The sequence below is a fragment of the Ferrovibrio sp. GW821-FHT12B10 genome (genome assembly GCF_058807515.1).
In genome coordinates this window covers 110,019-156,031 of the sequence record NZ_JBXAQT010000003.1, presented here as the reverse complement: position 1 = coordinate 156,031, position 46,013 = coordinate 110,019, and the positions used below count along the sequence as shown (strand labels likewise).

Annotated in this window: 45 protein-coding genes and 1 tRNA gene (1 of these 46 only partly in view); 31 read left to right on the top strand and 15 right to left on the bottom strand. The window is 63.0% G+C overall.

Features of this window, described 5'->3' with window-relative positions; translation table 11 throughout:
* The 13 genes from AC1RRT_RS20505 to AC1RRT_RS20445 all read left to right on the top strand — a co-directional run.
* A partial coding sequence (locus tag AC1RRT_RS20505) for an FG-GAP-like repeat-containing protein (RefSeq protein ID WP_493015841.1) occupies window positions 1–2,046 on the top strand: 2,046 nt, incomplete at its 5' end.
* 117 nt (window positions 2,047–2,163) lie between these two features.
* The gene (locus AC1RRT_RS20500) at window positions 2,164–5,805 is read left to right on the top strand and encodes an RHS repeat domain-containing protein (RefSeq protein WP_493015840.1); all 3,642 of its coding nucleotides are present in this window, start codon (window positions 2,164–2,166) and stop codon (window positions 5,803–5,805) included.
* Window positions 5,806–6,793: 988 nt separating this feature from the next.
* Entirely contained in the window at window positions 6,794–8,470 is a 1,677-nt protein-coding gene (locus AC1RRT_RS20495; protein ID WP_493015839.1) for a GspE/PulE family protein, read from the top strand.
* Complete coding sequence (locus AC1RRT_RS20490; protein ID WP_493015838.1) at window positions 8,470–9,684, top strand: type II secretion system F family protein; 1,215 nt, start codon at window positions 8,470–8,472, stop codon at window positions 9,682–9,684. The genes AC1RRT_RS20495 and AC1RRT_RS20490 overlap by 1 nt, the downstream gene beginning before the upstream one ends.
* Before the next feature lie 27 nt (window positions 9,685–9,711).
* Window positions 9,712–10,164 carry a type II secretion system major pseudopilin GspG gene (gspG, locus tag AC1RRT_RS20485; protein WP_493015837.1) on the top strand — a complete coding sequence of 151 codons (453 nt, stop codon included), beginning with the start codon at window positions 9,712–9,714 and terminating at the stop codon, window positions 10,162–10,164.
* Window positions 10,145–10,552 (top strand): pilus assembly FimT family protein, encoded by a 408-nt coding sequence (locus AC1RRT_RS20480; protein ID WP_493015836.1) that lies wholly within the window; start codon window positions 10,145–10,147, stop codon window positions 10,550–10,552. The genes gspG and AC1RRT_RS20480 overlap by 20 nt, the downstream gene beginning before the upstream one ends.
* Window positions 10,553–10,554: 2 nt before the next feature.
* Complete coding sequence (locus tag AC1RRT_RS20475) at window positions 10,555–10,926, top strand: type IV pilus modification PilV family protein (RefSeq protein WP_493015835.1); 372 nt, start codon at window positions 10,555–10,557, stop codon at window positions 10,924–10,926.
* The gene (locus AC1RRT_RS20470; RefSeq protein WP_493015834.1) at window positions 10,923–11,576 is read left to right on the top strand and encodes a prepilin-type N-terminal cleavage/methylation domain-containing protein; all 654 of its coding nucleotides are present in this window, start codon (window positions 10,923–10,925) and stop codon (window positions 11,574–11,576) included. The genes AC1RRT_RS20475 and AC1RRT_RS20470 overlap by 4 nt, the downstream gene beginning before the upstream one ends.
* Window positions 11,576–12,667, top strand: a complete 1,092-nt coding sequence (locus AC1RRT_RS20465; RefSeq protein ID WP_493015833.1) for a PilN domain-containing protein — start codon at window positions 11,576–11,578, stop codon at window positions 12,665–12,667. Before AC1RRT_RS20470 ends, AC1RRT_RS20465 begins: the two co-directional genes overlap by 1 nt.
* Window positions 12,667–13,242, top strand: a complete 576-nt coding sequence (gene gspM, locus AC1RRT_RS20460; RefSeq protein WP_493015832.1) for a type II secretion system protein GspM — start codon at window positions 12,667–12,669, stop codon at window positions 13,240–13,242. Before AC1RRT_RS20465 ends, gspM begins: the two co-directional genes overlap by 1 nt.
* A complete protein-coding gene (locus AC1RRT_RS20455; protein ID WP_493015831.1) occupies window positions 13,239–13,775 on the top strand; it encodes a hypothetical protein in 537 nt (178 codons plus the stop codon). Before gspM ends, AC1RRT_RS20455 begins: the two co-directional genes overlap by 4 nt.
* Complete coding sequence (gene gspD / locus AC1RRT_RS20450) at window positions 13,747–15,951, top strand: type II secretion system secretin GspD (protein ID WP_493015830.1); 2,205 nt, start codon at window positions 13,747–13,749, stop codon at window positions 15,949–15,951. Before AC1RRT_RS20455 ends, gspD begins: the two co-directional genes overlap by 29 nt.
* A gap of 3 nt (window positions 15,952–15,954) precedes the next feature.
* Window positions 15,955–16,824, top strand: a complete 870-nt coding sequence (locus AC1RRT_RS20445) for a hypothetical protein (protein WP_493015829.1) — start codon at window positions 15,955–15,957, stop codon at window positions 16,822–16,824.
* A gap of 62 nt (window positions 16,825–16,886) precedes the next feature.
* On the opposite strand, the gene AC1RRT_RS20440 is transcribed toward AC1RRT_RS20445, so the two are convergent.
* The 9 genes from AC1RRT_RS20440 to AC1RRT_RS20400 form a co-directional block, all read right to left on the bottom strand.
* Window positions 16,887–16,976 (bottom strand) — tRNA-Ser (locus AC1RRT_RS20440).
* Window positions 16,977–17,010: 34 nt separating this feature from the next.
* On the bottom strand, window positions 17,011–17,535 hold the full coding sequence (locus tag AC1RRT_RS20435) for a globin family protein (RefSeq protein WP_493015828.1): 525 nt from the start codon (window positions 17,533–17,535) through the stop codon (window positions 17,011–17,013).
* 25 nt (window positions 17,536–17,560) lie between these two features.
* The gene (locus tag AC1RRT_RS20430; protein WP_493015827.1) at window positions 17,561–18,700 is read right to left on the bottom strand and encodes a helix-turn-helix transcriptional regulator; all 1,140 of its coding nucleotides are present in this window, start codon (window positions 18,698–18,700) and stop codon (window positions 17,561–17,563) included.
* 361 nt (window positions 18,701–19,061) lie between these two features.
* Window positions 19,062–19,349 carry a hypothetical protein gene (locus AC1RRT_RS20425; protein ID WP_493015826.1) on the bottom strand — a complete coding sequence of 96 codons (288 nt, stop codon included), beginning with the start codon at window positions 19,347–19,349 and terminating at the stop codon, window positions 19,062–19,064.
* Window positions 19,349–21,049 carry a sensor histidine kinase gene (locus AC1RRT_RS20420; RefSeq protein WP_493015825.1) on the bottom strand — a complete coding sequence of 567 codons (1,701 nt, stop codon included), beginning with the start codon at window positions 21,047–21,049 and terminating at the stop codon, window positions 19,349–19,351. The genes AC1RRT_RS20425 and AC1RRT_RS20420 overlap by 1 nt, the downstream gene beginning before the upstream one ends.
* Before the next feature lie 158 nt (window positions 21,050–21,207).
* Window positions 21,208–22,005 carry an MBL fold metallo-hydrolase gene (locus AC1RRT_RS20415; RefSeq protein WP_493015824.1) on the bottom strand — a complete coding sequence of 266 codons (798 nt, stop codon included), beginning with the start codon at window positions 22,003–22,005 and terminating at the stop codon, window positions 21,208–21,210.
* 10 nt (window positions 22,006–22,015) lie between these two features.
* Window positions 22,016–22,558, bottom strand: a complete 543-nt coding sequence (locus AC1RRT_RS20410) for a response regulator (RefSeq protein ID WP_493015823.1) — start codon at window positions 22,556–22,558, stop codon at window positions 22,016–22,018.
* A gap of 205 nt (window positions 22,559–22,763) precedes the next feature.
* Window positions 22,764–23,258, bottom strand: a complete 495-nt coding sequence (locus tag AC1RRT_RS20405; protein ID WP_493015822.1) for a hypothetical protein — start codon at window positions 23,256–23,258, stop codon at window positions 22,764–22,766.
* Between the two features lie 7 nt (window positions 23,259–23,265).
* Window positions 23,266–24,570, bottom strand: coding sequence for an MmgE/PrpD family protein (locus tag AC1RRT_RS20400; protein WP_493015821.1), 1,305 nt, complete (start codon window positions 24,568–24,570; stop codon window positions 23,266–23,268).
* A gap of 95 nt (window positions 24,571–24,665) precedes the next feature.
* On the opposite strand from AC1RRT_RS20400, the gene AC1RRT_RS20395 reads away from it, so the two are divergent.
* From AC1RRT_RS20395 to AC1RRT_RS20350, 10 genes are all read left to right on the top strand, one after another.
* Window positions 24,666–25,463 (top strand): YdcF family protein, encoded by a 798-nt coding sequence (locus tag AC1RRT_RS20395; protein WP_493015820.1) that lies wholly within the window; start codon window positions 24,666–24,668, stop codon window positions 25,461–25,463.
* Window positions 25,464–25,547: 84 nt separating this feature from the next.
* Window positions 25,548–26,708, top strand: coding sequence for a lytic murein transglycosylase (locus AC1RRT_RS20390; protein WP_493015819.1), 1,161 nt, complete (start codon window positions 25,548–25,550; stop codon window positions 26,706–26,708).
* A gap of 103 nt (window positions 26,709–26,811) precedes the next feature.
* A complete protein-coding gene (locus AC1RRT_RS20385; RefSeq protein WP_493015818.1) occupies window positions 26,812–27,819 on the top strand; it encodes a septal ring lytic transglycosylase RlpA family protein in 1,008 nt (335 codons plus the stop codon).
* Window positions 27,797–28,984, top strand: a complete 1,188-nt coding sequence (locus AC1RRT_RS20380) for a D-alanyl-D-alanine carboxypeptidase family protein (protein ID WP_493015817.1) — start codon at window positions 27,797–27,799, stop codon at window positions 28,982–28,984. Before AC1RRT_RS20385 ends, AC1RRT_RS20380 begins: the two co-directional genes overlap by 23 nt.
* Window positions 28,981–29,634 (top strand): dTMP kinase, encoded by a 654-nt coding sequence (gene tmk, locus AC1RRT_RS20375; protein ID WP_493015816.1) that lies wholly within the window; start codon window positions 28,981–28,983, stop codon window positions 29,632–29,634. The genes AC1RRT_RS20380 and tmk overlap by 4 nt, the downstream gene beginning before the upstream one ends.
* Window positions 29,631–30,767 (top strand): DNA polymerase III subunit delta', encoded by a 1,137-nt coding sequence (locus tag AC1RRT_RS20370; protein ID WP_493015815.1) that lies wholly within the window; start codon window positions 29,631–29,633, stop codon window positions 30,765–30,767. Before tmk ends, AC1RRT_RS20370 begins: the two co-directional genes overlap by 4 nt.
* Before the next feature lie 32 nt (window positions 30,768–30,799).
* Window positions 30,800–31,534, top strand: a complete 735-nt coding sequence (locus AC1RRT_RS20365) for a Crp/Fnr family transcriptional regulator (RefSeq protein WP_493015814.1) — start codon at window positions 30,800–30,802, stop codon at window positions 31,532–31,534.
* A 194-nt stretch (window positions 31,535–31,728) separates the two neighbouring features.
* Complete coding sequence (locus tag AC1RRT_RS20360) at window positions 31,729–32,700, top strand: tripartite tricarboxylate transporter substrate binding protein (protein ID WP_493015813.1); 972 nt, start codon at window positions 31,729–31,731, stop codon at window positions 32,698–32,700.
* An 84-nt stretch (window positions 32,701–32,784) separates the two neighbouring features.
* Complete coding sequence (locus tag AC1RRT_RS20355; protein ID WP_493015812.1) at window positions 32,785–33,255, top strand: tripartite tricarboxylate transporter TctB family protein; 471 nt, start codon at window positions 32,785–32,787, stop codon at window positions 33,253–33,255.
* Between the two features lie 10 nt (window positions 33,256–33,265).
* The gene (locus tag AC1RRT_RS20350; RefSeq protein WP_493015811.1) at window positions 33,266–34,771 is read left to right on the top strand and encodes a tripartite tricarboxylate transporter permease; all 1,506 of its coding nucleotides are present in this window, start codon (window positions 33,266–33,268) and stop codon (window positions 34,769–34,771) included.
* 8 nt (window positions 34,772–34,779) lie between these two features.
* Here AC1RRT_RS20350 and AC1RRT_RS20345 read toward each other — a convergent pair whose 3' ends face one another.
* Both AC1RRT_RS20345 and AC1RRT_RS20340 read right to left on the bottom strand, forming a co-directional pair.
* The gene (locus AC1RRT_RS20345; RefSeq protein WP_493015810.1) at window positions 34,780–35,397 is read right to left on the bottom strand and encodes a ferric reductase-like transmembrane domain-containing protein; all 618 of its coding nucleotides are present in this window, start codon (window positions 35,395–35,397) and stop codon (window positions 34,780–34,782) included.
* 138 nt (window positions 35,398–35,535) lie between these two features.
* Window positions 35,536–36,168: a TetR/AcrR family transcriptional regulator gene (locus tag AC1RRT_RS20340; protein ID WP_493015809.1), complete on the bottom strand. Its 633-nt coding sequence runs from the start codon at window positions 36,166–36,168 to the stop codon at window positions 35,536–35,538.
* A 209-nt stretch (window positions 36,169–36,377) separates the two neighbouring features.
* Here AC1RRT_RS20340 and AC1RRT_RS20335 point away from each other — a divergent pair, with 209 nt between their 5' ends.
* From AC1RRT_RS20335 to AC1RRT_RS20300, 8 genes are all read left to right on the top strand, one after another.
* Complete coding sequence (locus tag AC1RRT_RS20335; protein ID WP_493015808.1) at window positions 36,378–37,577, top strand: substrate-binding domain-containing protein; 1,200 nt, start codon at window positions 36,378–36,380, stop codon at window positions 37,575–37,577.
* Between the two features lie 57 nt (window positions 37,578–37,634).
* On the top strand, window positions 37,635–38,405 hold the full coding sequence (locus AC1RRT_RS20330; protein ID WP_493015807.1) for an ABC transporter ATP-binding protein: 771 nt from the start codon (window positions 37,635–37,637) through the stop codon (window positions 38,403–38,405).
* Window positions 38,402–39,124, top strand: coding sequence for an ABC transporter ATP-binding protein (locus AC1RRT_RS20325; protein ID WP_493015806.1), 723 nt, complete (start codon window positions 38,402–38,404; stop codon window positions 39,122–39,124). Before AC1RRT_RS20330 ends, AC1RRT_RS20325 begins: the two co-directional genes overlap by 4 nt.
* Window positions 39,121–40,140, top strand: a complete 1,020-nt coding sequence (locus tag AC1RRT_RS20320) for a branched-chain amino acid ABC transporter permease (protein ID WP_493015805.1) — start codon at window positions 39,121–39,123, stop codon at window positions 40,138–40,140. Before AC1RRT_RS20325 ends, AC1RRT_RS20320 begins: the two co-directional genes overlap by 4 nt.
* 14 nt (window positions 40,141–40,154) lie before the next feature.
* Window positions 40,155–41,222, top strand: a complete 1,068-nt coding sequence (locus tag AC1RRT_RS20315; protein ID WP_493015804.1) for a branched-chain amino acid ABC transporter permease — start codon at window positions 40,155–40,157, stop codon at window positions 41,220–41,222.
* Window positions 41,219–42,061, top strand: a complete 843-nt coding sequence (locus AC1RRT_RS20310) for an alpha/beta fold hydrolase (protein WP_493015803.1) — start codon at window positions 41,219–41,221, stop codon at window positions 42,059–42,061. Before AC1RRT_RS20315 ends, AC1RRT_RS20310 begins: the two co-directional genes overlap by 4 nt.
* Window positions 42,062–42,102: 41 nt before the next feature.
* Entirely contained in the window at window positions 42,103–42,600 is a 498-nt protein-coding gene (locus AC1RRT_RS20305) for a Fur family transcriptional regulator (protein ID WP_493015802.1), read from the top strand.
* A 137-nt stretch (window positions 42,601–42,737) separates the two neighbouring features.
* Window positions 42,738–43,208: an aminoacyl-tRNA deacylase gene (locus AC1RRT_RS20300; protein ID WP_493015801.1), complete on the top strand. Its 471-nt coding sequence runs from the start codon at window positions 42,738–42,740 to the stop codon at window positions 43,206–43,208.
* Window positions 43,209–43,270: 62 nt separating this feature from the next.
* Here the strand turns inward: AC1RRT_RS20300 and AC1RRT_RS20295 are convergent, their stop codons facing one another.
* The 4 genes from AC1RRT_RS20295 to metC form a co-directional block, all read right to left on the bottom strand.
* Window positions 43,271–43,528, bottom strand: coding sequence for a hypothetical protein (locus AC1RRT_RS20295; RefSeq protein ID WP_493015800.1), 258 nt, complete (start codon window positions 43,526–43,528; stop codon window positions 43,271–43,273).
* A gap of 85 nt (window positions 43,529–43,613) precedes the next feature.
* Window positions 43,614–44,369 carry an enoyl-CoA hydratase gene (locus tag AC1RRT_RS20290; RefSeq protein WP_493015799.1) on the bottom strand — a complete coding sequence of 252 codons (756 nt, stop codon included), beginning with the start codon at window positions 44,367–44,369 and terminating at the stop codon, window positions 43,614–43,616.
* A gap of 12 nt (window positions 44,370–44,381) precedes the next feature.
* Window positions 44,382–45,239: a GNAT family N-acetyltransferase gene (locus tag AC1RRT_RS20285; RefSeq protein ID WP_493015798.1), complete on the bottom strand. Its 858-nt coding sequence runs from the start codon at window positions 45,237–45,239 to the stop codon at window positions 44,382–44,384.
* A 6-nt stretch (window positions 45,240–45,245) separates the two neighbouring features.
* Window positions 45,246–46,013: the 3' portion of a cystathionine beta-lyase gene (metC, locus tag AC1RRT_RS20280; protein ID WP_493015797.1), read on the bottom strand. The gene runs 417 nt beyond the window's last position; only the last 768 of its 1,185 coding nucleotides appear in the window; its start codon lies beyond the right edge, outside the window; it ends in the stop codon at window positions 45,246–45,248.

Below are 46,013 nucleotides of genomic sequence, written 5' to 3'. Positions count from 1 at the left end.
CTGACCAAGGTACAGGCCTGGCAGGCGGAAAACCTGGTGCGGGAATATCGCACGGCTTACGAGGTCAGCCCCAGCACCCAGCGCAGCCGGCTGATCTCCCTGACCTCCTGCGATGCCGCAAATGTCTGTCTGCCGGCGACGACATTGAGCTGGAACGCCGCCGATTTCACGTTCCCCCAGCCAGTGCGCTGGAACACCTATTTCGACTATGGCGCAGGATCGGGGCAATGGACCGATGAAAATGCCCGTCCGCGCAAGTTCGGCGACGTAAACGGCGATGGCCTGCTCGACATTGTCGGCTTCTATTACGACGGGACATATGTTTCGCCGTCGAACGGTAGCAGTTTCATTGCGCCGCATACGCGCTGGACCGATCAGTTCGGCTTCAACCAGGCCAGCGGATGGTGGACATATGAGCAGGTCTATCCGCGCAACCTTGCCGATGTGAATGGCGACGGCAAGGCCGATATCGTCGGCTTCTATTACGAAGGCGTCTATGTCTCGCTCAGTACGGGCACCGGCTTTGCCCCTCCGACCCTGTGGGTGCCGGCCTATGGCGCGATGATCGCGCAGGGGCAGTGGAACGATGAAACGATCTACCGCCGCCTGCTCATCGACATGAACGGCGACGGCCTGACCGACATCGCCGCCTTCGGCAAGGACGGCGTCTATGTCTCGCTCAGCACCGGCACCAGCTTCACCGCGCCGCAATTGTGGAGCAGCTATTTCGGTTATAACGATCCCGCCGGCGGTTTCACCATCGAGAGCTACAAGCCGCGCTTCTTCGTGGATGTGAACGGCGACGGATTGCCGGACGCCGTTGGCTTCAATTCCGATGGCGCCTATGTCGCCATCTCAACGGGCACCGGTTTCCTGCCGCAGACGCGTTGGATCAACGATTTCGGTTCGCTGGCCGGTGGCTGGTATGGCAACAGCTATACCCGTCACATGGTGGATGTGAACGGCGATGGCCTGGCCGATATCGTCGGCTTCTTTATCCATGGCGTCTATGTCTCGTTGTCGGACGGAACCAAGTTCCTGCCGCCGACCTATTGGACCAATAACTTTGGCATCACCGTGGCTGCAGGCCAGTGGTCGAACGACAACATATGGCCGCGCCGTATCGCCGACATGAATGGTGATGGTCTGCCTGATATCGTTGGCTTCAACTCCGATGGCATGTATGTCGGCTTGAATACCGGAACCAGCTTCCTGCCGCAGGTGCGCTGGCTCAACCATTTTGGCGCCGCCGTCGAGGCTGGGCAGTATAATAACGAGGCGCTGTGGACGCGCTTCCTGATGGACCTGAACGGCGATGGCCTGCCCGATGTGCTGGGGTATGAAGGCAACGGCCCCAAGGCGTCCGCCCCGGTCAAAAGCATCCCCGATCTGCTGCTGTCTGTCACGACGGGCATCGCCAGCACGACGCAGGTCGCCTACAAGCCGCTCTCGCTGGCCGGCGCGCCTTACACCAAGGACACCGGCGCAAATGCCTGCGCGCATCCCTGCAGCGATCTGCAGGCGCCGATGTATGTGGTCGCGGAAGTGAAGTCTTCCAATGGCCTGGGCGGCGAGTATCGCAGCACCTATCGCTACGCTGGCGCCAAGGCCGAGACCACCGGCCGCGGCTTCCTCGGTTTCCGTCAGATGACGGTGAAGGACGAGCAGACCGGCGTCGAGCAGGTGACGACGTATCGCCAGGATTATCCCTTCACCGGGCTGGTGGCGAGCCGCGAGAAGAAGCTGGGCAGCCAGCTGCTCAACCGCAGCACCAACACCTACAGCAGCACCAATCTGGGCGGCACGCGGCGTTATCCGTTCCTGAGCACCAGCCTGGAAGAGAGCTGGGAGCTGACCGGCGCGGCGCTGCCGGCGGTCACCACCAGCTATCAGTATGACGCGTTTGGCAATGCGACGCAGGTCGGAGTCTCGACCGGCGACGGCCACGCCAAGGCGACGATCAACACCTACAGCAACGACACCGCCAACTGGCTGCTGGGCCGGCTGACGCGCTCGGAAGTGACCAGCACGACGCCGGGGAACTGAAGCGCCCGGCGGGCGGCATGACGCGGATTGGATCAACGGATTCCCATGGCCCGGGTGGACGGGGCGATGGGGATCAGTGGCAGACGAAGGCCTGGACGGCCTAGGGGATTGTTGAACATGACTGCAGCGCATAAGCGTTTGATGGCCCGCATCGCGGCGGGCAGCCTCCTCGGCGCGCTCCTGATCGCCATGCCGCTGCAGGCCCAGGCCGCCAGCGCCACGCGCGTATCGAGCTGGACCTACGATGCGGCCGGCATGATCGCCACCGAGACGATCGAGCCCGATGACGCACAGTTCACGCTGGTCACCACCTATACCTACGATGCCTTCGGCAACAAGCTGACCACCACAGTCTCCTCGCCGGCCACCGGCGATGCGGCCATCGCGCCGCGCGCGACCACGGCGACCTACACCGCCGATGGCCGCTTCCCGGCCACCGTCACCAATGCGATCAATCAGTCCGAGACCCGCGTCCACGATCCGAAATTCGGCACGCTGACCAGCCAGACCGGCCCGAACGGCCTGGCCACCATCTGGGCCTATGACGGCTTTGGCCGCAAGATCCTGGAAACCCGCCCGGACGGCACTAAGACCAAAATCGAATACCTGTGGTGCAGCGGCTATAACGGCGGCAGCCTGAGTGGCTGCCCGACCTTGGCGCGTTTCGCCATTGTCACCACGCCGCTGGCGTCTGACGGCACGACGCAGTTCGGCGCGAAATCGAAGCAGTATATGGACGCGCTGGAGCGCGAAATCCGCGTCGAGACGCAAGGCTATGCCTCGGCGGCCGAGCCGGCCAAGGCGATCTATGCCGATACCGAATACGACAGCTTCGGCCGCGTGCTGCGGAAGAACCGTCCGTATTATGTCGGCGAGACGCCGGTCTGGACCACGTTTGAATATGATGCCATCGGCCGCGTGATTCGCGAAAACCGCCCGCAGGAGGAAAACGGCGTGGCGGTGATCAAGCAGGTGACAATCACCTACGCCGGCCTCGTCAACACCGTGACCAACGAGTGGAACGAGCAGCGCATCACCACCAAGAACAGCCAGGGCCAGACGATCACCGTCAAGAACGGCCGCGACGATGGCGGCACCAGTCTTTTCACGACCAACACCTATGCCTACGATCCCTTCGGCAACCTGAATACGGTGAATGACCAGGACGGCAACACCGTCTCCTTCACCTACGACAAGCGCGGCCGCAAGATTGGCATGTCCGACCCCGACAAGGGCGTCTGGACCTATGTCTATGATGCGCTGGGTCAGCTGAAGAAGCAGACTGACGCCAAGCTGCAGACCACCGAGATCACCTACGATCTGCTTGGCCGCACGCTTTCCAAGGTGGCGAAGAAGGCTGATACAACGGTCGATCAGACCGACAGCTGGGTTTACGACACTGCCACCTATGGCATCGGCAAGCTGGCTTCGGCCACGGCCACTGATGGCAGCAGCAATGTGATCCATGCCCGTGCCCAGGCCTATGACAGCCTGGGCCGCCCGGCGCAGACCGCGCTGACCCAGAATGGCGCGACCAGCTTCTTCACCCAGAGCTATGACAGTTTAAGCCGCCTCAGCAGCCTGAATTATCCCTCCGGTCTGACGCTGGATTACACCTATAGTGGCCTGAGCGAACTGCTCACGGTCACCAACGGTGGCAATGCGGTCTGGTCGCTCAATACGCGCAATGCGTCGCGCCAGCTCACCGGCGAAACCTACGGCAATGGCGTGGCCGGTGCCCGCACCTACGAGGCCGGCCGTGGCCTGGTCAAGACGATCTCGGCCGCCAAGGCGGGCACGACGCTTCAGAGCTGGAGCATCGGCTACGACTCCGTGGGCAACGTGACATCCCGCGCGGAATCCGTCACCGGCGTGACCGACAACCTGGAATATGACTCGCTCAACCGCATGACCAGCGCCACCACGCTGACCAATGGCAGCACCACGGCGACGCTGACCATGCAGTATGTCGGCGGCAATATTGCCTTCAAATCCGATGTCGGCACCTACAGCTATCCGGCCTCGGGCGCGGAATCCGTTCGCCCCCATGCGGTTGGATTCATTGCCAGCAACCAGTCCGGCGTGGCCGACAAGAGCTACACCTATGATGCCAACGGCAACATGTTGTCGGGCGACGGCCGCACATTTGTGTGGAACGCCTTTGACATGCCGGTCAGCATCAGCCGCGGCGGCAATACGCTGGCCTTTGCCTATGATGCCGGACATCAGCGCATCAGTCAGGTCACGCCAAACGACATCAAGCAATACCTCAATGATGCTGTGACTGGTGCGCGAGCTGAACGCAAGCTGACCACTAGCGGGGCCCATGTGCGCTGGGACAGCTACATCATGGTACAGGGCGAACTGGTCTCGTTGATCACCAAAGAGGTCAATGACAATGTCGTCCAGCGCTACTTCCATCGTGATCATCTGGGCAGCACTACGCTGCTGACCGACGCGGGCGGTACGGTAGTTGAGCGCCTAAGCTATGATGTCTGGGGTAAGCGACGCTTTACCACGGGCGCGCCGGACTTCTCGGACAGCATCGCCAGCCAGGTGGACCGTGGTTTCACCAATCACGAGCATCTGGAAGAGGTTGCCCTCATTCATATGAACGGTCGTCTCTATGATGCGACGATTGCGCGTTTTGTTAGCGCCGATCCGTTCATACAAGATGTAATGTCGACGTTGGCGTTCAACCGGTATGCTTATGTAGATAATAATCCGCTGACTTATACCGACCCGACCGGCTACTTAAAAATTGGCCGCATATTCAAGTCCATTGCTAATGCGGTCAAAAGTTTCTTCAGAAATGAAATTGTGCAGTCTGTCGTTCAGATTGTCGGGGCGTACTTTGGCCCTCTAGGTGCGGCAGCCGCGGCAGCCTTTAATGCGGCCGTTAATGGCGGGTCTCTGGGCGATATGTTCAAGGCGGCGGTTATTGCATATGTTACCGCCGTAGCATTCCAGGCTGTGGGTGATCTAACTGGCGGTCATTTCGATCCCAATACCAAAACATTTGGTGGGAAAGGATTCGAGAGCTTAACGCCTGAAAAATATTTCGGCAGTGCACGGCATCTTGCGAATATTGCCGGACATGCTGCTGTCGGATGTGGCAGTGCGGCTGCTCAAGGCGGTAAATGTGGCGCCGGGGCGCTTGCTGCTGGGATGAGTGCGGGCGCTGGCCCGCAGATTACCGGGTTGGATAAGATTTCGGGTACTATTGCCAGCGCAGTTATTGGCGGATTGGGCTCGACCATTGGCGGCGGTAAATTCACTAACGGCGCAGTGACTGGAAGCTTCGGCTATTTGTATAATCAAATGATGGGCAAAGATGTATCCAAGGAAATAACGAAGTGGCGTGATCCAGACGGATATATGGCAGAACAACAGGGCGCTGCGATTGAGTGCATTTCTTGCGATGCTGCAGCCCAGCTGGGGGAATATCGAGGGGCTAGTGCTACGGTGCTGTCAAATTATGCTGATGTTGCAAAATTTAGTGGTACATTCTTACTTGCGGGTGATTTTTGGGTGACGGGTGCAACCGTCATTGGATCTGGGTATGCGGCGCAGGGGTTATCGTATGTATTAAACCCGCAGCCCTATCAGTTGGGTACATCACTTGTTATTGACATTACTCTTGATATCACCCCTGGTGTTCGGGGGGCGCCCGCTCCTGCAAAGGCCGCGATGGGGAATATAATTGAGAAGTTTGCAGCCCCATACGTAGACGAAAAAATGAGAGAGTTTGCGAAGTAATAAAACATGCAATATCTCGGGTTTGCACTCGTCACAGTCGGGGTCCTGACAAGTCTCTTCCTTAAAGGGCTGTGGGCTGGAACGGAATTGTTATCGTTAATCCTTCTTGTTGGAGGGGGAACTTTGTTATGGCGCGGTAGGGTGCGGGATTTTACCTCACCGCATCCGGAATGCTTGCACTGTAGGCGTGGTGCAAAAATCGGAGGGGGAGTTCTCGCCGGTTCGATTTTGTTTTTTTCTGTGATTGCACCACTTGATTTGTCTCAAGGTGTAAGGGATGTGGTTTTTATCGTTGGCTTGATTACAGTGATTATTAGCTTGGTTTTTATAGGGCGGTATCTGGCTTGTATAAACTCAAAAATCTTAAGGCGTTGACTTTATAACTACACCGCCCGCGTTTTTTAGCTCCCACTGGGTAATCGAGAGCAATCGGGGACAGACCACGATTATTCTCGTCGCTGAGCTGGCTCGTCCTGTGGCGCGGGCTCACCTTCTGGACATTTTCCTCAGCCTTCCCATACGCCTTGATGCATCCCGCGTTGCGCGGATGCCTGCTGCTGTCGGACATGGTGAAGATGTGAATGCGCCCGTATGAGATGCGGGCCGCGAACCGCAGCGAACCCGAATGAGCGCCAGCGAACCGTAACGAACGCGAATGAAGCGCTAACGAACCCCAGCGAACCGGAATGAACCCTGGCGAAGGCCAGCGAAGCAAAACGAACGCCAGACCGCCTGTTTTCAGGCATTGATGGCAGTGCAATCACTGGGCAATCACTGGGCAATCGCTGGGCAATCGCTGTCGCTCCAGACCCTTTTTCCAGCCTCATGACTCGGCCCGGTATTTGCGGGCGACTGCATTCCCCGGTAGGCTGTCGCCATGCTGCCGCTGCGCCGGCGGCGGGCGGATTTCACAGGTTTTCAGGGGGATGAGCGGTTCATGGGCGACTCCGGTCTGGCTGTTTCCGCGCCGGGAGTTGCGGGGTCTGGGATGCCCGACCTCGGCGCTCTTCTGCTCGCGTCCGGCCGTCTCACCGCACCGGCGCTCACCCGCGCCCAGACCCTGCAGCGCGAGACCGGCGAGCGGCTCGATTCCGTGCTGCTCAAGCTCGGCCTGCTGGCCGAGGGCGACCTTGCCGCCGCGCTGAGCGCCGCGCTCGGCCTGCCGCGCATCCGCCTCGAGCAGTTTCCCGCCGCCGCACTGCTGCTCGATCGTCTGCCCGCTGCCTTCCTGCGGCAGATCCGCGCCATTCCGGTCGCCGTGCAGGATGATGCCGTCGATGTCGCCGTGGTCGATCCCACCGATGCTTATGTGGCAGAGGCCATCGGTTATCGCCTGAAGCTGCCGGTGCGGCTGCAGGTGGCGCTGGCCAGCGATCTGGAGCGCGCCTTCGAGCGGCTCTATGGCGAGGGCCGGACCGCGCAGGCCGAGCTGGCGAAGACCGCCGGCGAAAAGGTCGCGGCGCTGCGGCATGACGATGTCGAGCGGCTGAAGGACCTGGCAAGCGATGCGCCGGTGATCCGCCTGGTCAATCGCTGGATCGAGGATGCGGTCGAGCGCGGCGCCTCCGACGTGCATCTGGAATCAGCCGAGGATTCACTCGCCGTGCGCTATCGCATCGATGGCGTGCTGGTGCCGGTCGACCAGGCGCCGCCGCAGATCCAGGCCGCCGTCGTGTCGCGCCTCAAGATCATGTCCAAGCTCGATATCGCCGAGCGGCGGCTGGCACAGGATGGCCGCATCGGCATGGCGGTCAAAGGCCGCGAGATCGATATCCGCGTCTCGATCATTCCCACCGTGGCGGGCGAGAGCATCGTGCTGCGCCTGCTGGAGCGCGGCAATATCGCGCTGGAATTCGGCAGTCTCGGGCTGGAAGGCGAGGCGCTGAAACGTTGGCTTTCTGCGCTGGAGCGTCCGCATGGCATCGTGCTGGTCACGGGTCCGACCGGCAGCGGCAAGACCACCACGCTCTATGCCTCGCTGCTGCGCCTGCGCAAGCCCGAGGTGAAAATCCTCACCCTGGAAGATCCGGTGGAATACCGGCTCGACGGCATCAACCAGACCCAGGTGAAGCCGCAGATCGGGTTCACTTTTGCGTCTGCCTTGCGCAGCTTCCTGCGCCACGATCCCGATGTGATGATGGTCGGCGAAATCCGCGATGTCGAAACCGCCAGAATAGCTGTGCAGGCGGCGCTGACCGGCCATCTGGTGCTGTCCACCCTGCATACCAACGACGCGGCCAGCGCCATCACCCGCCTGATCGACATGGGGCTGGAGGATTTCCTGCTCACCGCCACCATCAATGGCTTGGCGGCGCAGCGCCTGGTGCGCGTGCTCTGCACCCACTGCCGCGAGCCCTACAAGCCTTCGGCTGAACTGACCGCGCGGCTTGGCTTCTCTGCCGTCAGTACCGGCGCGACGCTGCATCGGGCCGTCGGCTGTCCGCAATGCAACGGCACCGGCTACAAAGGGCGCACGGCCATTTCGGAAGTGCTGGTGATGAGCGAGCCGATCCGCCGCCTCGTCATGAGCAAGGCCTCGGCGCAGCAGATCCAGCAGGCCGCCTCAGCCGAGGGCATGGAAACCATGTATCAGCATGGCCTGCGCAAATGCATCGCCGGCGCCACCTCGGTAGAAGAGGTGGTGCGCGTGACCCGCGACATCTGATGCCGCTCTATCGCTACCAGGCCATCGCGCGCAGCGGCGAAACGCTTTCCGGCGAGCGCGACGATGCGGATGCCCAGGCCGTCACCGTCTGGCTGCAGGCACAGGGGCATTTCCCGCTGCAGGTCGAAGCGCTGAAGGGGGCCCGACAGTGGCGCCTGCCGGTGCTGCAATTCGAAAGCAGCAGCGGCAAGCGCGAGGTGGCGCTGTTCACCTTCGAACTGGCCGTGCTGCTGCAGGCCGGTTTCCCGGTCGACCGCGCGCTGCAGGCGGCGATGGATTCTGTCACGGATCGCGGCCTGAAAAAGGCGCTGGCGGGAATTGTCGAGGTGGTGCGCGGCGGCGGCAGTCTGGCCGAGGCGCTGAAGCCATACCCGGCCCTGTTCCCGCCGCTCTACTGCGCCCTGGTCGAGGCCGGCGAGGCCAGTGGCGCGCTGGCGGCCACCCTGGAGCGCCTGGCCGAAGACCTGACCAAGGCCGAGGAATTCCGCGGCGCGGTCACATCCGCTTTACTATACCCGGTGCTGCTGGTGGTGCTGGCGGTCGTCTCGGTGATCTTCATCCTGGCGGTCGTGGTGCCGTCCTTCCGCCCCATGCTGGCCGATGCCGGGGTCGAACTGCCCTGGTCGATGACCCTGCTGCTGGCGGCTTCCGACCTGCTGGCGGCCATTGGCGGGCCGCTGGCGCTGCTCGCCGCCGCCGCTCTGGCGGGGGTGTTTTATGCCTGGAACCGCCCGGTTTTCCGCCTCTGGCGGGCCGGGCAGGCGCTGCGGATCCCTGGCCTGCGGGATATCGTCGCCAAGGCGGATACAGCGCGGCTTTGTCGCAATCTTGGGTTGCTGCTGACCAACGGGGCCTCCATAACCGTCGCCTGGCGCACCGCCCTGGCCGGATTGAGCAATGCCGCGTTCCAGGCGCGGCTCGGGGCTGTCGGCGATGCGATCGCGGAGGGCGACGGCCTCTCACAGGGACTGGATCAGAGTGGCGTGGTGACGCAACTGGCGGTACACATGATCCGGGTTGGCGAACAGACAGGCAGGCTGGGCGCCATGGCCGATCAGGCCGCCGGATTGATCGAGCGCGATGTGAAGCGTCGCCTCGACCGTTTCCTGGCCATCCTGGTGCCGGCGCTGACCATCGGTGTGGGGGCGATGATCGCCTTTCTGGTCGCGACGGTCTTCTCGGCCTTGCTGAGCGTGAATCAGATCGTGCTGTAAGGCCGGTTGGGGTTAAGGGGGATAGTGGTGTTCAAGACGACGCGTAAGGACCGGTCGTGGGCGCGGCAGCGCAGCGACAGTGGGTTCACCCTGATCGAATTGCTGGTGGTGCTGGTGATCATCGGTTTGCTGGCCAGCGTGGCGACGCCGCCGGTGATTCGATACTTGAGCAAGGCCAAGAGCGATACCGCGAAGATCCAGATCCAGGCGCTCAGCGCCGCCGTCGACATGTTCCGTCTCGACAATGACCGCTATCCGACCACGGAAGAGGGCTTGCAGGCGCTGGTCGCCAAGCCGAACAGCGCCGAACGCTGGAACGGCCCCTATGTGAAAAAGGATTCCAGCCTGAGCGATCCCTGGGGGCAGCGCTATCAGTATCGCGCGCCGGGTGAACATGGCGACTATGACCTCTTCACGCTGGGCGCCGACAAGACGCAGGGCGGCACGGGCGAGAATGCCGATGTCGGCAACTGGCAGTAAGGCCGATGCCGGCTTCACGCTGGTCGAGATGTTGGTGACGCTCGCCATCACGGCCCTGGTCGCCACCAGCCTGGTCGCGTTCTGGCCTAGGGGCGGTGGCGCAACGGCGCTGCAGGCCGCGGCGCAGACTCTGGCCGGCGACCTGCGCGCGGCGCGCGGCCGCGCCATTGCCGAAAACCGGATCGTCCACGTCAGCCTAGACGACATGCGCCTCCTGCCGGCCGGCGTCTCGCTGCCGGACACCGGCCTGCGCGAGATCGTGTTCCAGCGCGACGGCACCACCGCCGGCGGCAGCATCGCCCTGCAGGCGCAAGGTCTGGGACTGGCGCGCCGAGTCACCGTGCAGGTCGAGCGTCTGTCGGGCCGGATCACGGTGCTCGAGCGCTAGAGATGAAAGACGCCGGCTTCACCTTGCTGGAAGTGCTGATCGCCGTGGCGATCTTTGCACTGGGGATTCAGGCCTTGGTCTGGGTGTTTACCGAACAGTCGGCTGGGCTGGTGCGAGCTGAACGACTGCAATATGCGACCGCCATGGCGGCTGGCATGTTCGATCGTGTTGGCCAGGACATTCCGTTGCAGCCAGGGCGCCTGCAGGGGCAGTGGCTCAGTGGCATGGACTGGGAACTCACCATCGGCACCTATGGCGCTGCAGCGCCTGCGCCGGTGCGCGCCTATCGCATCAGTCTCGTCGTGCAAGATGGTGTGGCACGCAAGCCGTTGCTTGACCTGACGACACTGCGTCTTGCCACGATGCGTCCATGAAGACCCGTCTCCGCGATGGCGGTTTCACGCTGGTCGAGACTCTGGTCGTGCTGGTAATCATCAGTCTTCTTGCTGCAGCACTCTATCAGGGCCTGCGGCTGGGCAGTCGTGCGTGGAACGGCCTGAATGCCAGGGCTGCCGCCATCGACGAGGCCGGCGTGGCGCAGCGTCTGATCCGTCAGGCGCTAGACCAAGCCTATCCCATGCCGTCGCCGACAGCGCAGGGCTATCGCGTCGATTTCCGCGGCGAGGTCGGCCACGTCGCCTTCTGGACGCCGCCACCGGAGATCTGGCGCCATCCGGGTGGCTATATTTCGGCGCAGCTGCATGTCACCGGTCCGGAAGGACGGCAAGACTTGGTTTTATCCCTGTCAGAGCAAGGCGGGGGCCAGCGCACAACCGAAGATGTCGTCCTGCTGCGCAATATCGCAGGTATAACGCTGGACTATTTCGGTGCGGCCGGTTCTGGGCCCGCCGCCTGGACATCAAGCTGGATGGATCGTGCGAGCATGCCGGGCCTGGTGCGTTTACGCGTGACGTTCGCTGACGGCGACCGCCGGCGCTGGCCCGAGCTTGTGGTGGCGCCGAAGATCACCATGGACGCCGAATGCGTGCCCGATCCGCTCACGCAGCGATGCAGGGGGCGGTGATGAAGATATCAGCCTCACGCCTGATGCCGTTTGCTGAAAGAGCCGCCCATATGATGGCGGACGGTCTGCGCTGGTGGCGCAACGAGTTGCTGGGCATGCTGCCTGCACCCTGGCGTCGTCGGCTGTCGCGGTCGGTATTGATCGCGCGGGTTGATGCGGCTGCCCAGACGCTTGACCTGCGGCCGGCAAGTGGTGGCGAGCATATCTATAACGGGCCGGCAGATGCAGATGCCGTTCTGGTGGCCATGGGGCACCTGCAGCCGCCTTTGTCGCCGGATCGGGTAACGATCCTGATGAGCTTGGCCAGGCAGGACATCCTGGTTCGTCAACTGGAATTACCTGCCGCAGTCCGGCCCAGGCTAGCCAAGGCGCTGAACTTCGAGCTCGCGCGTCAGACCCCCTTCAATGCGGATGAGGCGTATTTCGACTGGCACATCACTGGCGAGGCCAGCGGACGGCTACAGCTTTGCCTGATTGCTGCAGAGCGTGCGTCGGTCGATCGCATGTGTGCGGTCCTTCATCATTGCGGCTTGATGCCGGCCGCAGCCCGGATCGATGCCGTCGATCTTCCGGCGGACATGAACCTGCTCCGGCAGGCAAAACGTAGTCTGTCCCTGCGCTGGCAGAGCTTTGTGCCAGCCGTATTGGTATGCTTGGTGATCGGGCTGGGGTGGGTGGTTGCGAGCCTGGAGGTTTCGCATCGTGAAGCGGTATTGAACCTTTTGACGGCAGAGCTTGCGAAGGAGCGCAAAACGGCAGTTGAAGTCGAGACGCTTCGCAAGGGCCTGATCGAAACGCAGGCGCGTATCGATTTCCTCAACGGAAAATTCGGCGACAGGCCCGTTTCGACCGGTGTGGCCAGACTCAGCCGGATTCTGCCGAATGATACTTGGCTGTATCAGATGCAGATTCAGGGCGGGGAGGTCCGACTGTACGGCTACGCGCCAGATGCTTCGAATGTCACGGTCATTCTTGAAAAATCCGGCTGGTTCCGGGATGCACAGTTCCGGTCACCGTCGGTCCGCCGCAGTGGTGGCGATGCCGACCGGTTTGATATTTCGGCGACGCTCCTTCGAGGGGAAACGCCGTGATGTTGTTGCAGAACCGGTCCATTCGCCGTGCGTCGGCGCTGGCAATGCTCTTCTTACCCATTCTGTTGGCTTGGCAGGTTCTTGTCGTTCCGCTGGCCGAACGGTACGCCGATACGGAAGAGGCAATCGAACGGTCAACGCAGTTGTTGTCGCGGTATCGCGCTAACGCGGGTCAGAAATCCCAGCTGACCGAATGGACTGCTACCCGACGTCAGGAGTTGGCGCAGGTTCGCGGTTTCATTGAGGCGCCAAACCAGCCGTTGGCGTCATCTCTGCTGCAAACCTCGCTGCGGCGTGTCGTCGAGACTAATGGTGCATCGGTGCGCGTGTTGACCGTCCTGCCGTCGGCAAAGGATGCTGGTTATGATCGTCTGGCGGCGCGGCTTGAGGTCTCGGTTGGTGCGGACCGGTTGATCGATGTGCTGCAGGGTATAGAAACCAACGGCGCTCCCAGCATGGCCATCGAAGTGCTGGATGTTCGCGCACCCGATCAGGGATTGCCGCCACAGAAAAGTGAAGGCAACACTGTCCTGACTGTACGTCTGGACGTCATCGGTTACTGGGTGGCCCGATGAACCGGATCGGGCCTCTCGTGAATCCGCTGAATGCAGGACTTCTGGCCGGCATGCTGCTTTTCGTGCTGCTGTTCGTCTGGCAGATCGCGATCCGGCAACCAGAGTTGCCCGACATCGCCGTTGCGGCGGCTGTACCACTGCCTGATGCCGGGCGAAGCACCAGTGCATCGGCGCTGCCGTCCAAGGCATTGTTTTCCGATGCGGCCGAGCGGCCGCTTTTTAATCCATCGCGCCTCAGGATGGCGCCGCCGCCGGCTGCATCGCAGCCTGTATCAACAGGTGTGGTGTTTCGTGCGCCGCTCCTGCTCGGGATCGTTGGCAGCGGGGGCCGCAGGCTCGCTCTGGTTCGCGGCGTGGATGAGAAGGACGGGCGGCGGTTGCGTGAGGGCGACACCTACGAGGGTTGGCAGGTCGGCGCCATACGCAGCGATGCGGTGGTGTTCCGAAACGGAACGGAAGAACGGGAAATCCGCCTTGTTGTGGGCAAGGAGTCCGGTGGCGTGAATGCTGCGCAGCCGGGGCCTCGACGATAATGGCGGCGCGTGGGGGTATAAGGTCTTGTTGAAGAGCAAAAGCATTATTATGGCGGGATTGCTGGCGGCCATGCTGTCGGCCTGTACGGAGCCAGGCCGGCGTCAGGCCAATCAGCTGCCGCCAGCCAATATATCGACCCGCAATACGGCGGCGGTTTCAGTCAGTCCGGTCGCCATGCCGTCTGCGGAGGCGGCGCATGAAGACAGCAGCCGCGATGTCAGCAAGCAAATGTTCCCGGGGACTGGCCGGATTGTCGGCGGGCGCCCGTTGGGTGTGCGCAGCGGTACATCCGTCGAAGGCGATATCACGTTCAATTTCGTCAATGCAGACGTCAAGGATGTGATCCGCACGGTTCTGGGCGACATCATGCAAAGCAATTTCGCCATTGATCCGAAGGTGCAGGGGACGATTACGCTTCAGACCAACCGTCCGATCAACCGAGACTCTGTCTTGCCGGTTTTGGAAGGCGCTCTGAGGCTGAATGGCCTGGGCGTGGTGCGGTCTGGTGATGTCTACACGGTCGTTCAATCCAGTGAAGTGCTGCGGTATGGCCCTGGCGTTGGCCGGTCCAGTATCGCGATGGCGGATCAGCCGGGTTATGCGATCCGTGTCGTCCCGCTCTCTTACGTCTCGTCTGAGGAAATTGCCGGCTTGCTCAAATCCTTCATGCCGGCAGAGACGGTCATTCGCACCATTCCTTCGCGGAATGTGCTGCTGCTTGGCGGCAGTCAGGGTGAGATTGCCACGATGATGGATACGGTTGGCGTTTTTGACGTCAACTCGATGGCCGGCATGTCCTTTGGTCTGTTCACGCCGCGCAATGTCGAAGCCAAGACGGTGGTAAAGGAACTCGAGATCATTTTCGCCCTGAATCTCAAGCAGGCTGGAGTGGGGGCGTTGCGGATCGTGCCGATCGAGCGGATCAATGCCGTGCTGGCGATTGCGGCGACAGCAGAATCGTTGCGCGAAGTCGAAAGCTGGGTCGACCGGCTGGACCGTGGCGCGGAAAATGTCGATGCCCGGGTGTATGTCTATTACGTTCAGAACGGCCGTGCTGCCGATCTGGCCGCGGCCTTGACGGGTCTGCTGAGCGAGGGAGGGGAAGCGACCGCTGCCCGGCCGGCCGGTCGGCCCGATGCAGGTGCTGGGCGCGCTGGCCTGTTGGCGGGCAGCATGTATGAAGGCCGAAGCACCGTTGGGTCCGCGGACATCAGTCCGGCAGCGCCAATCGGAACGCGCGTCGAATTCACGGGCGGGACCGATGGCGGGATCAAGGTCGGCAGCGTGGGAGGCATGCGGATCAAGGCGGATGAAGTCAACAATGCGCTGCTGATCCTGGCGACACCGCGTGAGTATCGCGTCATCGAGGCCGCTCTTTCCAAGCTCGATATCCCGCCCCTGCAGGTCATGATCGAGGCTGTGGTTGCCGAGGTCACCCTGACTGACGATCTGCGTTATGGCGTGCAGTGGCTGTTTCAACCCGGCGCGCAAACCTTCACTCTCAGCCAGGCAGCGACCGGCGCTGTCAGCGGCACATTTCCAGGATTCTCTGCCGTCTTGACGAAGGGCAGCGATATCCGGGCTGCCTTGAGCCTCTTGGAAGGCATCACCAACGTCAATGTCGTTTCATCGCCCAAACTGATGGTGCTGAACAACCAGACCGCCACATTGCAGGTTGGTGATCAGGTTCCGATTGCCACCCAGTCGGCGGTCAGTGTCGGTTCACCGGGTGCACCGGTGGTCAATACAATCCAGTTCCGTGATACCGGCGTGATCCTGAAGGTGACACCGCGTGTGAACGAAGGGGGGCTGGTGCTGATGGATATCAGCCAGGAGGTCAGCGATGTGGCGCGTACGACCACATCCAATCTGGACTCTCCGACCATCCAGCAGCGCAAGGTTTCCAGCTCCATCAGCGTCAATACAGGCGAGACGATTGCCTTGGGCGGCCTGATCCGCGACCGCCGGGTCGACGGCAATTCCGGCATTCCTGTTCTCAAGGATGTCCCGTTGCTGGGAAACCTGTTCAAGACCACGACGGAAAGCACCAATCGGACCGAGCTGCTGATCCTGATCACGCCGCAGGTGGTGCGGGCGCCGGCCGATATCCGCCGTGTGACGCAGGAATTGCGCGAACGGTTGCGCATTCCGCCGGGCATGCTGGGCGAGCAATAGGCGATGGCCTATGCCGGAGACCGGGGCTCGGTTCTGGTGGCCAGTCTCTGGGTGGTTGCCGGCGCTGCGCTGCTGGGGGCGGCGATGATCGCCGTCACCCGGCCTTCGCAATCCATCGCCCGCAATGAGACGGACAATCTGAAGCGGGTCTTGCGGCTGGAAGCGGCGGTGATGACCGTGATTGATGGCTTGTTGCAACAGCAACAGGGGCTGCGGATCGATGGCTTACCCCGCGACATAGCCGTTGATGGATCGACGGTGCGCATCCTGATCGAGGATGAGGCCGGGAAATTCGACCTGAATGCCGGAACCGAGGATTTGCTGCGACAGGTGATGTCGTCTGCGATTCCTGCTGCCCGCCAGCGTGATGCTGCTGTCGATGCCACCCAGGACTGGCGTGATGCTGATACCGCCCGGCGGGCGAATGGGGCGGAGGCTGCCGAGTATGCCGCTGCGCAACGCCCCTACGGACCGACGAACCGGCCGTTTCAGAGTATCTCGGAATGGCAGCGCGTTCTCGGAGTTACTCGAGAGGCCTATTTCAGGCTGGCCTCGCTACTGACGGTCTACACGCACCGGACCGGTATCGACAGCCGCCTGGCATCACCAGCGGCTCTCGCGCTTCTACCTGGCATGGATGCCGCGAGCATTCAGGCAATCGTGGAGGAACGCCGGACGCAGTTCAGGGCGACAGAAACGCAAGGTGTCACAGGACGCACGATCATGATCCTGGCGGCTGAACGACATGCATCGCCCATAGTCTGGATGGCTGTCGTGCGCCTAACCCAGTCCCTAAATCGGCCTTTTGAGGTTCTGCTCTGGCAGCGGGCCGATGAGCGACTGATTCGGGCGAATAGCGCTCTTAATCAGTAGGATGGTCGGAAAGATGGTTTTAGTAAATTTTAAACGATAAGATATTGAAATTACTAACCATCTGGCGGACAGGGTGAGATTCGAACTCACGGTACCCTTGCAGGTACGGCGGTTTTCAAGACCGCTGCCTTAAACCACTCGGCCACCTGTCCGGCGGCCCGGTGATACGGCCGGCCCGCCGGGGCGTCAACCCGCAAGAGCGGGAAGAGCGCGATCCTGCGGCCGGGCGCCGCCCAGCAGGGCTTCGACCAGGTTGAAGCCGGCGGTCCAGGCTGCCGGGATATTGCTGGCGGCCGGCTGGTCCAGGATACGGTCGACCGACCAGGCCAGCGCCGCCTTGGCGGTCTGGAATTTGCGATCCCCCGACCCATAGATACTGTAGCGCCGGGCCAGCGCGGCCAGGCGCTTCTGCAGCAGCGGGCTGTCGTCCAGCAGGTCGATGATGCTGCCCAGCACCAGCATCAGCTGGGCACGCTGCTCGGTCATGGTGCTGCTGGGCAGGCGCAGGCGGATATCAGGGTCCAGCGCCACCAGGCGGGCATAGAACATCTCGGCGAAGCGGTCCTTCTCCAGCGCCAGCATGCGGAAGGTGGTGCGCACCAGCGCGATCTGGACCAGCGTGATATGCGGTCCCTCCGGCTGCGGCATCAGCAGCGTCTGGGGCATCGCATAGTCGGCCTGGTGCAGGGCGGCGGTGACGGTCATGGTCATGGCGGTATCCTTGATGCCGGCTGTCTCAGGTCTCATGGCGAACCAGGCTGAGCAGGTCGAAGTGACGGGTGGCGCCGATTTTGCGGTAGAGCGAGCGGCGCTGGACCTTCAGCGTGTTGACGCTGACGTTGAAGCGGGTGGCGATGTCCTTGAGCTGGCCGCCGACGATCAGCGCCTCGGCTAGGCGCAGTTCGGCCTTGGTCAGGCTGAACCCGGCCAGCGCCGACTGCGCCGGTACGCCCTGGCGGGCCAGCGGATCGGTGATCTCGATGGCGGCGGCGATCTGGTTGTCTTCGAAATGCGCATTGCGGCCGATCACCGGGAAGACCCAGAGATTGTAATGCGGCTTGCCGCCGCTGCGACGCAGCAGCAGCGTGCCGCCAGCCATGTTGCGGCTGTCAGGCGGCAGCATCTCGGCCTCGCTGCAGCGGGCGATCATCTGTATCAGCCGCTGGTCGTCCTCGCGGTTCTGGGTCAGGAAGCGGTCCTGCATGTAGGACAGGCCGTCATTGAGCGCGAGAATACGCTCGGCCTCGCGGTTCATCGAAACAATGCGGCAATGGCGATCGAGGCAGATCAGGCCCTTGTTCTTGGCGTCGAGATACTGCTGGCTGATGTCCTCGTAGCGGCCCATGCCGACGAACTGCGAGCGGATTCGATAGGCCAGCGCCAGATGCGGCAGCAGGTTCTGCAGCGCGGCGATCTGCTCGTTCGCGAAAGCGCCGGAGCGACGCGAGCGATGCACGGCGACATAGGCGGCGGTGCCTTCACCAACCTTAAAGACCGAACCCAGCAGATAGCGGATGTCATAGTCGGACAGATAGTCGGTATAGAATTCGCTGTTCTCGAACTCGCTCGTCGAAACGACCTGGTGGCAGGCCAGCGCGCGGCCGATATTCTCGCGCTTGAACAGAACGGGGCGCAGCGGACTGACGCGTGCGAAATGCGCGGTGTAGCGATCGTACCAGCTGCGGTCGAAGGTGCGGCTGGTGTATTGCACGATGGGTTTTCCAGTGCGGGTATTGACCGTCGCCAGCGAGCAGTTCACACCGTCGAAGGACTCCGTCAGGATGCGCAGGAAGTCGGCCCAGTGACCATATTCGATGGTGCCGGAATACAGATGCGCCAGCAGTCGCGACTGCTCATCCGTCGATATGTGCCCCATAACAACCCCCACTGCGTTCCTGCGTACACCGGCTTGCAGGCCGGCGTGATCGCAGTTCGTCATGCCGTTCAGTCCGGCGCGTGCGACACCCATATGTCTTACGGCATACGCGTGTTGGGGCGGCTGTATAGTCGGATTGGGCGATGCCTACTACGTCTTTTTTCTGAACTTCGTGTAAATTTTATTTCAACGTAAACATCAATTATATCAGCGTTCAGTAATCTAGAACGCTTCAAATAATCGTGGCGTCTTTCGCGGCATTGTATGCCGACAATCGCGGGCTTTGTTTCAGGTGGAAACAAAGCGGATTGATAATCGCACGGTTCAAAAATTGAACGGGTACAATGATGCCCGCGTGGGATCAGCTCTTGGCAGCCGCAGGGTTGGACTGGCCGATCACCTTCTCCAGGCGCTCGACCGACATGCGCAGGGCCGAAATCTTCAGCATCAGTTCCGCCATCGTCTGGCGGTCGGCAACGGTCTGCTGCTCGAGATCGACGATGCGGCGACCGCGACGCTGCAGCTCGCCCGAATTCCAACCGACTGCAAGGATCTGCCGCTTATGGGCGGCCATCAACTGCAGAACGATGAAGGCGCCGCCAGGAACACCGATCAGGAAGAAAGCGAGGATAAGCATGAATTCGGTCATCACAGGAGCTCCGGAGGGGGGCTGTGGTGTGGAAGCGATACTGTTACCACAGTTCCGCTACCCAGTTGACTGAGAATCGTCAAGGTGCCGCCGTGCAGTTCGGTCAGCGCCTTGGTCAGGGGCAGGCCCAGGCCGGTGCCGCCGCTGCCGGTTTTGTGCATGTCGCCGATCTGCACGAAAGGCTCCAGAATGCGGGGGATATCGGCTTTGGCGATGCCGCGTCCGGTATCCCGCACCATCAGGGCGATGCGGTTTTCATTACTTAACGCCGTAACCGAAACCGTGCCTCCGGTAGGCGTAAACTTGATCGCATTCGAGAGCAGGTTGATGACGATCTGCTTGAAGCGCAGCTGGTCGGCCTTGATGTCAATGTCGGGAATATCAACCTGCAATAGTACGCCCTTTTCATGGGCCTGGCGGGCGAACAGCCGCTGGCAGTCCTCCACGGCGTCCCGCAGGTTCATCGGTTCGATCATCACCTGCATCTTGCCGGCTTCGATCTTCGACATGTCCAGGATGTCGTTGATGATGCTCAACAGATGCAGGCCGCTGTTGCGGATGTCGGTGGCGTATTCGACATAGCGGCTTGCTATCGGACCATGCAGGCCGCGCTCCATGATTTCGGAGAAGCCAATGATGGCGTTCAGCGGCGTGCGCAGTTCGTGGCTCATCATGGCGAGGAAATCCGAACGCGCCTTGCCGGCGGATTCGGCCGCCATCTTCGCGGCGATCAGATCGCCCTCGCGCCGCTTGAGTGCCGTGATGTCGGTTTCCAGCAGCACCGACATCCCCGAGGTGGTGCGGGCCTCGTCGACCTTGACCCAACTGCCTGAATCATCACGCTCGATCGTCGTGGTCTTCATCACCGGTTCGGAGAAGATGATCGTGGGATCGCCACCATTGCGTCGGCGATAGGCCTTGTTGGCCAGGACCATCTTGCCGCGTGCATCGAACACGGCAAGGCCATCGCCGATGCCTTCGATGGCTTGCGCGACCTCGACGAACATCCGGTTCGCGGCTTCACTGCGCATCTGGCGGTGGTTCTGGCGGAAGAACACAAAGGCCAGGCCGACGGAGACGACAAAACAGACAAGCGCAATGCCGATGCCTTCGTTGCGTCGCGCGGCCATGAAAGCATCGACCGGTGCGTCCATGATGAATGCGCCCATCATGTCGCCGATCAGCCAGCGATGCTCGGGGCTAACGGCCTGGTGCCACTGGACATCGTTATGACAGGTGACACAGTCCTGCGTCGCCAGCGACGGATAGATGGTGCGCAGCAGGGTTGCGCCGCCGATCTGCACGAAACGGGTGCGAGGCTTGGGCGCGGTCTGGCGCGCCATCATGCCGAGTTCGCGGGCGGCATCGGTATCCGGTGGCGGCGTGGTGATGTAGCGGTCGGGCAGGCCAGACCAGACGATACGCATCGCCTCGCTGTTGTCGCGGCTGGCCGCCAGCGCCTGCATGGCCGAGCGACTGAAGGTTGCGGGCACTGGCATGTCGGCCGACTGATGCATCGAATACACGCCGACATAGGCCTCGATCAGCTGCAGCACCGTTTGCTGCTCGGCCTGCGCGCTGCGCTGAAAGGCATGACGCGCCGACAGGTAATAGCCAAGGCCAAGTCCGCAGCAGAGCAGGAAGGACAGGATTGCGAAAGCGATGAAATGGCGCCACGAACGCGAGTGTCCGAAGCGCATCGAAGGCTGCGTCACTAATGGTGTATGCAGATAAGTCTGATACAAGGCGCTCGGTCTCGATGTCCTGCCAATGAAGATGAGTGCAGGCAATTGTCACGGAACGGGCGATTCTCCGCCATAATCCTGGGGGATTAAGGCGGTGATGCAGGTTTTTGCGCTCAGTGGGGCCCGGGAAGAACCAGCGCGACAGGCTTTTTTGGCAATGTTGCGCGTGAGACGACCGTGGCCGGATCATTATTCAGTTTGATTTCGTGAGAATCCCGCAGTCGCGCCAGGAAACGCTCCAGCGTGCTGTCACTGAAGTAATGCATCGGGATGACCAGCGGGGCGCCGATCTGGGTGATGACCTCCTGCATGTCGAAGATGTTGAGCGTGAGCCCGCCATCGACCGGCACGAAGACCACATCGATCTTGCCCAGATCGGCCAGATGTCCCGGCGTCAGTTTGTGATGCAGGTGGCCCAGATGGGCGATGCAGAGGTCGGCGACGTCGAAGATGAAAATCGAATTGCCGTCATATTCTGTGCCGTTGAAATTGCGGATGTTGGTCGGCACGTTGCGCACGCGCATGTCCTTGAACTGAACGTTATGGCGCGCGGGCTTGTCCTGGTAGGACCAGCCGCGCAGCACATGGGCAATGCCGGGTTCGGGGCTGTCGGTATAATGCGTGGTATGGGCGTAGTTCATCGTCACGATATCGGGCCGCACCCGGGGGCGGATGTAATCGTTGTAGTCGGTGGCCGCCGTCACGCCCTGCGGGCTTTCGATCAGGAAGGTGGCGTGCCCGACGAAGGTGATGCGCGCGCTGCCGGCGGGTGCCGCCGCCAGTCGCATGCTGGCCGGCATGATCTGAGGACGGGATTGCGACACGGCGCCCAGACAGGCGGCCCATCCCAAGCCTGGCAACATCATGGTCGTGAAACTCGTCAGAGCAACGAACAACGCCGGGCGCAGCATGGCAGTCACCTCAGGACTTGGGGGGCACGATCCATTTTTGGGTGTTCTTCGGCACCAGCGAGACCGGTTCGCGATCTTCCTGGCGACGGCCGGGATGGTCGGTCGTGTTGCGGCGGCGGCGATCCGGTCCGGCGTAATCCTTCGACTTCACGAAACGGCGCGAGCGCTCCAACAGGCTCGACAGGCAACGCACCATGACCTCCGGGTCGACGGGCTTGACCAGAAAGTCATCCACGCCGCATCCACGCGCCTCGGCGACACGCTCCGGATCGGCATGCGCCGTCACCATCACAATGGGGACATTCGGATTGCCCAGGCCATCGGGCCGGCGGATCATGCGCACCAGCATCAGCCCGTTGACGATGCCAAGCTGGAAGTCGCACAGGATCAGATCGAAAGCATTCTGTTTCAGCGCCTCGATGGCCGAGGACATGTTGGCCATATGGGTGATCTTGGTGAAACCTAGCGCCTGCAGGATGCTCTGCAGCGTCGCCGCCGTGGCGGCGTGGTCTTCAATCAGCAGGATGCGGGCACGCAGCGACTCTGGTCTCATGCGAGGACGACCCCGATGTTGCACAAAGCCATACGCATCAGCTGTCGGAAATGGAGTGTCACCGGCAGACCTGTCTGGATGAGAAAGCCTCCCGGGATATTAGCGGGGCAGCACCCTCGCCGGAAAGCAACAATCTGTCATTTCGGGCAGATGTTTATGCCCAGAATGCAGGCGAATCCGGCCGATGGCCCGGTTCAGCGCCGGATCAGCGTTTGCAGATCGGGATCTCGTTGGCCAGGATGCGCTCCTGGAGGCGGCTGTAGTATTTGAAGCCCGGCCATTTCTCGGCCTTGATCCGGTCGATGATGTCATAGGTGCTCTTGCAGACGCTGTCGTTGGTCTGCAGCGGCTTCATCGTGGCGACGGCGGCATCGGTCTCCCACTGCTGGGCCTGCGCGCGATTGGGATAGATGCGCGAGATGGCTGCGCGCCGCAATTCGACGGCGGCCTTGAACCGGTCGCCATTCTCCTTGTCGAAGGCATACCAGTCGTTCAGGTAGGTCTGGCCTTCGGCGTCGGTCTGCGCGCAGCGGCGCAGCGTCTCGCGAATCTGGATGCCGGTGCGCACTTCCGCCTCGGCCTCGGCTTCCTTCGGACCGAAGCAGGGGCCGCTGCTCGCGCCCCGCTTGTTCTGCGTCTGCGACCAGGCCGGCAGCGCCGTCAGCACAATGAAGAAGAGAATCAGGGCGCGCAGCATCATGAGACGATTATAGCATCCGGTCGGGCAGGGCAGGCAACGGCCCATCCCCGGCCAGCGCCAGAATGGACTCAACGAATTTGACAGGGTCGGCAATGCCGCCATGACGCAGCAGCATGACGGCCTTGTCGCGCATCGCAGTTTCGTCCAGCGGGTTTTCCGGATCGCCGAAGGCATGCCGCCGCTCGGCGCTCAGCTCCGTGCCGTCATCGAGCAACACTTTCACGTGCGCCCCCCAGGCCCGCGGATAACGGTCGATGAACGGCGATGTCGCCGCGATGCTGACAAGGGCGGTCTGTGGCGCAAGACGCGTGCGCGCATCCGCATCGAAGCTGCCGAAATCCACGCGTCCATCCGTCAGCGCTGCGGCCGCCGTATGCTGCAGCGAGAATTTCGCCGCGTATTCGCTGTCCGGCGTCGCGCGGTCGCAGACATCGAGTGCGGCCTGATAGGTATCGACATGCACGCGTTCGATCGTGCGATTGCCGATGCGTGAGGCCAGTTCCAGGCTGGCGTCGATGGTTGGATGGGTATGACGGCAGCAGGGCCAGGGCTTGATGGATGTGAGGCGCAGCTGCCAGGGCGCATCGGCATCGGCCAGCAGGCGTTCGGGCTGCGCATCGGTACAGGTGGCCTTGAAGAATCCCTTGTCGCCTTCGAGGATATGCGGTGGTCCAGAGAAGCCGCGCGCGGCCAGATCGGCGGCCAGAAGTCCGGCTTCCGCCGCGCGGCCCGCATGCAGATGCTTGCTCATCGCGCCGGTCTCGAGGAACTGCCACAGGCCCGACGACTGCGTGCCGGCATTGCCCAGCGCATCCGTCATCGCGGCATGATCGAGGCCGAGCAGATCGCCGGCCGCATAGGCCGACCCGAAGGGACCGCAGGTCGCGGTGTTATGCCAGATGCGGTAATGCGCCGGACCGACGGCCATGCCGACGCGGCAGCAGGCTTCGAAGCCGCGCAGCACGGCGGCGAGAAAGACCTGGCCGCCTGTATTGCGGCGGCGGGCCAGCGCATAGGCGGCCGGCACTACCACGCAGCCCGGATGCACGACGGAGGCGCGATGGAGGTCATCGACTTCCAGGATATGTGTCAGGCCACCCAGAAGCATGGCCTCGCGACCGGTGGTCAGCGGTTCGGCGGCGGCCCAGTCCAGCAGAATCTTGCCAGGCGCGGTATTGCGGCCGGCCAGGGCATTGGCCAGGGCGTCCAGTGTGAACAGCGCGGCGCTGCGATAGTCGTCGGCCGTGATCGGTTTGGCGGCGATCAGGGCGGCCAGGCGCTGGGTCAGGGAAAGCGGGGCGAGGGCGGTCATAGCTGTGTTGCCGGTGAGACGTTGCCGCTAGGCTTGCTCCGAATGTACCGATTCACGACCGAGAATCCCATGTCCTGCGCGCGGGTGATCCGCCGATGACACAAATCCTGGGCGCTTTGGTCAATCCGGGCAGCATCCTGTTCATCCTGCTGCTGCTGGCTCTGCCGCTATCGTGGTGGCGCGCCACCCGGCGATTGGGCATGTGGTTCGGCAGCGGGGTGCTGGCCATCGTGCTGGCGGTGGGCCTGCTGCCGGTGAACGACTGGCTGTTGCGGCCACTGGAGACCTATTTCCCCCGGCCGGCGCTGCCTGACCGCATTGACGGCATCTTGGTGCTGGGTGGCGCTGAGGAGCCGGCGATCATGGCGATGCATGACTGGCCGGAGCTGAACGGCCGCGCCGACCGGCTGGTGGCCTTTGTCGCACTGGCCCGCCGTTATCCCGATGCGCGGCTGGTCTTCAGCGGCGGCGCGGCCGTCCCGCACCCACCCGGCACCGTGACTGAAGCGGATGTGGCGGCGCGCGCCTTCACGCTGTTGGGACTCGATCCGGCGCGCGTGACCTATGAGCGCACCTCGCGCAATACCGCTGAAAATGCCCGCAACAGTGTGGCCCTGATCCGGCCGCAGCCCGGGGAGGCCTGGCTGCTGGTCACCTCGGCCCGACATATGCCGCGCGCGGTCAACACGGTTGAGTCTGCCGGCTGGCCCGCCGTGCTGCCCTATCCGGTGGACTTCCGGATGCAGGATGATTCGCGCGGCTTTCATCTGCTGCACAGGCTGGCTGGGCTGGATGCGGCGAGCCGCGAATGGCTGGGGCTGCTGGGATATCGGGTTATGGGGTACACGCACGATTTACTGCCGGCGCGCAGGAGCGATGCACAGAAACCGTGAAATATCACAGTTTGGCACTGGCGGCGGCGGCCCCGGCAGGTTAATGCCTTGAAGGTCTTACAAATTACGGATTCGGGGATTCAGATGCGCAGCTGGCGGCTTGCCGTGGTTCTGCTCGGTTTCGGGATGGTCGCGGCCTGTGGCTGGCGGCCGTCGGGCACGCCGCGTGAAGGCTCCGCGGCGGCACAGACTGCGGCGCCTGAAGCGACCGCCCAGAAAAGCACCACCGCCCCGACAACCGCCACTGCAGCAGCGACGCCGGCCACGCCTGCTGAGTCCGCGACCGTCACGCCTTTCAGCCGCACAGAGTTCGAAGCTTTCCTCGCCGAAGTCCGCACCGAGGCTCTGCAGAAGGGCATCAAGCAGGATGTTGTGCGCACGGCGCTCACCGGCGTCGAACCGGTCATGCGTATCATCGAGCGCGACCGCAACCAGGCGGAATTCAAACTCAGCTTCGCCACTTATCGCGATCGCGTCATCACCCAGCAGAACGTGCAGCGCGGCCAGCGCCTGCGCGACGACCATCAGGCCGTGCTGCGCCAAGTGGCGCAGCGCTACGGTGTGCAGCCACGCTTCGTGCTGGCGATCTGGGGCATCGAAACCCGCTATGGCGCGGTGAAGGCCGATGTGCCGCTGATGCATTCACTGGCCACGCTGGCCTTCGACCGCCGCCGCTCGACCTATTTCCGCAATGAGCTGTTCGCCGCGCTGACCATGCTGGATCGCGGTTATATCGATTTCCCGACCATGAAGGGGTCATGGGCCGGCGCCATGGGCCAGCCGCAGTTCATGCCGACCAGCTACCTGTCCTATGCCGAGGACTTCGACGGCGACGGCAAGCGCGACATCTGGAACAACACCAACGACGTTTTCGCCTCCATCGCCAACTATCTCGCCAAGCACGGCTGGAACACGAATCAGACCTGGGGCCGCGAGGTGCGAATCTCCAACGACCTGCAGCGCAAGCTGCCCGACCTGGTGCGCGAGGGCCGCTCGGGCTGCCGTGCCATCGACCAGATGACCCGGGACCTGTCGGTGGAAGACTGGAGTCGGCTGGGGGTACGCCGCGCCGATGGCGGCGAATTGCCCAAGGCCCAGCTCTCCGGCGCCCTGGTGCAGCCCGATGGTCCCGGCGGCCAGACCTTCCTGGTCTACGGCAACTACCGGTCGATCCTCCGGTATAACTGCGCCCATCACTACGCTTTGACGGTCAGCCTGCTTGCCGATCGCCTCGGCGACGGTTAATATACGCAACATCTAGACCATGCAGCGCCGTCGGCACGCCATCCCTTGCTATTCCGAAGGGGTCGGGGAGGACTCCCGACCTAGCCGGACCGGGCGCGCCCGGATGGCCGTCCTGGCGGTTCTGGCCCTCGGACTGTCGGGCTGCGCCGAGGCCACCCTGTTCAACCATACCGCCAAGTCGGTCGCGCGCGGCGGGGAGACCAAGCAGTCCCAGGTTGGCAAGGGCGGCATCTACAAGGTCGGCAATCCCTATCAGATCGCCGGCGTCTGGTATTACCCGAAGGAAGATCCGAATTACGACGAGACCGGCATCGGCTCGTGGTACGGCGAACAGTTCCATGCCAAGACCACCGCCAATGGCGAGGTCTTCGACATGAACGAAGTCACCGCCGCGCATCCGACGCTGCCGATGCCGTCGCTGGTGCGCGTCACCAATATGGAAAACGGCCGCACCATCGTGGTGCGCGTGAATGATCGCGGTCCCTATGTGAACGGCCGCGTGATCGACCTGTCGCGCCGCAGCGCGCAGCTGTTGGGCTATGATCGTCAGGGCACCGCGAAGGTGCGTGTGCAGTATATCGGTCCGGCACCGCTGTCTGGTGGTGATGGCACCATGATTGCCTCGCGCAGCGCTGGCGGCGACGAACGCCCGGCTGCCGCACCGCGTGGCGGTGTTCAGGCCGAAGCCTTGCCGCCGCCGCCCGGCGCGAAGGGCCGCAGCGGCGATGTGGTGCAGACCGCGCCGGCGCAGCCGTCACCGATGCAGATCCTGCAGGCTCAAAGCAACAGCCAGAATCCTCAGGGCACGCAGACCAAGGTCGGCGATACGGTTGCCGTGGCCGATCTGACCCAGCAGAAGGTGGAGCAGGGTCCGGCGCGCGGCGGTCAGATTTACGTTCAGGTCGGCGCCTTCACGCTGCACGAGAATGCCCACAAGCTGGCAGCCCAGCTGTCGGGTATCGGTCCCACGGGTGTGTCGTCCACATTCGTGAACCGGCAGGAATTCTTCCGCGTCCGCCTCGGGCCCTTCAATCAGGTGGCCGCAGCCGACCAGGCCCTGCAACAGGCTATCAACAGTGGACAGAACAATGCGCGTATCGTTGTCGACTAGGTTTGCCCATGCGGCTTTCGCCGCGCTGGTGGTTTTCGCTGCCGGCACTTTGCCGGCCAGAGCACAGCTGGGTCAGGTCGATACGGTGGCGCGCCAGATGCTGCTGATCGATTACGACACCGATACGGTGATCTTCGAGAAGAATGCCGACGAGCTGATGCCGCCGTCGTCGATGTCCAAGCTGATGACCGCCTTCATGGTGTTCGAACAGCTGCAGGCCGGCAAGCTGCGCCTGGATGACATGCTGCCGGTCAGTGAAAAGGCCTGGCGCATCCAGGGTTCGAAGATGTTCGTGCCGATCGGCGGCCGCGTGAAGGTGGAAGACCTGCTGCGTGGCATGATCATCCAGTCGGGCAACGATGCCTGCGTCGTGCTGGCCGAAGGCGTTGCCGGCACGGAAGAGCGCTTCTCCGAACTGGCGACCGAGCGCGCGCGCCAACTGGGCATGAAGAACAGCACCTTCCGCAACGCCTCGGGCTGGCCCGATCCGCAGCACATGATGACGACGCGCGATCTGGCCATCCTGGCCAAGCAGCTGATCTCGCGCTTCCCGCAGTATTACCACTTCTACTCCGAGAAGGAGTTCACCTACGGCATCGACCAGGTGACCAAGAAGCCGATCACCCAGGGCAACCGCAATCCGCTGCTCTACAAGGATGTCGGTGCCGATGGCCTGAAGACCGGGCATACCGATGCGGCCGGCTATGGCCTCACTGTGTCGGCCAAGCGCGGTGAGCGCCGGCTGATCCTGGTGGTGAACGGCCTGAAGAGCATGAACGAGCGCTCGCGCGAGTCCGAACGCCTGCTTGAGCTCGGCTTCAGCCAGTTCGACAATTACAAGCTGTTCACCGCGGGTGCGACGGTCGACGAGGCCGATGTCTGGCTGGGTAATGCGCCGAAGGTGCCGCTGGTGATCGAGAAGAATCTGGCACTGACGCTGCCGCGCCAGAGCAAGGCCGGTGTCAAGGTAACGGTCACCTATGAGAATCCGATCCCGGCACCGATCGTGAAAGGCACCCCGGTGGCCAAGCTGGTGGTGGCCAACAAGGACGCCACGCTGATGGAAGTGCCGCTGGTTGCCGGCGCCGATGTGCAGCAGCTCGGCTTCACCGGCCGCATCAGCGCCGCCGTCAGTTATCTGCTCTGGGGCGCGAAGAAGCAGTGACCGCAAAACGCGGCCGCTTCATCACGCTGGAAGGCGGCGAGGGCGCCGGCAAATCGACCCAGGTCAAGCGGCTGGCCACGAAGTTGGCCGAGCGCGGCATTGATGTCGTGCAGACGCGCGAACCCGGCGGCACGCCAGGGGCTGAAGCCATTCGCACCCTGCTGGTCACCGGCGATCCTGATCGCTGGGACGCCATGACCGAGACTCTGCTGCATTACGCCGCCCGTCGCGCCCATGTCGAAAAGACCGTGAAGCCGGCGCTTGCGCGCGGCGACTGGGTGATTTCGGATCGTTTCGCGGATTCCACCATGGCGTATCAGGGTTATGGTGGGTCGGTCGGCCGCGACACGATTGCCGACTTGCATAAGCTGGTGCTGGGCGATTTCGCGCCGGACCTGACGCTGGTGCTCGATCTGCCGGTCGAGATCGGCCTGCAGCGCGCCAAAGCCCGGATGCAGGGGCAAGTTACGGCCGAAGACCGTTATGAACGCATGGGCACGGCTTTCCACGAGACGCTGCGCAAGGCTTTCCATGATATTGCTGCCCGCGAACCGCAGCGCTGCCGCATCGTGGATGCCAGCGGCGATGTCGATACTGTCGCCGCCGCGCTCTGGCAGGCGGTCGCCGCACAGTTTACCCTGACCCCATGAGCGGCTACGAGCCACAACAGGCGGCCTCCTGGGGGCCGCGCCATAATGCTGCGCTGTTCGGCCATGCAGCCGCAGAGAAAACGCTGCTGGATGCCTGGGCATCCGGCCGGCTGCCGCATGCCTGGATGATCACCGGGCCGCGCGGCATCGGCAAGGCGACGCTGGCCTTCCGCTTCGCGCGCTTCCTGCTCAAGCATGGTCCGGCCGGGAATATGGACAGCGGCCCCAGCCTGTTCGGCGACGGGCCGGTGCTGCCCGAGACGCTGGCGATTGCCGAGGATGATCCGGTGTTCAGCCGCGTCGCCAATGCCGGCCATGCCGACCTGATCACGGTCGAGCGCAGTTATGACGAAAAGGGCGACCGCTGGCGCGGCGACATCGTGGTGCAGGATGTGCGCGCGGTGATCGACCGCTTCGCCATGACGGCGGCGGAAGGCGGCTACCGCGTCTGCATCGTCGATGCTGCCGACGACATGAACGTCAACGCGGCGAATGCGCTGCTGAAGATTCTGGAAGAGCCGCCGCCCGATGCCGTGCTGCTGCTCGTCACCCACGCGCCGGGCAGCCTGCTGCCCACCATCCGCTCGCGCTGCCGTCGTCTGCCGCTGAAGGCGCTGGACGAGACTGCGCTGGTGCCGGCGCTGGAGGGCATGCTGCCCGATCTGGACGTGGCCGAGCGCCGTGGCCTCGCCGTGCTGGCCGAAGGCTCGCCCGGCCGTGCTGCGATGCTGGCCGGGCAGGGCGGGTTGAAGCTGTTGCAGGGCCTGCTCGACATGGTGGCGCAGTTGCCCAAGCCCGATATTGCCAAGCTGCATGCCTTCGGCGATGCGCTGAATCGCGACCGTAGCGGGGCCGGCTTCCAGCTGATGACCGATCTGTTTCGCTGGTGGCTGGCGCGCCTGGTGCGCTCTGCCGCCGCAGGCCGGATCGGCGGCGCCGGCTGGTCGGAGATTTTCCCCGGCGAAACCGCCCTGGCGCAGCGTCTGGCGCAGTGGCAGGGGCCGGATCGCTGGGCCGAGGACTGGGAACAGATCGGTCGCTTGCTCGACCGCGGGGAATCGGTCAATCTTGACCGCAAGCAGATGCTGCTGAACCTGTTTGCAGCACTGGCGCGGTCTGCAGCCGCTCGTTGATTTTGCTTACCGTTCAGGGGCAGGGGGATTTCATGGCCAAGGCCGCCGTTGGCGCCAGCGCACCCGATAGTCTGGAGAAGATCGAACTGCTGTCCGATCTGAGTCCGGCTGCGCGCGCCGAAGTCGAGCGCGCCTGCCAGTGGCGCCGTTTCGCCGCCCATGAACAGATTCTGGATCGCAACAGCGACAGCCGCGATGTCTATTTCGTCGTCGAGGGCACGGTCGAGGTGGTGAACTTCTCCGGCAACGGCCGCGAGATTTCCTATGCGCTGGTTTCGGCCGGCAGTTATTTCGGCGAGATCGCCGCCATCGACGGTGAGCGCCGTTCGGCCAGCGTGGTGGCGCAGACCACCTGTCGTCTGGCCGCGATGCCGCCCAAGGCCTTTGAGGCACTGGTGGCGCGCGAGCCCGCCGTCGGCCTCAAGGTGATGCGTCGCCTGACCAGCATCATCCGCGCCAACAATGAACGCATCATGGATCTGGCGACACTGGGTGCCATCCAGCGCGTCTATCGCGAGCTGCTGAAGCTGGCGCGCCAGGACCCGCTGAATGCCGATGGCTGGATGATCTATCCGATGCCCAAGCAGCATGAGATCGCCCGCCGCGCCGCTACCACACGCGAGACGGTGGCGCGCGTGCTGGCCAACCTGCTGCATGGCGGCCAGGTCACGCGCAAGGACAAGACTTACTACCTGACCGACCGCGGCGCGCTGGAGCAGGCGATCCAGCGGCTGGATGTGCGCCAAAACAGCCACGGGCTGGCGTAAACCCTCCACCTGTCACCTGTCGATACAAGTGATGTTGCGCTGCACCGTCTGCGCATGAGGTCGAACCGCGCCTGCCCGTTTTGCAGATTGCTCTGACATATCAGATGCGAGATAGTAACCGGGTGGTGCATAGACGCGCGGCTTAAAGACGCGTCGGCACAACGAGGAAACGTCAATCAGCAGGAGGGTAACCCATGCGTGGGTTCAAGGCATTCGTCACGGGTCTCGTCGCGGGCGCGGCATTGCTGACATCCGTCGGCGCGCAGGCTGCATTCCCGGACCGTCCCATCACCATGATCGTGCCCTGGGGCGCCGGCGGCGGCACCGATGCCACCGCGCGCATCATCGCCAGCCTGATGGAAAAGGAACTCGGCCAGCCGGTGAACGTCGTCAACCGCACCGGCGGCAGCGGCGTGGTCGGTCATGCCGCCATCGCACAGGCGCCGGCCGATGGCTACACCATCGGCCTCATCACGGTCGAGATCGCGATGATGCATTGGCAGGGCCTCACTGAACTGACGCCGTCATCCTATACGCCGATCGCGCTGGTGAATGCCGATCCGGCCGGCGTGCAGGTCGCTGCCGATGCGCCCTACAAAAACGTCAAGGAGCTGCTGGCCGCCGTGAAGGCCAGCCCGGGCAAGTTCAAGGCCTCGGGCACCGGGCAGGGCGGCATCTGGCATCTGGCCATCGCCGGGCTGCTGCGCGACCAGGGCATCGATCCGGCCTCCGTCGGCTGGGTGCCCAGCAATGGCGCGGCGCCGGGCCTGCAGGACATGATCGCTGGCGGCGTGCAGATCGCGCCGGTATCGCTGCCCGAGGCGCGCGCGCTGATCGAGGCTGGCAAGGTGAAGAGCCTCGCCATCATGGATGCCAAGCCTTCGGCGCTGTTCCCCAACGTGCCGACGCTGAAGTCGGAAACCGGCAGCGATTGGACCATGGCGGCCTGGCGCGGCATCGCGGCGCCGAAGAACATCCCGAAGGACGCGGCCGACAAGCTGCTGGCGACGGTGAAGAAGGTCTATGACAGCAAGGACTATCAGGACTTCATGGCACAGCGCGGCTTCGGCATCGTCTGGGCCGGTCCGGAGGACTACGCCAAGTTCATGGCCAAGTCGGATGCCGATATGGGCACGATCATGAAAGCCGTCGGCATCGCCAAGTAAGCGCAGTGTCTCTGCCGGCGCGGCTTGCTCTGGCCGCGCCGGCGTTTCTATTTCAGACAGGTCTTTTTCAGGCAGGTCCAGCCCATGCGTATCCATGATGCCCTCAGCGGTGCGGTTCTGGCATTGCTGTCCGTTCTGATCCTTGTCACCGTCAGCCAGTATCCCCCCATTCCCGGGCAGAATATCGGCCCCTCGGCTTTCCCCGGACTACTCGCCGTTCTGCTGCTGGGCTGTTCGCTGGCGCTGGTCTGGCGCGGCATCCGCGCCGAACGCCAGCCGCTGATCGTGCTCGGCGCCTGGGTGCGCTCGCCGCATCATGTCGCCAACTTCCTGCTGATCATCGGGACCCTGCTGTTCTACGTTTTCTTCTCCGATACGCTCGGCTTCATCATCACCGGTATTCTTATTCTAAGCGTGCTGTTCTACAGCCTGCGGGTGTCGCTGCTGCTGATCCTGCCGGTCGCCGCCGGGATGACGCTGCTGATCCACACGATCTTCTACAAATTCCTGCGTGTGCCGCTGCCTTGGGGGCTGCTGCTGGGTTTGAGCTGGTAGGGGCCGCATCATGGATCTGTTTCATCATATCTCTGTCGCCTTCCAGCTTGTGTTTGACCCCTATGTCATAGTGGTCATCCTCTGCTCGGCCATGTTCGGGATGTTTGTCGGCTGCATTCCCGGCCTGACGGCGACCATGGCGACGGCGCTGCTGGTGCCGATCACCTTCTTCATGCCGCCGGTGCCCGCTGTTGCCGCCATTGTCACGGCGACGGCGATGGCGATTTTCTCCGGTGACATCCCCGGCGCGCTGCTGCGCATTCCGGGCACGCCGGCCTCGGCCGCCTATACCGACGAAGCCTACAAGATGACCCTGAAAGGGCAGGCCGAAGTCGCGCTGGGCGCCGGTCTGATCTTCTCGGCCATTGGCGGCCTGTTCGGCACGGCGGTGCTGGTCACATCCGCACCGGCGCTGGCCGAAATCGCGCTGAAGTTTTCCTCCTTCGAGTATTTCTGGCTGGTATTGCTCGGGCTGGCCGGCGCGGTCTTCATCGGCAGTGCCAGCATCCTCAAGGCCTGTATTTCGCTGATTCTGGGTTTGCTGATCGCCTGTGTCGGCCTCGACAATCCCGGCGGCTATCCGCGTTTCACCTTCGGCAATACCGAACTGATGGGTGGCGTCAGCCTGATTCCGATGATGGTTGGCATGTTTGCCGTCTCGGAAATCCTGCGCTTTGTCGTCAACATGGACCCGCCGATGCGCATTGCCGTGACGCGGCTGGGTAACGTGTTTACCGGCATGTGGGACCTGCTGGTGAAATATCCGGGCGCGTTACTGCGTGGCAGCATTCTGGGCACCATCATCGGCATCCAGCCGGGTTCGGGCGCAGACATGGCGTCGTGGATGTCCTATGCCATGAGCAAGAAGTTCTCCAAGGAACCCGAGAAATTCGGCACTGGCCATGTGGAAGGCATCGTCGAGTCCGGCGCGGCCAACAATAGCTCGCTGGCGGGCGCCTGGATTCCAGCGCTGGTCTTCGGCATTCCAGGCGACTCGATCACAGCCATCGGCATCGGCGTGCTCTACCTGAAGGGCCTCAATCCCGGCCCGACGCTGTTCCTGAACAACCCGGAAAATATCTATGCGATCTTCCTGGTATTCATCCTGGCCAATATCATCATGGTGCCGCTGGGCTGGCTTACCATCCGGCTGGCGACCAACATCCTGCGCGTGCCGCGCAACATCCTGATGCCGGTGATCATGCTGTTCTGCATTGTCGGCTCGTTCGCCATCAACAACACGGTGTTCGGCGTGCTGCTGATCCTGGTCTTCGGCGTGCTCGCCTATGTGATGGAGGAGAACGGCTTCGCGGTCGCGCCGGCCATCCTGGGCGTGGTACTGGGCACCATGCTGGAAGAGACCTTTGTCACCTCGATGATCAAGGCGAATGGCAATCCGCTGGTCTTCTTCGAGCGGCCGATCTCGGCGGGACTTGGCGTCGCCACCTTCATCATCCTGTTCTGGCCGCTGGGCAGCTGGCTGGTCCGGCAGATGCGCGCCAGACCAGCTCACTGACGTTTAGATCAGGCCGAAGCGGTCGCCACCCGCATGGCGCGGCGGCCGCGCCACCAGCCGGCCAGCCGGAGGATGATCGCCAACACGACCAGCGCGATCGGCAGCCAGTAAAGCGGCATGTCCGGCGTGCGCTTGAGGTTGGTGAAGATGAACGACAGCGCGATATACCAAGCGCCGATCCAGTGCAGGATGCGCCAGTTGCGTGCACCCAGTGCCCGCACCGCGCCGTCGAACGACGTGGCCGCCATCAGGACAATGAACAGATAGGCCGAACTGCCGCTGATGATCGAGCCCATGGTGGTCATCTGGCCGAACAGTTCCGGATCGCGGATGGCGAAGGCGATGATGACGATGGCGTGCAGGCCATGCGAGGCGGCGAAGCTGACACCGAGATAGCGCCGGTTGCGCAGCAGCCAGCGGGTAAGCTCGCCGGGCCAGAATTTCACCAGCGCCGAGGCCATGAAGACCGGCAGGAACAGCACCAGCGAGGTGCGGGCCGTGACCCGGATCGCCAGGCGGATGCTGTCGGTGGAGTAATCACCGCTCCCGACAATGAGCAGAACCATAATGGTGAGCAGGGCGGATATCAGCCCGGTCAGTCGCCAGCCGTTGAGATACGGTTTCATGGAAGCTCTCCCTGCAAAGCCATGCGCCATCCTTCTCAGGCAATGGCGGGGGCGACAAGTGACGGCCGTTACAACCGGCTTCCGGTCACGGCCACGTGAAACCTGGCAACACTCAGGGTACGATGCAGTGCTGTGCGGTCAGCGCGGCTTGATGGCGATACCATTGGCGATCATCGCCATGGCGTCATCGACGACGGGACCAAGTGGTGTCTTGGTGTCCCACAGGCCGTAGCGCTTGCCGAGGAAATCGGCCATGCCCATCAGCATCCAGGCGCGGATTTCGGTGGCCTGCCGGCCGCCGCCGGGCGCGATCTCGTTGCGCTGCTCGGCTTCGTCCAGCACCTCGCAATAGCCGGCGACGAAATCGAGATAGTACTGGCGGTAGATCTTCGGATCGACGAACTGCGATACGTCGACCACCTGGTAGAGGTCAGGGTTGCGTCGCACGAATTCCAGGAAGGCAATCAGGCCCAGCCGTTCAGCCTCCATGCGGTTGCGCGCCCCGGCGATCGCCTCGGTCAGCTGGTGACGCAGGCTGCGGCCCATATGCAGCACCAGCTCGCGCAACACGTCTTCCTTGGTGCGGAAGTAGATGTAGAAGGTGCCTTGGGCGACGCCGGCCTCGGTGGTGATGGCGGCGATCGAGGTTTCGGCAAAGCCGTGTCGGCCGATCTCGCGCTTGGCGGCGTCGAGGATCTTCTGGCGGGTCTGCTCGCCGCGTCCGGTCTTAGGCCGGGGCAGGGCGCGTTTCTTCTGGGTCGCGGTCGCCATGGGCGCTGGTGTCATCTCCGGGAGGCGGCCGGCTTCTGCCGGCTGCGAACCGCCTTGACGGGCGGGTGGCCTGAGAGTACGAATACATGAAACATGAATCAACTGTCATGTTTGGGCCGCCCGGGTGGGTGCGGCCCGGCACTGGGGACCCCACTGGGACCACCCGGGCCGCCGCAGGCTCATCCATACTGTTTCAAGGGAGAGGAAACATGCAGCGCATCACCAAGACGGCCGGTCTGGCCGCTGTCCTGACGGCCAGTCTGGCGCTGTCGGCGCAGGCCGCCGACCTGAAGATTGCCCTGATCACCAGCAAGACCGGCCCGCTGGAGGCTTACGCCAAGCAGACCGAGACCGGCTTCATGATGGGCCTGGAATACATCACCAAGGGCACCATGACCTGGCAGGGTCGCAAGATTCAGGTGATCACCAAGGATGACCAACTCAAGCCCGATCTGGCCAAGTCGCTGCTGGAGCAGGCCTATGCCGACGACAACGTCGACATCGCAGTCGGCACCACCGGTTCGGGCGGCGCGCTGGCCATGCTGCCGGTCGCCGAGGAGCACAAGAAGATCCTGATCGTCGAGCCCGCCGTGGCCGATGCGATCACCGGCGAGAAGTGGAACCGCTATATCTTCCGCACCGGCCGCAACTCCTCGCAGGATGCGATTGCCGGCGCTGCCTCCTTCCCGGCGAGCGGCGAGGTGAGTGTTGCCACGCTGGCGCAGGACTACGCGTTCGGTCGTGACGGCGTGAAGGCGATGAAGGATGCGCTCGCGCAGATCCGTCCGAACGTCAAGATCGTGTTCGAGGAATATGCCCCGCAGCAGGCGACCGACTTCACCGCCTCGGCCCAGCGCATGTTTGACGCGTTGAAGGACAAGCCGGGCAAGCGCATCATCGCCGTCATCTGGGCCGGCCCGCACCCGTTGCCCAAGATCGCCGACCTGAAGCCGGAGCGTTTCAATATCGAGATCGCACCGGGCGGCAACATCCTGCCGGTGATGAAGGGCTACAAGCCCTATCCGGGCATGGAAGGCGCTGTTTATTATTACCATGACTTCCCGAAGAACCCGGTGAACGATTGGTTCGTGGCCGAGCACAAGAAGCGTAACAACGGCAATCCGCCGGACTTCTTCACCGCCGGCGGCTTCGCGGCTGCCTCCGCGGCGCTCACCGCGATCCAGAAGGCGGGCGGCTCCAACACCGAGAAGCTGATCGCCGCCATGGAAGGCATGGCCTTCGATACCCCGAAGGGCACCATGATCTTCCGCAAGGAAGACCATCAGGCGATGCAGCAGATGTATCACTTCAAGGTCAAGAAGGACGGCAAGGACGACAACGATCTTCTGGAATTGGTGCAGACCATCCAGGAATCGGCCATGCCGCTGCCGATCCGCAACAAGCGTTAAGTCACAACGGCCGGGGCAGGGGACTGCTCCGGCCGGTTTTCTTAGTCTGCTGAGATCATGTCCGTCACGCCCACGCTCGAGACCCGCGACCTGACCATCCGTTTTGGCGGCCATGTCGCCGTGAACGCGGTGAGCTGCGCCTTCCGGCCCGGTACGCTGACGGCCATCGTCGGCCCCAATGGCGCCGGCAAGACCACCTATTTCAATCTGATTTCGGGCCAGCTGAAATCCACCGCCGGGCAGGTGCTGCTCAATGGCGAGGATGTCACGGGCCTGAGCGCGTCCGCCCGCACCAAGAAGGGCATGGGGCGCGCGTTTCAGCTCACCAACCTGTTTCCGAACCTGACCGTGCGCGAAAATGTGCGCCTTGCCGTGCAAAGCCGTGCCGGTGCCGGGCTGCAACTCTTGCAGCTCTGGAGCCATCGCCGTGATCTGATCGACAAGGCCGATGCGCTGCTGGCTTCCGTACGCCTGCATGACAAGGGCGACGCCACGGCCGGCGCCTTGCCGCATGGCGACCAGCGCAAGCTGGAAGTCGCGCTGCTGCTGGCGCTGGAGCCCGACATTTTCATGTTCGACGAGCCGACCGCCGGCATGTCGGTCGACGAAGTGCCGGTGATCCTGGAGCTGATCCAGGGCATCAAGGCGCGCGGCGACAAGACCGTTCTGCTGGTCGAACACAAGATGGATGTGGTGCGTAGCCTGGCTGACCGCATCATCGTGCTGCATAACGGCCAACTGGTTGCCGATGGCGAGCCGGCGGCCGTGATTGCCTCGCCGGTGGTGCAGGAGGCCTATCTCGGCATTTCTCCGGAGCAGGCGGCATGAGCGACCTGCTGCGCCTGGACGGCGTTCATACCCATATCGCGCAGTATCATATCCTGCACGGTGTCGATCTGACCGTCCCGCGCGGCCAGCTCACCATGCTGCTCGGCCGCAATGGCGCGGGCAAGACGACGACCCTGCGTACCATCATGGGGTTGTGGCAGGCCAGCAAGGGCAAGGTCGTCTTCGACGGTGAGGACATCACGACGAAGCCGACGCCCGAGATCGCGCAGGGCGGCATCGCCTACGTTCCCGAGAATATGGGTATCTTTGCCGACCTCACGGTGCGCGAGAACATGATCTTGGCCGCGCGCAGCGGCGATATCGATGCGGCGCGGCTGAAATGGATATTCGGGCTGTTCCCGGCGCTGGAGAAATTCTGGCTGCTGGCAGCGGGGTCGCTGTCGGGCGGGCAGAAGCAGATGTTGGCGATTGCCCGCGCCATCGTGGAACCGCGCGCCCTGCTGCTGATCGATGAGCCGACCAAGGGGCTGGCGCCAGCGATCATCATGAACATGATCCAGGCCTTCAAAGAGCTGAAATCGACCGGCGCGACCATCCTGCTGGTCGAGCAGAATTTCCTCGCCGCCAAATTGCTGGGCGATCATGTCGCCGTAATGGATGACGGCCGCATCGTGCATAGCGGCGCAATGGCCGAACTGGCGGAAGACAAGACCCTGCAGCAGCGCCTGCTGGGCCTCAGCATGGATGCGCATCAATGAGCACTGTTGTTGTCACCGCCGAAACCGGCAGCCTGCCCAGGGTGAAGGTGGATATCCTGCCGGTGCTGCTGGTGCCGGCACTGATGCTGGTGGCGCTGCCCTTCGTCGGCAGTGTGTCGACCTGGGTGACGCTCACGGTGGCAGCCCTGGCGATGGGCATGATGATCTTCCTGATGGCCTCGGGGCTGACCTTGGTTTTCGGCCTGATGGACGTACTGAATTTCGGCCATGGCGTGTTCATTTCCTTCGGCGCCTATATGAGCCTGGTGGCACTGGGGCCGCTGGCCGCCTGGGTTGAGGCCGACAGCCTGCTGCTCAATCTTGGTGTTCTGCTGGCCTGCATTATCGTGGCCATGGTGGTGACTGGCGGTCTGGGCTGGGCGTTTGAGCGCGTGGTGATCCGGCCGGTCTACGGCCAGCATCTGAAGCAGATCCTGATCACCATGGGCGGTATGATCGTGGCTGAGCAGATGATCCATGTGCTCTGGGGCGCCAGCCCGATCCCGCTACGCCTGCCGACCGCGTTGCGCGGCGCCATCGTGATCGGCGATGCGGCCATGGAGAAATACCGAGTCATCGCCGTGGTGCTGGGCCTGACCGTCTTCGGCATCATGTACCTGATCCTGAACCGCACGAAAATCGGCTTGCTGATCCGCGCCGGCGTCGAGAATGCCGAGATGGTGGAAGCGCTGGGCTACAAGATCCGCCGGCTGTTTGTCGGCGTGTTCATCGCCGGCTCGGCGCTGGCCGGCCTGGGTGGCGTGCTCTGGGCCTTCTACCGCCAGACGCTGACCGCAGGCATGGGTATGGAAGTGAACGTGCTGATCTTCATCGTCATCATCATCGGTGGCCTGGGTTCGGTCGGCGGCTGCTTCACCGGCGCACTGCTGGTGGCGCTGGTCGCCAATTACACCGGATTCCTGGCGCCCAAGCTGGCGCTGGGCAGCAGCATCCTTCTCATGGTGCTGATCCTGCTGTGGCGGCCGCAGGGGCTTTATCCCGTGGCAAAGCGCTGAGAGAGGAGAGACCAATGCTGCATAGTCTTCTCTCCGGCGACTATCCGCGCTCGCGGCCGCTGGCCGCCGTGCTGGTGCTGATCCTGATCAGCCTGGCCTTCGCACCGTTCCTGTTCCCAGGCAGCCAGCCGCTCAATGTCGCGGCCAAGATCTGTGTCTTCATCATCCTGGTGGCGAGCTACGACCTGCTGCTCGGCTATACCGGCATCGTGTCGTTTGCCCATACCATGTTCTACGGCATCGGAGGTTATGGCGTGGCGATCGCCATGTACAACTTCGATGCCGGCTGGGGCGCGCTCGGCATCGGTATCGTGGTGGCGCTGGTGCTGGCCATGCTGCTGGCGCTGCTGATCGGGCTGTTCAGCCTTCGTGTCCGCGCAATCTTCTTTGCCATGATCACGCTGGCCGTCGCATCCGCCTTTGCGATCCTGGCCTCGCAGCTCAACGAGATTACGGGGGGAGAGGACGGCCGCAGCTACCGGATTCCGGAACTGCTGCGGCCGGCTTTCCGGCTGTTCGACGATCCGGTGCTGGGCGTCAACATCAACGGCCGTATCCTGACCTATTATCTGATCTTCTTCTCGGCGCTGGCCCTCTTCCTGCTGGCACTGCGGATGATGAACTCACCGTTTGGCCGCGTGCTGCAGGCGATCCGCGAGAATGATTTTCGCGCCGAGGCGCTGGGCTATCGCGTCGTGGTCTATCGCTCTATTGCCAACTGCGTTTCGGCTGGCATGGCTACGCTGGCCGGCGTACTGATGGCGCTGTGGCTGCGCTATACCGGGCCAGACACCACGCTCAGCTTCGCCATCATGATCGATATTCTTCTGATGGTGGTGATCGGCGGCATGGGCACGCTTTATGGCGCGGTGCTGGGCGCGACCATTTTCATCTTGGCGCAGAATTACCTGCAGGTGCTGATGGGGCAGTTCAGTACGGCCCTGGAAGCCGCTGGCGTGCCACTGCTGCCCAGCCTGTTTCATGCCGACCGCTGGCTGCTCTGGCTTGGCATCCTGTTCGTGCTCAGCGTCTACTTCTTCCCTGCCGGCATCGTCGGCAAACTACGGCAGTTGCGTCGATGATCCCTGAATCCCGCTACTTCACACTCGCCGGCCGCAGTGTTCATGTCCTCGACTGGGGCGCCAAGGATGCGCCGCCGGTCATTCTCTGGCATGGCTTCGCCCGCAACGCGCATGACTTCGACGATCTGGCCATGGCACTCGGTGATCGGTATCGCCTGATCGCGGTCGATACCATCGGGCGAGGGCTGAGCGCCTGGAGTCCGCAGCCGGATGCCGAATACAGCGTGCCCTTCTATGTGCGGCAGGCGGCCGAGCTGCTCGACCAGCTGCAGGTTTCCAGCGTGCGCTGGGTCGGCACTTCGATGGGCGGCCTGATCGGCATGCTGGCCGCTGCGACAGTGCTGAAAGACCGGATCAGCCACCTGGTGATCAACGATATCGGACCTGTGATAGCGCCGGCCGCCATCCAGCGAATCCTCGCCTATGCGGGTTCGCCGCCGGCCTTCGACACTTTGCCGGAGCTGGAACAGTATTTCCGCGACATCTATGCGCCTTTCGGCATTACCAGCGATGCCGGCTGGCGCAAGCTGGCCGAGACCTCGTCGCGCCGTCTGCCTGATGGTCGCCTGACGCCCAACTTTGACCCGCGCATCGCGGCGGTTTTCGGCCGTCAGGTCGCGGCGGCGCCGGGCGATGCCTGGCCGATCTATGAGCTGATCACGGCCCGCACGCTGCTGCTGCGCGGCGCGGTCTCTGACCTGCTCAGCGCCGATACGGCCGATGACATGACCCGCCGCGGCCCCAAGGCGCGTCGAATCGATATTCCTGGCATCGGCCATGCCCCGGCGCTGGACACTCCGGAGCAGATCGGCCTGATCGCGGCTTTTCTGGCGGAATAGCGGCAGTTGGCCGGGCCGGCGGCCCGCCCTATACTGAAGCCATGTCCAGCGCGCCCCACCAGCTTCATACCCATGCCCACGCGCATGGCCATGACCATGCCAGTTGCATTTCCGATGCGCTGGCCAAGGCGGAGGCCCATTGCGCCGCCCGGGGCGCCAAGCTGACGCCGGTGCGTCGGCGCGTGCTGGAACTGATCTGGCAAAGTCACAAGCCGGCCGGCGCCTATGATCTGCTGGCGCAGCTTGGCAGCGACGGCCAGAAGGCAGCGCCGCCCACCGTCTATCGCGCACTCGACTTCCTCGTCGAGCAGGGCCTGGTGCACCGTGTCGAAAGCCTGAATGCCTTCATCGGCTGCACCGAGCCGGGCCATGCCGTTCAGCAGGAAATCTTCATCTGCCGCAAATGCGGCACGGCGATCGAGATCAACGATCCCGAACTGGGCAGCCGCATCCAGCAGGATGCCCGCGCGCTCGGTTTCCAGGTCGAACGCCAGACCATTGAAGTGGTTGGCGTTTGTCGCGACTGCCGCGCTTTGTAAGCGGCGTACACAGACTGCGTCCCTCAATTGTCATTTTGCCGTGCCCTGAATCCGGCGTAGCCTGATCGCAATCGGCGGTCATGCCGGGGGAAACAGATTGAAACCGGCATGCCGTCACCCTTGCAGAGGAGGGTGCCATGGCACTTGCGACCAGTCTGCGGCAGTTTCTCGACCGTCACGACATTCCCTATGACATTGTCTTTCATCGCCGCGCGGCCACCATGCAGGAAGCCGCGCATGCGGCCGGGGTTCCGGAATCCTGTGTCGTGAAAGCCGTGCTGGTGGAAGACGATGACGGTTTCATGCTGGCGGCCGTGCCGGCCTCCTGCGACGTGGCATTGCACAAGCTTTCGCGCGCCGTGAAACGGCCGGTAGGCCTGGCCAGCGAACGCGATATCGGCACCCTGTTCAAGGATTGCGCCAAGGGCGCCCTGCCGCCGCTGGGCAGCGCCTATGGCGTGGAGGTGGTGATCGATCGCAGCCTGGATGCCGTGGATGATCTCTATTTCGAAGGCGGCGATCACTGCACGCTGGTGCATGTGCGCTCCAAGGATTTCCGGCGGCTGATGCCGGAAGCACGGCACGCGCGAATCAGCGTCGAGCACTGATCCAGAATCAGAAAGGCCCGCAGTTGTCTGCGGGCCCTCCCTCCGTCTCCCTGTAAACAGGATTAGTGCTTCTGCTTCTGGCGGTCGCCGTCGATCTCGCCGGGCTTGCGGCCCGGTTTCACGACGCGGCCATCGCCGTCGGTGTCCTTGCCGATGAAGCTGTCGCTCTTGTGCTGGCGGCTGCCATCGACCTCTCCGGCGACATGGCCTGGCTGCACGACACGGCCGTCGTTATCGGTATCGCGGCCCACATCGCTCTGGCCGGATTTCGGCGGCATGCGGGTCTGCTGCGGCGAAGGCTGAGGTGTCTTGTTGGGCATGAGAATCTCCCTTTCTGGTTATGAAGGGAAAACCCATGCGCAGCGATGATGTTCCGTTTTTAATTACGGTTGGGCTTCGCTTGAATCAGCCGAATTTCGGCGGCCTTTTCTCGAAGAAGGCGGTCATCGCCTCGCGCGCCTCGGCCGATTGCAGCTGGGCGCGGAAATGCACGCCCTCGGCCGCCATCTGGCCGGCGATGTCGCCGCGGCTTTTGCGCAGCAGCTCCTTGGTCAGCTTCATCGCGGTCGGCGGCTTGGCCGCCAGCTTCTGCGCCACCTTGGTCGCCTCGGCCAGCAACGTGTCGTCGGGGAAGATCGCATTGGCGATGCCGTAGTCTTTCGCCGTTGCGGCCGTGAAGGGTTCGCCCAGCATCACCAGCTCGGCGGCGCGGTGATAGCCGACCATGGCCGGCAGCAGCAGTGACGAGGCAGCCTCGGGCACCAGCGCCAGGTTGACAAAGGGGAAGGACAGCTTGGCGCTTTCGCCCACATAGACCAAGTCGCAATGCAGCAGCATGGTCGAGCCGACGCCGACCGCGACGCCGGAGACGGCGGCAACCATCGGCTTGGACAGCGTGCTGATCGCGCGCAGGAAGCGGAAGACCGGGCTGCCGTCACCCTGTGGAGGATTGTTCAGGAAGTCCTGCAGGTCGTTGCCGGCCGTGAAAGCGCCGCCATTGCCGGCGAAAAGCACGACCCGCACGGCGCTGTCGGTCTCGGCCTTTTCCAGCGCATCCGCCATGATGGCGTACATGGCGGCGGTGAGCGCATTCTTCTTGTCGGGCCGGTTGAAGGTGATGGTCAGGATGCCATCGGCCTGTGCGGTCAGGATGTCCGTCATTGTGTTCGCTCCCTAGTCGGCGAACAGCAGGATGGCATAGTCCCCGATCTCGGTGAAGCCTAACGCTAGGTAAGCCGTCAGCGCCGCGGCATTGTCGGCTGCCGTGAACAATACGGCATTGTGGATGCCATCGCGGCGCGCCTGATCCAGTGCGCCGGCGACAACCGCGCGCGCATAGCCGCGGCTGCGGCATTCCGGCGGAGTCCAGACATTGCCGATCTGCACGGTATCGGACAGCCGGGCATTGAAGCTGCAGCCTGAAACCGGGCGGCCATTGTCGAACAGAATGAACTGGCTCTTTTCCGCAATCCAGCGTGCGGCTTCTGCCGCACTGGCCTCGGCCAGCGCTTTTGACGGCGTAGCGCCCAGGCTTTCCTGCGTATAGGCAGTTCGCCATTGCTGGACCATGTCCAGATCATCCGTTGTGGCAAGCCGGCAGAGCAGATTTTGCCCCTGCAGCAGCGGGGCCGGTATCTTGAGGTTGGCCAGCGTCAGCGTCATCAGCACTTCACGCGAACGGAGTCTGTGATGGGCCGCGTCCAGGCCCAGCGCTTCCTGGGCGTCCAGGGCCTGCTGCCAGGGGCCGAGAATGCCGGCAAGCCGCCGGCCGTCTGTCGCCATTGTGGCAAGCTGGGCGGCATGACGCGGCGCGTAGACGATCAGCATGCCGTTCCAGTAACGGGCAGCCACGCCGACGATGCGGTCGCCTTCGAATGCGGCGGCGTAACGACCCTGATAGGGCTCCGTACCGTCAACAATGCCACTGCGATTCAGGTTGGCCTGCAGGATCATGGTCGATGCAGTATGCGCGCGCAGGAATGTTTCAAGTTGGGGCTGGTCATGCGGAACCAGCAGGCGGATGTTCGACATGATGGATTATCCTTGTGTCTTGTTCAGGCGGTCAAAACCGGCCTTCATGTCGTCCATCAGGTCGCCCACATCTTCCAGCCCGATATGCAGGCGCAACAGCGGGCCATGGTCGCGCCAGGGTTCGGCCGAGCGGATGCCATGCGGCTTGGCCACGGTGACCAGGCTCTCGAAGCCACCCCAGGAATAGCCGATGCCGAAGAGTTCGAGGTGGTCGACGAAGGCGGCGACCGCTTCATCGGAGTATTTCTTCTGCAGTTCGATCGAGAACAGGCCGCAGGCGCCGAGGAAGTCGCGCTTCCAAATCTGATGACCCGGATCCTGGGGCAGGGCGGGATGCAGCACGCAGGTCACTTCCGTCCGGCTGCGCAGCCAGTCGGCCACCGCGATGCCGCTTTCCATATGACGCGCCAGCCGCACCGCCATGGTGCGCAGGCCACGCAGGCCGAGGAAAACCTCATCGGGTCCGGCATTGGCGCCAATGGCGCGCGCGGTCTCGCGCAGGTCGGGCCAGCTTTCCTTGGTGGCGACGACGATGCCGAGCATCGCATCGGAATGGCCGACGATGTATTTGGTCGCCGCATGTACCGACAGGTCGACGCCGTGGCTGAAGCTCTTGAAGTACAGCGGCGTGCCCCAGGTATTGTCGATTGCCACCTTGGCACCGTGCTTGTGCGCGATGTCGCAGATCGCCGGCACGTCCTGCATCTCGAAGGTTAGCGAGCCCGGAGATTCCAGGAAGACCAGTGTGGTGTTGGCGCGGAGCAGCGCCTTCAG

Coding starts and splice junctions, on each gene's coding strand:
- AC1RRT_RS20500 (WP_493015840.1), top strand. CDS start 2,164: ATGACTGCAGCGCATAAGCGTTTGATGGCCCGCATCGCGGCGGGCAGC.
- AC1RRT_RS20495 (WP_493015839.1), top strand. CDS start 6,794: ATGCCCGACCTCGGCGCTCTTCTGCTCGCGTCCGGCCGTCTCACCGCA.
- AC1RRT_RS20490 (WP_493015838.1), top strand. CDS start 8,470: ATGCCGCTCTATCGCTACCAGGCCATCGCGCGCAGCGGCGAAACGCTT.
- AC1RRT_RS20480 (WP_493015836.1), top strand. CDS start 10,145: ATGTCGGCAACTGGCAGTAAGGCCGATGCCGGCTTCACGCTGGTCGAG.
- AC1RRT_RS20475 (WP_493015835.1), top strand. CDS start 10,555: ATGAAAGACGCCGGCTTCACCTTGCTGGAAGTGCTGATCGCCGTGGCG.
- AC1RRT_RS20470 (WP_493015834.1), top strand. CDS start 10,923: ATGAAGACCCGTCTCCGCGATGGCGGTTTCACGCTGGTCGAGACTCTG.
- AC1RRT_RS20465 (WP_493015833.1), top strand. CDS start 11,576: ATGAAGATATCAGCCTCACGCCTGATGCCGTTTGCTGAAAGAGCCGCC.
- gspM (WP_493015832.1), top strand. CDS start 12,667: ATGTTGTTGCAGAACCGGTCCATTCGCCGTGCGTCGGCGCTGGCAATG.
- AC1RRT_RS20455 (WP_493015831.1), top strand. CDS start 13,239: ATGAACCGGATCGGGCCTCTCGTGAATCCGCTGAATGCAGGACTTCTG.
- gspD (WP_493015830.1), top strand. CDS start 13,747: ATGCTGCGCAGCCGGGGCCTCGACGATAATGGCGGCGCGTGGGGGTAT.
- AC1RRT_RS20445 (WP_493015829.1), top strand. CDS start 15,955: ATGGCCTATGCCGGAGACCGGGGCTCGGTTCTGGTGGCCAGTCTCTGG.
- AC1RRT_RS20435 (WP_493015828.1), bottom strand. CDS start 17,535: ATGACCATGACCGTCACCGCCGCCCTGCACCAGGCCGACTATGCGATG.
- AC1RRT_RS20430 (WP_493015827.1), bottom strand. CDS start 18,700: ATGGGGCACATATCGACGGATGAGCAGTCGCGACTGCTGGCGCATCTG.
- AC1RRT_RS20425 (WP_493015826.1), bottom strand. CDS start 19,349: ATGACCGAATTCATGCTTATCCTCGCTTTCTTCCTGATCGGTGTTCCT.
- AC1RRT_RS20420 (WP_493015825.1), bottom strand. CDS start 21,049: ATGCGCTTCGGACACTCGCGTTCGTGGCGCCATTTCATCGCTTTCGCA.
- AC1RRT_RS20415 (WP_493015824.1), bottom strand. CDS start 22,005: ATGCTGCGCCCGGCGTTGTTCGTTGCTCTGACGAGTTTCACGACCATG.
- AC1RRT_RS20410 (WP_493015823.1), bottom strand. CDS start 22,558: ATGAGACCAGAGTCGCTGCGTGCCCGCATCCTGCTGATTGAAGACCAC.
- AC1RRT_RS20405 (WP_493015822.1), bottom strand. CDS start 23,258: ATGATGCTGCGCGCCCTGATTCTCTTCTTCATTGTGCTGACGGCGCTG.
- AC1RRT_RS20400 (WP_493015821.1), bottom strand. CDS start 24,570: ATGACCGCCCTCGCCCCGCTTTCCCTGACCCAGCGCCTGGCCGCCCTG.
- AC1RRT_RS20395 (WP_493015820.1), top strand. CDS start 24,666: ATGACACAAATCCTGGGCGCTTTGGTCAATCCGGGCAGCATCCTGTTC.
- AC1RRT_RS20390 (WP_493015819.1), top strand. CDS start 25,548: ATGCGCAGCTGGCGGCTTGCCGTGGTTCTGCTCGGTTTCGGGATGGTC.
- AC1RRT_RS20385 (WP_493015818.1), top strand. CDS start 26,812: ATGGCCGTCCTGGCGGTTCTGGCCCTCGGACTGTCGGGCTGCGCCGAG.
- AC1RRT_RS20380 (WP_493015817.1), top strand. CDS start 27,797: ATGCGCGTATCGTTGTCGACTAGGTTTGCCCATGCGGCTTTCGCCGCG.
- AC1RRT_RS20370 (WP_493015815.1), top strand. CDS start 29,631: ATGAGCGGCTACGAGCCACAACAGGCGGCCTCCTGGGGGCCGCGCCAT.
- AC1RRT_RS20365 (WP_493015814.1), top strand. CDS start 30,800: ATGGCCAAGGCCGCCGTTGGCGCCAGCGCACCCGATAGTCTGGAGAAG.
- AC1RRT_RS20360 (WP_493015813.1), top strand. CDS start 31,729: ATGCGTGGGTTCAAGGCATTCGTCACGGGTCTCGTCGCGGGCGCGGCA.
- AC1RRT_RS20355 (WP_493015812.1), top strand. CDS start 32,785: ATGCGTATCCATGATGCCCTCAGCGGTGCGGTTCTGGCATTGCTGTCC.
- AC1RRT_RS20350 (WP_493015811.1), top strand. CDS start 33,266: ATGGATCTGTTTCATCATATCTCTGTCGCCTTCCAGCTTGTGTTTGAC.
- AC1RRT_RS20345 (WP_493015810.1), bottom strand. CDS start 35,397: ATGAAACCGTATCTCAACGGCTGGCGACTGACCGGGCTGATATCCGCC.
- AC1RRT_RS20340 (WP_493015809.1), bottom strand. CDS start 36,168: ATGGCGACCGCGACCCAGAAGAAACGCGCCCTGCCCCGGCCTAAGACC.
- AC1RRT_RS20335 (WP_493015808.1), top strand. CDS start 36,378: ATGCAGCGCATCACCAAGACGGCCGGTCTGGCCGCTGTCCTGACGGCC.
- AC1RRT_RS20330 (WP_493015807.1), top strand. CDS start 37,635: ATGTCCGTCACGCCCACGCTCGAGACCCGCGACCTGACCATCCGTTTT.
- AC1RRT_RS20325 (WP_493015806.1), top strand. CDS start 38,402: ATGAGCGACCTGCTGCGCCTGGACGGCGTTCATACCCATATCGCGCAG.
- AC1RRT_RS20320 (WP_493015805.1), top strand. CDS start 39,121: ATGAGCACTGTTGTTGTCACCGCCGAAACCGGCAGCCTGCCCAGGGTG.
- AC1RRT_RS20315 (WP_493015804.1), top strand. CDS start 40,155: ATGCTGCATAGTCTTCTCTCCGGCGACTATCCGCGCTCGCGGCCGCTG.
- AC1RRT_RS20310 (WP_493015803.1), top strand. CDS start 41,219: ATGATCCCTGAATCCCGCTACTTCACACTCGCCGGCCGCAGTGTTCAT.
- AC1RRT_RS20305 (WP_493015802.1), top strand. CDS start 42,103: ATGTCCAGCGCGCCCCACCAGCTTCATACCCATGCCCACGCGCATGGC.
- AC1RRT_RS20300 (WP_493015801.1), top strand. CDS start 42,738: ATGGCACTTGCGACCAGTCTGCGGCAGTTTCTCGACCGTCACGACATT.
- AC1RRT_RS20295 (WP_493015800.1), bottom strand. CDS start 43,528: ATGCCCAACAAGACACCTCAGCCTTCGCCGCAGCAGACCCGCATGCCG.
- AC1RRT_RS20290 (WP_493015799.1), bottom strand. CDS start 44,369: ATGACGGACATCCTGACCGCACAGGCCGATGGCATCCTGACCATCACC.
- AC1RRT_RS20285 (WP_493015798.1), bottom strand. CDS start 45,239: ATGTCGAACATCCGCCTGCTGGTTCCGCATGACCAGCCCCAACTTGAA.